This is a genomic window from Martinezella sp. CNPSo 3732 (assembly GCF_057784515.1).
On the sequence record NZ_JBXSOO010000013.1, the window covers coordinates 111,156 to 165,824 of the forward strand.

Genomic DNA, 54,669 nt, shown 5'->3' on the forward strand with positions numbered 1-54,669 from the left:
GAAGCTCTTCGACTGCGGCATCGCGAGGACGATCGGCGCGGCACGGGTGGCAAGGGCCGCCATACTCGCCAACATCAGTTTCAAGACCATGCAATCCCCCAAAATTCCATGTGCGTCTGCGATCTCATTCGCATGGAAGGGGTAACGGCAGGGTTCATGAAACCGCGCGCATTTTAACGATTGCAGCGATCAGGCGGAAAACCTTCGATTGTGCAGACGACCATATCGTGGTCGGAGAGCGGCTTGCCCTCACCATTGAGCGAAGACACGAGATGGCTTTCGCCGATCTTCAAGCCGCGGGTGATGAACCAGTCGAGCTTCATGGCGCGATCGGGAAAGCGGGTGATCAGGCTCGGACGTGTGCTGGTCTGATCGAGCGGGCCGCCATGGCATTCGAAACCACGGCCCTCGGCCATCGCGAAGAGCGTATCGGTCGAATAATCGCCGCCGGTGTGATTGCCGGTGTTGAGATCGCCGCCGATCAGGATCGGCAGGCCGGGCGCGAAGGCCTCGACCTCATCGATCAGCGCCGCCAACTGCCGCTCGCGATAGGCAGCGGTCGCGACGCTCTCGAGGTGAACGGAAACGGTGACCATGGGACCAGCCTCCGTCTCCACGATAGCGCCAACGGCGCAGCGATCGCCGACGCGCGGCTGCTCGTTGCTGTCGTTGAACCAGACGGCCTCACCGGGCAGGCGGATCATGAAAGCATCCTTCAAAGTGACGGAGGCCAACAGGGCATTGCCGTGAAAGCCCTTCTCATTGAAATCATCGCGGCAGTAGGAACGCTCGATTTCCGAACCAAGGCTGAGCTCCAGGAACTCGACGCCATAGGCATGGTTCATGCCGAGTTCGCCGGCGATTACAGCCGTGGGATCGCGCTGCTCGGTGCGGGCCATGCCCAAATCCATTTCCGACAGCAGGATCAGCGGCGCGCCGGTTTCCCGCAGCTTGGCCGCACTTTCCTCCGGAAACAGGCAGCGCTCGAGATTCCAGGCAGCGACGGTAAGGGGGAAGGACAGAGCCTCGACCTTGGCATCCGCCCCGCCGACGCGCACCGTATTCAGGCAGGCGAGCGATGAAAGCTTCTCGGCGTGAACGGCCGGGGTCTTTTCAAGCGAAAGGAAGCTCTTGCGCTCCTCCTGCGAGGGAACGGTGAATGCGGAAACGGTGTTGCGGATCATATTGAAGCCTGTCGAAATAGCATTGTGAGCGCGGCGGAAGTCGCGAACGCTTATCGGTCCGGCAATAGGCTGATTTTGTGACGGTCCTGTAACGACGTGCTCAAAACGCATCCGGAAAATGCTGCGGCCAGCGGCCGGGGAGCATGGCGACGATGTCATAGCGTTGCGACAGGCGGGCGAAATCCGGTTGCCGCGCGAGCCAGAGATCGCTCGCGGCACGGATGCGCTTTTGCGAGGAGAAGGAAACGGCGTCGATCGCCTCCTGCGCGCCGCGCCGCGACTTGACCTCGACGAAGATAGCGAGGTCGCCCTTGCGAGCGACGATATCGATTTCACCAAGCTTGGTGCGATGGCGGATCGCCAGGATGCGATAGCCCTTGAGCATCAGGAAGGCGGCGGCGAGATATTCGGCCACATGGCCGCGACGCCAAGCTTTTTGCCGCTTCAGCTTCTCGCCAGACCCGGACTTCGTATCAGCCATGGCGCTCCTTCATGTCGAGCAGGCGCTGGTAAAGCTCCTTGCGCGGCAAGCCGGTCAAGCGCGCAGCCTCCGTTGCCGCCTTGGCGGTCGGCATCGTCCCTGAGAGATCGGCGAGAATGGCATCGACATCGGCCTCCGCCGCAACGCTTTCAGTTGGCGGCCCGGCGAGCCAGACGATCTCGCCCTTCACGTTCTCAACGACATCATAGAATGCGGCGAGTTCGGAGAGCGTGCCGCGACGGAATTCCTCGAAGGTTTTCGTCAGCTCGCGGCAGACCGCGCCGGCACGCTCGCCCCCCAGCACATCGGCAGCGGCGGCAAGGGTCGCGGCGATGCGATGCGGCGATTCAAAGAAAATGAGGGTCGCGGGTATGCCGGCAAGCTCGGCCAGCCGATCGCGCCGGCCCTTGTCCTTGGCGGGCAGGAAACCGGCAAAGAAGAAGGCATCGTTCGGCAGGCCGGAACCGACAAGCGCCGCCAGCGGCGCGGAGGCGCCTGGAATGGGAACGACCTTATAGCCCGCTTCGATCGCCTGCACTGCAAGACGGTAACCAGGATCGGAGACGAGCGGCGTGCCGGCATCGGAGACCAGCGCCACCGATCGGCCAGCTTCCAGAGCTTGCAGCAGTCGCGGGCCTGCCTCATCCGCATTGTATTCATGATAGGCATAGGGCTTGTTCTGTACACCATAGCGGTCGAGCAGAACACGGGTGACACGCGTATCCTCGCAGGCCAGGACGTCGGCACCGGCCAGCGTCTCCAGCGCCCGCAAAGTGATATCGCCGAGATTGCCGATCGGCGTCGCGACGAGATAGAGAGCCGGTTCGAGAGGACGGGCCGGGATCTGATTGTTATGCAGGCGGAAACTGCGCGTCCCGCCGCCTGATTGCTCTTCGTTCATGCCGGCCCTGAATTCACCTGGGATAAGCAGCCTTTATGGGCGAGGCGCGCACGAACGGCAAGAGCGGTGCAATTCCTGTGGAGCATTGCCGACGAAATGTCGAATTGGCGCTTGGCAATTGATCCATGCCTCTTGCATTCGGATGGAGAAGTCTGCCAAGTTGCCTGTCCAATCTTTCGGGCCTTGTCCGAAAACCAGTCGCTCGGGCGCCTCGGGCCGCCCGGCTAGTCACGGTCGAAAGCGGTAGCATCCATGCGTATTACAATTGAGCGGTCGAACCTCCTGAAGTCGCTGAACCACGTGCATCGCGTGGTCGAGCGTCGCAACACGATCCCGATCCTGTCCAACGTGCTGCTCAAAGCCGACGGCACAAACCTCGACATGAAGGCGACCGATCTCGATCTCGAAATCACCGAGGCAACGCCCGCCAATGTCGAACAGGCCGGCGCCACCACAGTTCCCGCGCATCTGCTTTACGACATCGTGCGCAAGCTTCCCGACGGTTCGGAAGTGCTTCTTGCCACCAATACCGACGGCAGCTCCATGACAGTAGCCTCCGGCCGCTCGAAATTCTCGCTGCAGTGCCTGCCGGAATCCGATTTTCCGGATCTCACTGCCGGCAGCTTCAGCCACTCCTTCAAGCTGAAAGCTGCCGATCTGAAGATGCTGATCGACCGCACGCAGTTTGCGATCTCCACCGAGGAGACCCGTTATTACCTCAACGGCATCTTCTTCCACACGATCGAAAGCGGCGGCGACCTGAAGCTCAGGGCTGTCGCCACGGACGGCCATCGCCTGGCCCGCGCCGATGTCAGCGCGCCTTCCGGCTCCGAAGGCATGCCTGGGATCATCATCCCGCGCAAGACGGTGGGAGAACTGCAGAAGCTGGTGGATTCTCCGGATACAATCGTGACGGTCGAAGTCTCCGACGCCAAGATCCGCCTGACCATCGGCTCGATCGTCATGACCTCGAAGCTGATCGACGGCACTTTCCCGGACTATCAGCGCGTCATTCCGGCCAACAACGACAAGGAAATGCGGGTCGATTGCGAGACCTTCGCCCAGGCCGTCGACCGCGTGTCGACGATTTCTTCGGAGCGTGGCCGCGCCGTGAAGCTGGCACTGTCTGACGGCCAACTGCTGCTGACCGTCAACAACCCGGATTCGGGAAGTGCGACGGAAGAAGTCGCCGTCGGCTATGAGATGGACCCGATGGAAATCGGCTTCAACGCCAAGTACCTACTCGACATCACCGCACAGCTTTCCGGCGACGCGGCCATATTCCTGCTGGCCGATGCCGGCTCGCCGACGCTCATCCGCGACACGGCCGGCGACGACGCGCTTTATGTGCTGATGCCGATGCGCGTATAGAGCATGATGCCGAAAAGTGTGAGCGGTTTTCGGACGAGATCATGCTCCACTTTTTTTGCTTTAAGAGCCGGATGATTTCAGGTCGAACAGACCTGAAATCATCCGGCTCTGGGAAACTAAAGCGCCCTTTTGTGCGTTTAATCAGCACAAGGGCGCTTTTATTTGGTCCTTTGTCGATTGCGACATTTTCTCTTGTTATTGCGTCGTTCCGTTGCAAGATCCTAGAGAAGCGATATGTAAGTCGCGACGGTAACATCTGATGGGGGGAGAGCATGGCGCTGCGTCTCAAGGAACGGCTTGGCAAGAAGTTCGACGAGGAGATCCGTTTCTTCAAGGGCATGATGCAAGGGCCGAAGACCGTGGGGTCGATCGTTCCGACATCGTCGATCACGGCCCGCAAGATGGCTGGCGTCATCAATACGCAATCCGGCCTGCCGGTGCTGGAGCTTGGGCCGGGAACCGGCGCTATCACCAAGGCGATCCTGGCTCGCGGCGTCGAACCGCAAAATCTCATCGCCATCGAATATTCCACCGACTTCTACAATCATCTCGTCCGCCGCTACCCCGGCGTCAATTTCATCAATGGCGACGCCTTCGATCTCGATACGACGCTGGGCGTGCTGCGCGGACAGACCTTCGATTCCGTCGTCTCAGGCATTCCTCTCCTTAATTTTCCCATGAAGGCGCGAGTCGCCTTGCTGGAAAGCCTCTTGGACCGCATGCCGCCAGGCCGCCCGGTGGTGCAGATTTCCTACGGACCTGTCTCGCCGATCATCGCCAAACCGGATCGATATCATATCCGCCATTACGACTTCATCGTCCGTAACATTCCGCCGGCCCAGCTCTGGGTCTATAGCCGCGGCTGAGCCAATCGCTGAGAAATCCATGTACGCTCTTTATGTTACGCACCCACAGGTGCGGATCGACCCGAATGTGCCGGTGCCGGAGTGGGGCTTGTCCGACATTGGCGCCGAGCGGGCACGACTAGCGGCGAGCCGGCCCTGGGCCGGCAAGCTTGGCCTCATCGTTTCCAGCGGCGAGCGCAAGGCGATCGAAACGGCGGAGGCTTTGGCGGCGGCAAGCGGTGCGCCGATCGAGGTGATCGAAGCCATGCATGAAAACGACCGCAGCGCGACCGGCTTCCTGCCGCCGCCGGAGTTCGAGAAAGCGGCGGACTGGTTCTTTGCCAATCCGCACGAAAGCTTCAAGGGCTGGGAGCGCGCCATCGATGCGCAGGCGAGAATCGTCTCCAATGTCGAGGCCGTTCTTGCGCGCCACGATCCGAACGTGCCGATCGCCTTCGTCGGCCATGGCGGCGTCGGCACGCTGCTGAAATGCCATCTAGAGGGAAAGCCGATCGCACGGCAGGGCGATCAACCGCCGGGTGGCGGCAATCTTTTCTGTTTCGATCTTGCGAAGCGCGCCGTCTCGTGCGACTGGACACCCATGGAAGACTGGATGGGATGGGTTTGATATGACCGCACGCGACCGCTTGATCGTTGGACTGGATGTTCCAAACCTTCAGGAGGCCGAGAAAGTGGTCGGCGCCCTCGGCGACGATATCCTCTATTACAAGATCGGTTATCAGCTCGCCTTTGCTGGCGGCCTGGAATTCGCCCGCGACCTTGCCGCCAGCGGCAAGAAGATCTTCCTCGACATGAAACTGCTCGACATCGACAATACCGTGGCGTCCGGCGTGGAGAATATCGTCAAGATGGGCATGTCGATGCTGACGCTGCACGCCTATCCGAAAGCCATGAAGGCCGCTGTCGAGGCTGCCAAAGGCTCCGATCTCTGCCTGCTCGGCGTCACCGTGCTGACCTCGATGGATGAAGGCGATCTCATCGCCGCCGGTTATGAATATGATCCGCATACGCTGGTGCTGCGCCGGGCCGAACAGGCTCATATGGCCGGCATGGGCGGCATCGTCTGCTCGGCCGAAGAGTCCGCCGCGGTCCGCAAGATCATCGGGCCGGATATGGCGCTGGTGACCCCCGGCATCCGCCCAGCCGGCAGCGACAAGGGCGACCAGAAGCGTGTGATGACGCCTGCCGCTGCCATCAAGGCCGGCTCCAGCCATCTCGTCGTCGCAAGGCCGATCGTCAAAGCGGCCGATCCGAGGCGAGCCGCCCGCGCCATCCTCGATGAGATCGACGCAGCAATCTAACGACCAGGACAAGCAGGGAGGAAAACATGCCAAAGGGATATTGGATCGCGCGTGTGGATGTCCGCGACCCCGAACGCTACAAGGATTATGTCGCCGCCGCGAAGCCCGCCTTCGAGAAATACGGCGCGAGTTTCCTTGCCCGCGGCGGAGTGTTCACGCCGCTTGAGGGACAGGCGCGCGGCCGCAACGTCGTCATCGAATTCCCCTCGCTGCAGCATGCCGTCGATTGCTACAACTCGCCGGAATACCAGATCGCCGCCAAAATCCGGCAGCAGGTGGCAGACGCCGAAATGGTCGTCGTCGAAGGGGTTTAAACCCTTTGAAAAGCCGACGCTGCAATGCAGCGCGATAGCACTTCACCTCGGCGCGCGGATCGGCTAAGACGAAACCAGATAAGCCCAATCAAAGCCTTTCGAGGAGCCTGCCATGACCCTGTCCAACCTCCCGCCGCTCGTCACCGTGTTCGGAGGATCAGGTTTCATCGGGCGGCATGTCGTGCGTGCGCTTGCCAAGCGCGGCTATCGCATACGTGTCGCTGTTCGCCGTCCCGACCTTGCCGGCTTCCTGCAGCCGCTCGGCAATCTCGGCCAGATTTCGATCGTCCAGGCCAATGTGCGTTACCGCAATTCCATCGACCGAGCCGTCCAAGGCGCGCAGCATGTCGTCAACTGCGTCGGCATTCTCTCAGAAAACGGCCGCAACACCTTCGACGCCGTACAGGAATTCGGCGCCAAGGCTATCGCAGAAGCCGCCCGCGGCGCCGGCGCCTCACTGACGCATATTTCCGCGCTCAGTGCCGATGCCAACTCGCCTTCGGCCTATGCGCGCACAAAGGCGCGCGCCGAAACCGCCATCCTGTCGATCAAGCCGGATGCAATCATCTTGCGCCCCTCGATCGTGTTCGGACCGGAAGACGAATTCTTCAACAAGTTCGCCGACATGTCCCGCACCGCCCCCTTCCTGCCGCTGATCGGTGGCGGCAAGACGAAGTTCCAGCCGGTCTACGTTCAGGACATTGCAGAAACCGTCGCCCGCAGCGTCGACGGCAAGCTGAAGGCCGGCACGACCTATGAGCTCGGCGGTCCGGAAGTGCTGTCCTTCCGCGAATGTCTCGAGACCACGCTTGCCGTCATCAATCGCAAGAAGTCATTCGTCTCCATCCCCTTCGGCCTGGCTTCGCTGATCGGCTCCGTCGCCTCGCTGGTGCCGCTCATCAAGCCGCCGATCACGGCGGACCAGGTAACGCTACTGAAGAGCGACAACATCGTTTCCAAGCAGGCGGAAGCGGAAGGACGCACTTTGAAGGGCATCGGCCTGCTGCCGACACTGCTCGTCTCCGTGCTGCCTTCCTACCTGGTGCGCTACCGTCCGCAGGGCCAGTTCACGGGCTCGGGCAAAGCCGCCTGACGATTCGGCCATTCCACGAAATTCACACGCCGCCCGGCTTTACCGAGCGGCGTTTTTCATTGCCCCGCGAAGACAGAATTGTACCTTGGGACGCTGGAAGAGCAGTGTCATTCACAGCTTGGCGTTGCTCAAAAGACGCAGTGTGGAAATAGTAGCATTAACGTCAAATTTAATATGAACATTTATTGCTATTGCTCATCTCACTGACTAACACAGCCGCGCGTCCCAGGCTTGAACAACAAACCGGTCCGTGGCGCGCTTCACACTTCTGCGGAAAGGCATTCTTCGATGGGCAAGTCTATCGCGCTTCTGTTTGCGTGCGCGGCACTGGTGATTCTCGCAGGCTCCTTCGTGGCCCGCGGCAGCATCGCCTCGATCAAGGGCGAATGTGCGCCGACCTACGGCGTCGACCCCTGCACGACGGGTTCCATCGATGCGTCTTCCCCGAACTGATCGGGTATGAAAAAGGCCGGTTTTCACCGGCCTTCACTTTTCAGGATATCAGCACCGACGATCGGTCTCAGCCGAAATAGAGACCGATGAGACCGATTGCGCCGACGGTAATGCGCCACCATGCGAAGGGGGCGTAACCACGGCGGGATACGAAGTCGAGCAGCGCGCGCACGACGAGCAGCGCCGAGATGAAAGCCATGACGAAGCCGATGACGATCAGCTGACCATCGGCGAAGCTGAGATCATGGCGACTTTTCCACAAATCCAGCGTGAAGGCGCCGACCATCGTCGGCATGGCGAGGAAGAAGGAAAATTCAGCGGCCGAACGCTTGTCGGCACCCAGCAGCAGGGCACCGACGATGGTGGAACCGGAACGCGACGTTCCCGGGATCATGGCGAGGCACTGGAAGAAGCCGATCTTGATCGCCATCGGCCAGGAAAATTCATAGGCGCTGGTATATTTCGGCTTGAACTCGATCTTGTCGATGACGAGCAGGACGATGCCGCCGAGGATCAGCGAGATACAGATGACCTTCGGCGAATCGAACAGCACGGTCTTGATGAAATCATGCGCCAGCGCGCCAATGACGGCAGCGGGCAGAAAACCGAAGAGGACGGCGAGCACGAAGTGACGAGCCTTGGTGCTGACGGGGAGTGCCTTGGCGATCTGGACGAGGCGATTGAAATAGACAAGCAGAATGGCGAGAATCGCGCCGAGCTGGATCAAAACTTCAAAAGTACCGGCCGATTTGAAGCCGAGAAAATGTCCAAGCAGTATGAGATGGCCTGTCGAGGAGACCGGAATGAACTCCGTAAGCCCCTCTACAAGGCCTAAAACCAACGCGATAATAATTTGTTCAGCCATATCGTGTCCTTTGTCTAACGGCAGGGCGGCCCGATTCGCTTGTGCAAACTAGGCCAAGATCCTATAGCTTCAACCGATGACAAATGACTAGGGCCGCAGGATCGCGACCCAAAAGACTTCCGTAGCATCAATCAGAAACACCCGAGTACCAATGCCGACGCTGTATCATCACCCAATGTCATCTTCCTCCCGGTTCGTTCGCCTGATCCTGACGGAATATGGCTATCAGACGGAGCTGATCGAGGAACAGACCTGGGAAAAGCGACGCGATTTCCTGGCGCTGAACCCCGCCGGCACCCTGCCTGTCTATGTCGATGACAGCATGCGGGCGCTCTGTGGCGCCTCGGTCATTTCCGAATATCTCGACGAGACGCATGGCGTTCTGAAGCGCGACCGTCGGCTGCTTGCCGAAGATCCGTTCCAGCGCGCTGAAATCCGCCGGCTGACGGAGTGGTTCATGCAGAAGATGGAGCAGGATGTGACGCGGCCACTGACGCGCGAGCGCGTCTTCAAGCTGCAGATGACCGCCGAACAGGGTGGCGGCGCGCCCGATTCCAAGGTCATGCGCATGGCGCGCGGCAATATCCGCCAGCATATGAAGTATCTCTCCTGGCTTGCAGGTTCGCGGCAGTGGCTCGCGGGCGAACGGCTGAGCTACGCCGATCTCGCCGCCGCAGCCTCGGTTTCCGTGCTAGACTATCTGGGTGAGATCGACTGGACGGAATCGCCCGTCGCCAAGGAATGGTATCAGCGGCTGAAGTCGCGCCCATCCTTCCGGCCGATCCTGGCGGAGCGCGTGCGCGGTGTCACTCCGGTTTCGCACTACGCCGATCTGGATTTCTGACGAGGGCTCGATATGCCCGGTGATCGCGAAGCGGAAAAAGCTGACAAGCGCAGAAACACACTGACCGCTTTTTTGCGAGAGGAAGCGCGTGCCCAGGGTTTCGATCTCTGTCGCATCACCAGGCCGGATGCCATTCCCGAGGCGGCCGTGCGCCTTGGCCAGTTTCTCGACAAGAGCTATCACGGCACGATGGGCTGGATGGAAGAGACCCGCGACCGCCGGGGCGATCCGCGCGTGCTCTGGAGCGAGACCCGCTCCATCGCGGTCTTCGGCCTGAATTACGGCCCGGAGGAAGATCCGCGCGGCATTCTGGAAAAGCAGGACAAGGCGGCGATCTCCGTCTATGCCCGAAACCGCGACTATCACGACATCATCAAGGGTAGGCTGAAGGAAATCGCCACTCGCTTCGCGGCGCGCTCGAAGGAGGATGTCAAGGTCTTCGTCGATACGGCGCCTGTCATGGAGAAGCCACTCGCAGAGGCTGCCGGTCTCGGCTGGCAGGGCAAGCACACCAATCTCGTCAGCCGCAGCTTCGGCTCCTGGCTCTTTCTCGGCTCGATGTTCACCACGGCCGATCTCGAACCGGATGAGCCGGAGATCGACCATTGCGGCTCCTGCCGGGCCTGTCTCGACGCCTGCCCGACCGCTGCCTTCCCAGCCCCCTATCAGCTCGATGCACGGCGCTGCATTTCCTATCTGACCATCGAGCATAAGGGGCCGATCGATCCTGAGCTGCGACCGTTGATCGGCAACCGCATCTACGGCTGCGACGACTGTCTTGCCGCCTGCCCCTGGAACAAGTTCGCGAGCACCGCCTCAGAAATGAAGCTGGTAGCGCGCGAGGATCTCAAGGAACCATCGATCGCCTTTCTGCTTGGTCTGGACGATGCAGCCTTCCGCACATTCTTCAGTGGCTCGCCGGTCAAGCGCATCGGTCGGGACCGCTTCATCCGCAATGTGCTTATCGCGGCCGGCAATTCGGGCGAGCGTTCCTTTATCGAGAAATGTTGCGAACTGGCGAGGGATCCCTCGCCCACCGTGCGCGGCATGGCGGTCTGGGCTCTATCGCGGCTGATGACGGCTGGCGAATTCCACGCGTTTGCGGCAGAAAGAGATGAAGAAGCGGACGAAGAAGTCCGCGCCGAATGGAAACTGGCAGGGGTATTGTGATGCATGTGATGATTTTCGGCTGCGGCTATTCCGGAACCGCCATCGCCAAGGCCTTCGCCGGCTCCGGCATTCGCATCACCGGCACCACCCGCTCCGCCGACAAGGCCGAACAGCTGACGAAGGAAGGCATCGAAGCCTTCGTCTTCGACGGCGAGACGCTCGATCCGGCTCTGGCCGAGGCGATGCAAACGGCAACGCATCTGGTGCAATCGATCGCGCCTGGCAAATCGGGCGATCCGCTGCTGCGGCTGGCGCAGCTCAATCTCAAGGCCTTAATGCCGAAGCTGGAATGGATCTGCTATCTCTCGACCGTCGGGGTCTATGGCGACCATAAGGGCGCCTGGGTCAGCGAACAGACATCGCTGCATCCGGTTGCGGATCGCTCCGTCGAACGGGTCGAGGCGGAAGACGGCTGGCTGCGTGCCGGCATCCGGCTCGGCCTCCCCGTTGCCGTGCTGCGGCTTTCCGGCATTTACGGCCCGGGCCGCAATGCCTTCTGCAATCTGGAAAAGGGAACCGCCCGGCGGCTCATCAAGGCGAACCAGGTGTTCAATCGCATCCGCGTCGAGGATATCGGCGCCTGCGCCCGCTTCCTGTCCGATCGCAAGCTCGGCGGTATATATAATGTCACCGACGACGAGCCTGCGCCGCCGCAGGATGTCATTGCCGAGGCCGCGCGCCTGATGGGTGTCGAACCGCCACCGGAACAGCCTTTCGAAACAGCTGAGCTGACGCCGATGGCACGCTCCTTCTATGGCGAGAACAAGCGCGTTTCGAACGCGAAACTGCGCACGCTCGGCTTCCAATTCCGCTACCCAGAGTATCGTATGTCGCTGGCCGAACTCTGGTCCTCTGAAGCGTGGCGCGGCTGAGAAATCGCCCCTAGAGCATTTCATGTTTTGTTTGAAGCGTATCCGGCATTGAGGAGGTAATTGGCGCATTCGTCTGGTCCGATTGTCTGGACGAGTGAGCCGAGATATCGCCAGGTGTCTTCGATCGTGCGCATTTGCGCTTTTCTCATCCAATGTTTGATCTTGGCGAAAGCCTGCTCGATTGGATTGAGGTCTGGTGAATAGGGTGGCAAAAACCAGAGCCTTGCGCCGGCGGCCTTGATCAACTGGCGTATCTGCGCGGATTTGTGGCTACCCAGATTGTCCATGATGACGATGTCGCCTGGCCGCAGCGTCGGGACAAGTTGTTGTTCGACATAGGCCTTGAAGCATTGGCCGTTGATCGGGCCATCGAAGACGCAGGGTGCGGTGAGACAATCGGCCCGCAGCGCGCCGACGAAGGTCAATGTGCGCCAATGACCATGCGGGGCAAAGCCACGCAGGCGCTTGCCCTTAACACCCCAGCCGTACAACGGGGCCATATTGGTCTTGATCCAGGTTTCGTCGATGAACACAAGCCTTCGAGGATCAAGTCGCGTCTGCCATGACTGCCAGCGCTTGCGCCGACGGACAATGTCAGCCCGTGCCTGCTCCAGGGCAAACATCGTTTTTTTTGAAACGCAGGCCTTCGCGGCGCAGGAAACGCCAAACGGCGTCATGCGAGACGGTCACGCCTCTGACCGCCAGTTCATCCTTGAGACCATGCAGGCTGATCTGCGGGGTTTGCGCAATCCGCTCGGCAATAAAGGCACGATGTGGCTCCAAAAGACGTTTGCGGTGCCCTCCCATCTGGCCGGGCGCGACGGAGCCACTGCGGCGATACCGCTGCGACCACTTCACGACAGAGGAGACTGAGACACCAAACCGCGCCGCCACCGAGCGGCAGCTCTCCCCCGCCGCAACAGCACCAACGACTCGTTCACGCAGGTCATTCGAAAGAGGTGCGACCATCGATGCTGACCTCCTCTCAGCCAACATCTTGAATCACATCTAATCCCAAAAGGGAATCCTTGATTCAAACAAAATCAGAAACGATCTAATATACCCACCGGATCGCATGAAAATTCCTACTTAGCCGGCTGGCCTAGTTCAATTTGCTCCGCATTTATGGTTAACGACCTCTAAAATTGCACAAATGCGGCAGCAATTATGGCAGCGGCGGAAAATTATTTTTCCGATTTTTGTGATGCCCGGCATCGGCGGATGCTTACGAGAAAATTCATTCCAGTTTTAACTGATTTTATTAGGTTTTTTCCACGATCAAGCAAATCTGCTGAATAGCCCTAGTATTCTCTTAACATCACAAATGTTACAGTATGTAACATTCCGTGATCATTGGTGGCACTTTTTCGCCATTTTTGGCCTGATTTAAGCCCGCCGCCTACCCAGGGCGCAAGTTCAATAGCTTGAGGGAAAAATCGGTTTGAAGAAAATCGCACGTTCTTTGGCAATCGCCGCAACTATATCCGCCTTCTTTGCTGTCGTTTCGACTCCGGCATTTGCATCCGTTGGCTGCGGAGGCGCATCATGGTACGGAGGAAGCTCCAAGACTGCTTCCGGGGAACGCATGAGTTCCAGAAATCTTACTGCAGCCCACCGCTCGCTCGCCTTCGGCACGCGTCTGCGGGTCACCAACAAGCACAATGGCCGCAGCGTCGTCGTTCGCATCAATGACCGTGGGCCCTTCATTCGCGGACGTGTTCTCGATCTCTCCCGCGCTGCCGCACAGAACATCGGCATGGTCGCTTCGGGTACCGCCAAGGTCTGTTACGAGGTCGTCGCCTCGAAGTAATCGCCGAAAGCCGGAACTACCGGCAAATCGGCATGACGCTTGCTCTCTCGGCCAATCGCGGCTACCACGCGGTTGAGGCGTCTCAAAATCCGCCGCCATGGGCATTGTTTGCGCGGATCGGCGAGGCGTCAGCAGTTTTGGTAGGCGCAGAGTCCCAAGATGAGCTCGAACGGGTTCCGGGTCATGCGCGAGCAGGAGAGTGTGAATGCGTCTGGGCGGCCGATTGCAGGGGGCCATCGAAGTTCTTGCCGATATCGAAGCGCGCAAGCGACCGGTGGCCGATGCCCTGAAGGATTGGGGCCTTGCCCATCGCTTCGCCGGGTCCGGGGACAGGGCCGCGATCGGCAACATCGTCTATGACGCCTTGCGCATGCGGCTTTCGCATGCCTGGCTGATGGGAGACGACAGTGCGTCCGCGCTTGCTCATGCAGTCCTCTTCCGCCAATGGGGCCTGACGCCGGAGGCGCTGGCAGCGGAGCTGGACGGCGATAAATTTGCGCCCGAGGCGCCGAGCGCCGAAACATTGGCCGCGTTTGCGGCCCGCAAGCTCGAAGATGCGCCTCGTCATGTCCAGGGCGATATTCCCGAATGGGTCGAGCCCTCCTTCAGCCAAGCCTTTGGCGATGGCTGGCTTGCCGAAGCCAAGGCTCTCTCCGAGCGTCCGACGCTCGATCTTCGCGCCAATGCCCTGAAGGCTGACCGCGCCAAGGTCGTAAAGGCGCTGGAGCGCGCCGGTGGCCAGTCATCGAAGATTGCCCGTTTCGGCATCCGCATTCCCGCCGGAGAAGGCGCATCCCGCCTGCCGAACGTCACGGCCGAACTTTCGTTCCAGAAGGGCTGGTTCGAGGTGCAGGATGAAGGCTCGCAGATCGTCGCTGATCTAGTCCTGCCTGATGAAGGCGACCAGGTGCTCGATTATTGCGCCGGCGGTGGCGGCAAGACGCTCGCCATGTCGGCCGCGATGCACAATAAGGGCCAGGTCCATGCCTACGACAGCGACCGGCGGCGGCTGGCGCCGATCATTGAGCGCCTGAAGCGGGCGGGCACCCGTAACGTTCAGGTCCATGATGACCGCAACGGCTTGCTCCAACTGCGCGGCAAGTTCGACAAGGTTCTGGTCGATGCTCCCTGCACGGGCACCGGCACATGGCGGCGGCGTCCCGATACCAAATGGCGACTGACACAGAAGAACCTCGATGAACGCACCAGCCAGCAACAGGAAGCCCTGGCGCAGGCCGGCGAATTCGTCCGCCCCGGCGGCGCTCTGCTCTATGTCACCTGCTCGGTGCTGCCGGAGGAGAATGAGGCACAGGTGAACCGTTTCGCCGCCCAGAATCCAGACTTCGAAGTCGTGGAAACCCTGAGCTCCTGGGAGAAACTGTTCGGCAAGGATGCCGCAAAGCCGCGCTCCTCCGACGGCAAGACCATTACCCTGACACCGGCCTCCACAGATACCGACGGCTTCTTCTTCAGCCGCCTTCAACGGAAAATGTGAGTTGGCGGCGAACGCGCCTGCTTCCACTGCCCCGCCGACACAATATCAAACGCCCCATATCCGCGCATTCGCAAGCGAATCCATTTCGCTTGCGACGTTAAATCCTTGGTCTCTCGCCTTAAAATCGTTCTAAACTAGAGCGTTTGACACAAGTTTGTTTTTCATACATGACACAAATTGCCAAGTTTTGACGGTGCCCCCGCTGTCACAGGAGAGGAACATGAAACTGAAAAACAGAATTGGCGCCGCGCTCGCGGTGGCCGTGATCACGACCGCCGCATTCAGCCTGCCGGCTCTCGCAGCCGCTCCCGAGCCAGCTGCCGTTCTCAAGCATTATGCGGAACTGGCACATGCCAAATATCAGGACTCGCTGACGACGGCGAAAGCACTCGACAAGGCGATCGACGCTCTGCTCGCCAACCCCAGCGACAAGACGCTGAAGGCGGCACGTGCGGCCTGGATCAAGGCCCGTGTTCCCTATGCGCAGACGGAAGTCTATCGCTTCGGCAACCCGATCGTCGACGATTGGGAAGGCAAGGTCAATTCCTGGCCGTTGGACGAAGGCCTGATCGACTATGTCGACGCCTCTTACGGCACTGAAAGCGACGAGAATGCGCTCTATGTCGCCAACGTCATCGCCAACAAGACGATCAAGATCAACGGCAAGGATGTCGACGCTTCGCATCTGACGCCGGAATTCCTCTCGAGCACGCTGCATCAGGCCGGCGGCGTCGAAGCCAACGTTGCGACCGGCTACCACGCCATCGAGTTCCTGTTGTGGGGCCAGGATCTGCACGGTACCAAGGCTGGTGCTGGCGAACGCCCCGCCACCGATTACGATCTGAAGAATTGCAGCCACGGCAATTGCGACCGTCGCGCCGAATATCTGAAATCCGCCTCGACGCTGCTAGTATCCGATCTGCAGGAGATGACGGAGAAGTGGGCGCCGGACGGCGAAGCCACCAAGCATGTCGAAGCCGATCCGAAGGCCGGCCTCACCACCATCCTGACCGGCATGGGTTCGCTCTCCTACGGCGAACTTGCCGGTGAGCGCATGAAGCTCGGCCTGCTGCTGCATGATCCGGAAGAAGAGCAGGATTGCTTCTCCGACAATACCTATAACGAGCACAATGGCGACGCCATCGGCATCGCTGCGGCCTATACAGGCAACTATACCCGCGTCGATGGCACCAAGCTGAAGGGCCCGTCGCTGCACGATCTGGTCAAGGCCAAGGATCCGGCGCTCGACAAGGAGATGGAAGGCAAGCTCGACACGACGCTTGCAGCCATGAAGGCGCTGGTGCATCGCGGCGAGACGGTCGAGAAATACGACCAGATGATCGGCGAGGGCAACAAGGAAGGCAACGCCACCGTACAGAAGGCCATCGACGGCCTGCTCGACCAGACGAAGAGCATCCAGCGCGTCATCGCCGCTCTCGATCTCGGCACGATCAAGCTCGAAGGTTCGGACAGCCTGGACAACCCGAACGCCGTCTTCACCAAGAAGTAATAAGGGATGGCGGCAGCGCGACAAGGCGTTGCCGCCTCAATACCCCATGACAGGTTTACCGGCCAATCGCGCCCTTTTGCCCGCCATCGCCGCGGGTATTTTGGTTTTTTCCATCACGCTGGCAGCCGCCGATATTCTCGATTTTCCGACCACGCGCAGCGATCTCTCTGCCGAAGAGCTGAAGCGCGTGCGCGACGTGACCCGCGCAACCAGCAACTTCCTCAAGGCCGAACCCTATGAAACGATGCAGGGCGGCGGTCTGACCTCGATCGACAAGGTCACGCGCGATATTTTCTCCCAGCCTTCGGCCAAGCTAGACCAGGAACAGGGCCAGGACTTTCATCTCGGCAACTCGCTCTTTCGCAAGCTTTGGGTCTCCGCCCCCTCCTCCACCCAGGCTTCCGATGGACTGGGGCCGCTGTTCAACGCCCGCTCCTGCCAGAGCTGCCATATCCGCGATGGACGGGGTCATCCGCCTGAAGAAGCGGGAGCTGCCGCGACCTCAATGGTCTTGCGCCTTGCACGGCCCGCCGTAACCCCGGAAGAGGAGCAGGTCGTCAAGGACTTTCACGCGCTGAATTTTCCGGATTCGACCTATGGAGCACAGCTGCAGGATCTTGCCGTTCCGGGCCTCGCCGCCGAAGGCAAGGTAACCCTCAGCTATACCGACGAGACGGTGACGCTTACCGGCGGCGAGACCGTGACCTTGCGCAAGCCGACATACGAGGTGAGCGATCTCACCTATGGGCCGATGGATACAAGCACCACGCTTTCAGCGCGCATCGCGCCGCCGATGATCGGCCTCGGCCTGATCGAGGCCATTCCGGATGCCGATATTCTCGCCAATGCCGATCCGGACGACAAGAAGGGCACCGGCATTCGCGGCCGCCCTGCCATCGTCCGCGATCATCGCACCGGTCAGCTCGCGCTCGGGCGCTTCGGCTGGAAGGCCCAGAATGCGACCGTGCGCGACCAGGTGGCGGACGCCTTCTCCGCCGATATCGGCATTTCGACGCCGGACCGGCCCAATCCCTATGGCGACTGCACTGCCAAGGAACCGCAATGTCTGGCCATGCCGAACGGCGTGCAGACGCGCCTCGGCGACACCGAAGCGCCGGATCCAGTGCTTCCGCTTGTCACCTTCTACTCCGAAAATCTTGCCGTGCCCGCCCGACGCGCGACGAGCCAGTCCGCCGTATTGCACGGCAAGGAGATGTTTTACCGCTCCGGCTGTGCGGCCTGCCACACACCGAAATTCGTGACGCTGGACGGCCTGAAAAGCAGCGACGGCAAGGATTCGCCGCAGGCTTTCCAGCTAATCTGGCCCTATTCCGATTTCCTGCTGCACGACATGGGCGAAGGCCTTTCGGACGGGCAGCAGGTAGGCGTGGCATCCGGTCGCGATTGGCGCACGCCGCCGCTCTGGGGTATAGGCCTGACACAGACTGTCAGCGGTCTGCAGGCCTATCTGCATGACGGCCGCGCCCGCACCCTCACCGAAGCCATCCTCTGGCATGGAGGAGAGGCGGAAAAAGCCCGCAATGCATTCGCTGGTTTTCCGAAAGACGACCGGCAAGCCCTCATCAACTTTCTGGAGTCCCTTTGATGCGCCACTGGAAACGCCTTGCAGCCGGCCTTCTCTTAACCGTTGCGGCCCTGCCTGCCCGCGCCGAAGACGCGACGACCAATGGCGCCGGCCTGAACGAGGCGGCGGTGCCGGCCGTGCTGCAGAAGGCCGTCGATGACGTGATCCGCCCCGGCTACCGCGCCATGCACGATTCCACCTCGAAACTAACCGCGGCCATGAAGGCTCTTTGCGCCGATCCCACAGACGCCACCCTTTCCGGTGCCAAGTCGGCTTTCGGTGATACGGTGAAGAGCTGGTCGCGTATCGAGATCGTCGACACAGGCCCCATTATCGAAAAGAACCGCTTCGAACACATCCTCTTCTATCCCGACCGCAAGGGCGTCGGCCTCAAGCAGGTGCAGGCGCTGATCGCCAAGGCGGACGAGAACGACACGACCGTCGAGGCCGTCGCCGGCAAGAGCGTCGCGCTCATGAGCATGACGGCGCTGGAATATGTGCTCTTCGGCAACGGCTCCGATGTCCTCGGGAAGGATAAGCAGAGCTTCCGTTGCCGCTATGGCGCGGCTGTTGCCCGCAATATCGAAAACACCGCCAAGGAAATCGTCGACGAATGGGATGCGCCAGATGGCGTGCAGAAATCCTGGAAATTCCCGGGCAAGACCAGCGACGATTTCATGGACAACAAGGAGGCGGTAACGGCGCTGCTCGGAATTCTCGTGCATGGCGCGGCCAATGTCCGCGACCAGCGGCTGGAAACCTTCTACAAGGGCGATCCGGCAACGGCCCGGCCGAAGATGGCGATCTACTGGCGTTCGGCCAATACGTGGGCCTCGTTCACGGGCAATATCGAGGGCCTGAAGACGCTCTGGGAAAAAGCCGACATGGCAAGCCTGCTGCCGGCGGACAGACGTGCCGTCGCCACCAAGATCGACGGCCTGCTGAATGAGCTTGCGACGACGGCGACGACGATCAATCCGGATATCGAGGCGGCCATCGGCAACGATGCGGAACGCGCCAAGATCGACAAGCTGCTCTCCGTCAGCCGCGACCTCGCCACCAGCTTCAGCGAGGAGTACGGCGGCGCCATCGGGCTTTCGGCCGGATTCTCCTTCGCGGATGGAGACTGAGTGTGATACGCAGCGGCCTCATCGATCGGAGAGCCTTCGTCAAAGCTGCGGGGCTGACCTTCCTCGCGGCGCTGAAGCCCGGCGCCTTGATGGCATTGGAGCGGGCGGATGCGGTCTACGCCTCCGGCATACGCGCTGCCGACGGCTCCTTTGCGGTTGCGACGGTGACGGAACAGGGGCGGATCGTCGATCAGGTCGCGTTGCCTGCCCGCGCGCATGGCATGGCTTTTTCCAAGGTAACCGGCAAGACCGTCGCCTTCGCGCGCCGGCCCGGCACCTACGCGATGATCTTCGATCCCTGGAACAAGGCCGAGCCGATCGTCATTTCCGCTAGAGAAGGCAGGCATTTCTACGGCCACGGCACGTTTTCGCCCGATGGCAGGCTGCTCTATGCCAGCGAGAACGATTTCGACAACAATCGCGGCATCATCGGGCTCTATGATGCCGGCAACCGCTTTGCGCGCATCGGCGAATACGAGACCTACGGCGTCGGCCCACACGACATGACGGTTTCAGACGACGGCAGATTCCTGATCGTCGCCAATGGCGGCATCGAGACGCATCCGGATTTCGGCCGCACCAAGCTCAATCTCGACCGCATGGAACCGTCGCTGACGCTGATCGACGCAGCGAGCGGCCGGCTGCTCGAAAAGCACACGCTGCCGGCGCAATATGCCCAGGTGTCGACGCGGCATGTCGATATCGACGCCAGCGGCCGCGTCTGGTTTGCCTGCCAGTATGAGGGCCACCGCAACGACCTGCCGCCGCTTGTCGGCCACTTCGTCAAGGGCGAGGACCTGACCTTCGTTACCCTGCCTGACGACACGACGCGGGCGCTCGGCAATTACGTCGGCGCCATCGCCGTCAATCGCGCTGAAAATCTCGTCGGCGTGACATCACCGATCGAAGGAACTTCGGTGACGCTCGATGCGAAGACGGGCAAGGTGCTGAAGGTGGAGAGCATCGCCGATGCGGCGGGTATCGCGCCGGCTCAACATGGCTTTGCCGTTTCCTCCTATGGTGGCGACTTTCTGGGCGAGCACAGCGACGTCGCCTGGGATCAACACATCGTGCGGATCGCCCGCGGCTGAGCCAGACTTTGGCTGCAATGCCCAGGTAAGCTTGCTGCCTCGATAAAGCGCCGCAATGCCGTCGCGGCATTCAGCATATGTCTCCGCATGAGCCACGACGCCATTTCCCCATCCCCTTCCGCCATAGCCTGCAGGAGGCTTCGCGCTGCGAATACGCCCGGACAGCAACTCGCGCGCTTCAAACGCGCCGTCCACCACCACTCCCAATCGGCAAGGTCAACAAGGCTGTATGCAAAAGAATTCCATCTCACTGCATTCGCATACATATAACCCATCACGTAACCGTTACGCATCCAATTATTGACCAAATCCGCCACTTCGAATACATAAACAATCAACAGCCTCTGCTTTGCATACACAAAGCAAGCTCGACGCCGAACAGGAATACAGGATCGGTCATATTTGATCCGCGCGTTCGATCATATGCCGCTCCGAGACATACAGAATTTCAGAAGCTTTGCTGCTCCGACATTCGGCGCGGAGGGCTTTCTGGCGCCTATTAATCCTCTAACCATAAGGATCACGATCATGATGATGACCAGAAGGAGTTTCTCGACCGCCGTTATCGCCGGCGCCGCTGCCTCCCTCATTTCCGCGCGCGGCGTGGCCGCCAGCACTCCGACACCCGCATCCGGAGCTGTTAAGTCTGCGCCATTGAAGGCACGCAATGTCGTCCTGGCCCATGGACTTTTTGCAGACGGCTCCTGCTGGACCGAGGTTATCGCCCGGCTGCAGGCCAAGGGGCTGAACTGCACGGCGGTACAAAATCCGTTGACGACACTTCCGGAAGCGGTGGAGGCCGCACAGCGGGTTCTCGATCGTCAGGACGGCCCGACTGTCCTCGTCGGCCATTCCTTTTCCGGCATGATCGTCACCGAAGCCGGCGTGCATCCGAAGGTTTCCGCGCTCGTCTATGTCGCCGCCCGCGCACCGGATGCCGGCGAAGACTATACGGCGCTCGCCAAGACATATCCGACACCGCCGGCATCAGCGGGCATCGTCTTTGATGGCGACGAAGGACGGCTGACCGAGGAAGCGTTCCTGCGTGATTTCGCCGGCGACTTGCCCAAAGCGAAGGCCGAGGTGCTCTATGCCGTGCAGCAGCCCTTCCAGAAGGCGCTTCTATCCGGCAAGACCACGCAGGCCGCCTGGCGCAGCAAGCCCAGCTGGTATGCGGTCTCCACCGAAGACAGGACGATCAATCCGGATCTGGAGCGCTTCATGGCCAAGCGCATGGGTGCCAAGACCATCGAAGTGAAGGCCAGCCATCTCTCGCTGATCTCGCATCCCGATACGATCGCTCATCTGATCCTGGAAGCTGCAGGGCATTGACCGGTTCGCTGGGCCTTAGCCCCTTCCCGCAAATTCCGCCTGCTCCGCCGTGACCGCTGCGGCCGCCGCCTTGGCGGCCACACGCAGCCAATCGGGCCCTCGAGCATCGAGATCGGCCAGAATACCGGGAACGAGCGATGCATCGTTGGCGTGGCAATTGGCGATTTCAAAACCCATCAGATCCAGCATGTCGGGCGACAGCAGCACCTCGGCATCGCCGCCGACCTCGATCTTGCGGCTGTTGGGCGACAGTCGGCGCACCAGCAAGCCTCGGCTAACCTGATAGCGCGGATCGGGTGAACGCGCTCGTCCGGCAGCGATGATGCCAGTGCGGATCGTCTCGTCCGACGGATCGTGCTTCAGCGACCAGCCGGATTGCAGGAGCGCCTTGACCTCGCGCACAACCGGGCCGCCGCGCCAATCGACATAGGCGATGAAGCGCGGGCGGCCGAGGCTGCCCGTGCCGGCCAGGCGTGGCTTCGGCTCGAAAGCTGCTGCCGAATCCGGTAGGGCCTCGTGCAAGGCCTTGAGATAACGATCGGGTGCGGTTGCCGGCGGCAGGTTGCGGTATTTCTCCCAAAAGGCCTTGCGCTCGGCATTCGGCAGCAAGACGGCATTGCGCAGCCATTTGTAATCGCGTTCGAGAACGACGGGAGACGGCTCGCGCAGCCCACGGCGATAGCCGGCGAGGATGCTGTCAGCAACAACACGCGGCGTCGGGCCATCCTCGCCGCGCGCCAGGATAGCACTCGTGGCAAGGCGCACAAGATCGAGTACATAGGGCATGACGGCCGCCTCGTCGAAATCATTGGCGCCCCAGACGAGGCGGCCTTCCTCATCGCGCCAGGTGCCGAAATTTTCCAGATGCGTATCGCCGATCGCCAGCAATTGCAGTGCGCTCTTTAGCTCAGGGCAGATGTCGAGGATGGTTTCCGCCCAGCGCCAATAGGTGCCGCGCAGGAAGGAGAAGCTGTCGGCCTTCATCAGCTTGTGTTTCTTTGCCAGACCCGCCTCCACCAGATCGGCGCCGAGCTGCGCCCGCATCCAGGTCTCATAGGCAGCCACCGATTGCCGGATCGTCGTCATCTGCGCCCTCGCCACAAGCATCATCGCTTCGGATAGCATGACGATCCGATCGTGGAAATTCGATGTCGGGAGTGCAGGCCGGGACGCCTCCGCTTTTCCACCGGATGACCCTTGTCCAAACCGCCTCTCCGTGCCAATTTCGCACCCGCGAAAGGGGACGGCATGACAGGGGCAGACGAGACGGGGACCAGCGGCGATTTTCGGACCCGCATCAGGACCAGCTTCGAACGGCAAGCCGCCATGGCGACGATCGGCGCAGAGCTGACGCGCGTCGAACACGGCACGGTCGAGATCGAGCTGCCCTTCGATATCAAGCTGACGCAGCAACATGGCATATTGCATGCCGGCATCATTGCCGCCGCGCTGGATTCGGCCTGCGGCTTTGCCGCCTACAGTGTCATCGATCCTTCCGCATCGATCCTCACGATCGAATTCAAGGTCAATCTGATGTCGCCGGGGCGCGGCGAGCGCTTCCTGTTTCGTGGCGACGTCACCAAGCCTGGCACGACGATCATCGTCGCCGACGGCCGCGGCTATGCCATCGGCGACGGACCGGCCAAGCTGATTGCCTCGATGACCGGAACGATGATGGTCATCCGGGGCAGAGAGGGAATTAGCGGATGAAATTCGAACTGAAGCGGGTATCGGGCAAATCGATCCTGTTCGTCATGGCCGCCGAGGCCGAATATGGACCCTTCCTGCGCTCGCGCATCGATCCGCTGATGACGGGCGTAGGCCCCGTGGAGGCGGCCATCGCGCTCACCCGCGCCTTCGCGCAGCTCGAAGCTCAGGGCGATCTTCCTGATCTCGTGGTGTCGCTCGGCTCGGCCGGCTCCGCCAAGCTGGAACAGACGGAGGTCTACCAGGTCACCTCCGTTTCCTACCGCGACATGGATGCTTCGCCCCTTGGCTTCGAAAAGGGCCGCACGCCTTTCCTCGATCTGCCGGCGACGATCGAGCTGCCGCTGCGCATCCCGACCATTGCCGAGGGCAGCCTTTCGACCGGCGCCAATATCGTCTCGGGCTCGGAAGCCTATGAGCGCATCGGCACTGATATGGTCGACATGGAAACCTTCGCGGTGCTGCGCGCCTGCCAGACCTATGGTCTGCCGCTGATCGGCCTGCGGGGCATTTCCGACGGAAAGGTCGATCTGCAGCACATTTCCGACTGGACGGAGTATCTGCATGTGATCGACCGCAAACTCTCCTATGCCGTCGATGGGCTGTTTACGGCGTTGGAAGACGGCGTATTCTGGTTCTGAGGAACCGGAAACTAAGCAAAGTAAGGACAATCGAGACAATAAAATCGGCGCTTGCGTGATTTGCCCGATTGCCAGGGAAAGCGCTTTTCATTAAAGGCTCGCCATGACCCAGACAGCACATCCAGATACCGTTCTCATCGTCGATTTTGGCAGCCAGGTGACGCAGCTCATCGCACGGCGTGTGCGCGAAGCGGGCGTCTATTGCGAAATCGTTCCCTTCCAATCCGCCGAAGCCGGCTTCAAGCGGTTACAGCCGAAAGCCGTGATCCTGTCAGGCAGTCCGGCCTCGACCGTGGACGAAGGTTCGCCGCGGGCGCCGCAGATCATCTTCGACAGCGGCATCCCGGTCTTCGGCATCTGCTACGGTCAGCAGACCATGTGCATGCAGCTCGGCGGCAAGGTCGAGAGCGGTCACCATCGCGAATTCGGCCGCGCCTTCCTCGAAGTCGACAAGGACTGCGCCCTCTTCGAAGGGCTGTGGTCGAACGGTTCGCGCCATCAGGTATGGATGAGCCACGGCGACCGCGTCACCGCGCTGCCGGAAGGTTTCGAAGTGGTCGCGACGTCCTCGAACGCACCTTACGCCTTTATCGCCGACGAGAAGCGCAAATATTACGGCGTGCAGTTCCATCCGGAAGTCGTGCATACGCCCGATGGCGCCAAGCTGATCGGCAACTTCATCCATAACATCGCCGGCATCAAGGGCGACTGGTCGATGTCGGCCTATCGCGCCAAGGCGGTGCAGGCGATCCGCGATCAGGTCGGCGACAAGCGCGTCATCTGTGCGCTCTCCGGCGGCGTCGATTCCTCCGTCGCCGCGCTTTTGATCCACGAAGCGGTCGGCGACCAGCTGACCTGCATTCTCGTCGACCACGGCCTGATGCGCAAGGACGAGGCGGCGGGTGTCGTCGCCATGTTCCGCGAGCACTACAATCTGCATCTGATCCATGTCGATGCTTCCGACCGCTTCATTGGCGAGCTTGAGGGTGTTTCCGACCCAGAAACTAAGCGCAAGATCATCGGCCGGCTCTTCATCGAAACCTTCGAGGAGGAAGCCAAGAAGCTCGGCGGTGCCGATTTCCTCGGCCAAGGCACGCTTTATCCTGATGTCATTGAGAGCGTTTCCTTCACCGGCGGTCCCTCAGTCACCATCAAGTCGCACCACAATGTCGGCGGCCTGCCGGAGCGCATGAAGATGCAGCTCGTCGAGCCGCTACGCGAACTCTTCAAGGACGAAGTGCGCGCACTCGGCAAGGAGCTCGGCCTGCCCGACAGCTTCATCGGCCGCCATCCCTTCCCGGGCCCCGGCCTCGCCATCCGCTGCCCCGGCGGCATTACCCGCGAGAAGCTGGAAATCCTGCGCGAAGCCGATGCCATCTATCTCGATGAAATCCGCAAGGCCGGTCTCTACGACGCGATCTGGCAGGCCTTCGCCGTGCTGCTGCCAGTCCAGACCGTCGGCGTCATGGGCGACGGCCGCACCTACGAATTCGTCTGTGCGCTGCGCGCCGTCACCTCCGTCGACGGCATGACGGCGGATTTCTATCACTACGACATGGAATTCCTCGGCCGCGCCGCGACCCGCATCATCAATGAAGTCCGCGGTATCAACCGCGTTGTCTACGACGTCACCTCGAAGCCGCCCGGCACGATCGAGTGGGAGTGACGGGGGTAACGGTGGTGATCGCGCAGTCTAAGCGCCAATTTTCGCTGCCGTGCCTGTTTCATCCATTTGGGCTGTGCTTGAATGGCGTTGCCCAAAAAAGCGGATGTTCTTGATTGCTTGCCGTCCTGCTTCGCGGCTTCGTCTAGACTATCCGCCCGCATGGTCGCTGCCACCGTGGGCGGCGATGAACATGGCGACGGCCGATCGGCAATAGGATTCGATTTCGTCATCGTTCTCTGCTCCCGCCTCATCGAAGCGTGCAATAATCAGAAGATCGGAGCCTTTGAAAAGTGCGGCAAACAAGCGGGCGGACCGGAGAGGATCTGGCACGTTCAGGACCGCCCTCGCGTGCAACTGACGTAACAGGGTCTCGATTTGGGTGACGATATGGGCGGGGCCGGCTTCGTAATGGACCTTGCTCAACGACTTTTGGTTCGGCGTATCGGCCATGACCATGGCTTCGACGTTGCGGACGTCTGGGCGCAGCAGCGTGCGAAGCAGCGATGATCCCACCGCCATAAGCTGATCCTCGGCCGAGCCATCGACGCCTTCAAAAAGCGCCTGTGGGATTAACTGCTGGCAGCGGGCCGCGAAGGCCGCGCCAAACAGCGCCTCCTTGTTCTCGAAGTGCCTGTAAATGCTGAGCTTGGATATCTTCGCTCGCTGGGCGACCTTGTCCAAGGTCGTCGCTTGAAAACCCAATTCTGCAAAGAGTTCGCCTGCGGTGTCGACAATGGTTTGGCCAAGCGCCTCATTGGCGGGCCGGCCACGCCGGCCTCGACTATTTTCGGTCATCTCAATTACAGTCCTTGACGGTATCGTTATTCATGAATTACGATACTACGCAGTTTCATAAATTCCAAGAGTGGATTTCATCGTGTCCTCCAAATCAGGATTGCCTTGGCCGCCCACCGATATCGAATGCGTGTCGCTGGACGATATTGCGCGGCAGACTCAGCACCCCCCTCCATCCGCAACACGGAGCCATCACCATGGATGACGTCATCATTATCGGCGGCAGCTTTGCTGGCCTTGCCGCCGCCCTGCAACTCGGTCGTGCCCGCCGCAAGGTCACCGTTCTCGACACCGGCCTGCCGCGCAACCGCTTCGCCGGCCACTCGCATGGTATGCTTGGTCACGATCACAAGCCGCCACTGGACATTCTGGCCGAAGCGCGCCGGCAGTTGGCGCGTTATCCTGCGATCAGTCTGGTCAACGCTCGGGCCGACAGCGTCTCCGGCACGATCGACAATTTCTCGGTGCTAACTGGCGATGGCGAAAGCCTTGGGGCGCGCCGCGTGATCCTGAGCTATGGCATTACGGACCAAATGCCTGATGTGCCGGGCTTTGCCGAAGGCTGGGGCACGTCCATCGTGCCCTGTCCCTATTGCGACGGCTTTGAAGTCGCCGGCCAGCATTGGGGCCTCGTCTGGTCCGGCCCGCAGTCGCACAATCAGGTCAGGCTGTTCCACGATTGGACCGACCGGTTGACGGTCTTCGCCGATGGTCACGACATCCCGACCGATATCCGGGCCGATCTGGAGCGTCGCAACACACCTATCGTCGATGGCCGGATCACTGAAATCATCCGTCATGGCGGCAGTAATCCCACCCTCAAGCTCGATTCCGGCCGTGATGTCGCTGTCGACATTCTGTTCGCGCATCCGCGCAACAAGCCGTCCGCCGGCCTGCATGAATCACTGGACCTCGCCACGACCGCTACGCCCCTTGGCATCGTCCTCAAGGTTGATGAGCGCCGCGAAACCAGCATGCCCGGCATCTACGCCGCGGGCGACCTCACCAACCCCATGATCCCCTCAGTGACCACGGCATCATGGCAAGGCACGATGGCGGGCATCTTCGCCCAGCAGTCGATGCTGACTTGAGAGCACAGATTGGAGATGAACATGGCCGTAGAATCGGACAGCGCGGGTGTGCGCTTCCCTCCACCCTTCATCTATCTGGGAGCGCTGCTGTTGGGGCTGGCGGCGGAGCGGTTCGTCACCCTGCGCTCCGTCGGCATCGACTGGCGGTTGCTGATCGCGGCAGGCGCGCCGCTGTTCGTTGCCGGCGCGGCGGTGATGCTTGCGGCGGCGGGGCTGTTCCAGCGGCTGGGCACCAACGTTCGGCCGTCGCAGCCGACGACCCTCATCGCAACGAAAGGTCCTTATCGGTGGACCCGCAATCCCATGTATCTCGGCATGGCGCTCATCTATGCAGGCCTCGCGATCGGCTTCGACGCGCCGATCGCCTTGGCGTTGCTCCCGTTGGTGCTGATCGCAATCCAGACGCAGGTGATCGCCCGTGAGGAGCGCTATCTCGAGGCGAAGTTCGGCGATGACTACCGGCGCTACAAGGCCGAGGTTCGCCGCTGGCTCTGACTATTCCGCCGCTGCCGCTAAGGGGTCTCCGCTTCCTGAGGGGCGTCTTTGGTCGATCAGTGGGTCCGGAAAGGCGATCGGCTTCGATAGATGCTGAAACCGCACAGAAAATGTTCGTGCTATTTTTCCCTTTGAAATCAAAACTGCAGCGGTTTGACAGCCCGTGGGTCGGCTTTTTGCACGGCAAACGAATGAAAAACCTAGTTATATCAACCGCTAACTAGATTCAAACAATTGAGTGGGAGTAAGGGATTCATAGTGAGTTGTATCAAGCGCGCGCGGACGAAGGTCAGGCTCACCCGGATGGGCGGACCGCCGGCGCGGTCGATCCATCGCGACTGCGCACTCGTTGAACCGTCCGATAGCGGCGGCATCGCCGCGACTTAACCGATGCGGGTCTTTTCTTCGCGCCCTACTCAGTCGTCGTCCTGCCACCTGCGCAGGTTCGTCTGGTCATGGTAGGCCATGCGATCCGGCGTGGTGATAAACTCAATCGTCGTGCCCCATGGCATGCGGCAATAGCAGACCTTGTTTCCAGGACCTTTTTCGGTTGCGTAGGGAATAGCGCGCGGCGCGGTAAGAGACGTGCCTCCAGCCTTTTCGAAGCGCTCTACTGATGCGTCGATATCGTCGGTGTAGACACCGAAGTGGGTAATGCCGAAGTCGCTCGCTCGAACCGGCTGGGCTTGTTCGGAGCCGTGCATTTCAAAGAGCTCGATGTCAGGTCCGGTTCCGATTTTGACCATCGCCTGCGCGTGCACGACCGTTCCGGGGAAAGCACCCGTGGCCCGCTCGAATTCGGGTCCCTGCCGCGGTGGATCCTGCGGTCCGAAGGACTGGTAGATCACCTGGCCGCCGAAAGCTTCCACCAGGAACGATTTTGCTGCTTCGATGTCGGGTACCGTGATGCCGATATGATTGACGCCGCGAATGACGGGTGCGGTCATGACAGTTTTCCTTTCTTATTTAATCGATCGAACGCGATAGGTGCCGGCGCAACTCGCCTGCGATGTCGTAATTCGACCGGGACGGGGCGGTTCAGAATTTTAATTGGCCTTTAGGAAATCGATCAGAGCTGCCGCTACCTCATCCGGCCGCTCGTCAGCGACATAGTGGCTGCACCGCGCAATCGAGCCGCCCGTCACATTGCTGGCGAACTCCTTGAGCATCGGGACCATATGCGCACCGAAGCGCTGATCCCCGCCGAGACCTAACACCGGTATATCGAGCGGTTGCTTCTTGTACTCGAGCGCGGCCGCATGGTCGGCAGCGAGGGTACGATACCATTCCATGCCGCCGCGCGTGCGGCCAGGAAGAGCCATTGCTTTCGCGTAGATCTCGATGTCCGCCGGATTGAAGGTGCTGTGATCGTAGAACCGCTCAGCCATGAAGGCCGAAACATAATCATATTCACGGCCATGGATCAGGCGCTCCGGTAGATCCCGGTTCATATGGAAGCTGAAGTGCCAGATCTTCGCAGTCGTCGCCTCCCATAGCGTCCAGCCGGGAAGCGGAACATCGAGGACGGCCAGGTGGGTAACAGCCTCTCGATAGATAGCGGCCTGCGGCAACGCTACCATTCCACCTATGTCATGGCCGCACACGGCGTAGCGTTCATGCCCCAGGGCAACCATGACCTCGTGCGCGTCATGCGCCATCGTGGCCTTGTCATAGCCGTCAAGCGGGCAGTCGGAAAAACCCGCACCGCGCAGATCCATGGCCACAACACTGAAATGCTCGGCGAGCAGCGGGATCACATGGTGCCATTCCCACCACGTTTCCGGCCAGCCGTGAAGCAGAAGGATCGGTGGACCGGAGCCTCCCGTGACGGCGTTGATCTTGATGCCATTCACCGGCACCAGCTGCTGGGTAAACCCCTTCAAAGTTGCGATCATGATCACTTTCCAGTCAGATGTTGGCGTTCAAACGGAGTTCGCGGCCAGCGCTCAGGGCTGGTTGAAATCGGTGGCGATGGTGATGTCGCGCCAGGCATCGATATCGCTGCGGAAGGCAGCCAGCTTTCGCTCGGCGATCGCGTGCGCGATCGGGCCGAGCGGCAGATGAAGCGGGGCGTCATCGGCATCGACTGCTTGCAGGATCACCGCGATCGCCTTGTCGGGATCACCCGCCTGACTGCCGTTGTTGGTTTCGCGATAGCGCTTGCGCGAGCTCGCGGCGTATTCCGGTATCTCGTTGGCCGCCATCGTAATCGAACGACCAAGAAAATCGGTGCGAAACGGACCAGGCTCGACGATCAGCACGCGGATGCCGAACGGCTCCAGCTCGCCGGCCAGCGCTTCGGAAATCCCTTCCACGGCGAATTTGGCGGCGTTGTAATAACCTCCGCCGCCGCCGCCCGCGATGCCCGCGCCGGACGACATATTTACGATCGTGCCGCCCGAACGTCGCAGGACAGGCAGAGCGGCTCTGGTGGTTTCGACCAGACCGAAGACGTTCACCTCGAACATCGGCCGATATTCCTCGGGCGTGCCTTCCTCGATCGCGCCGAACAGTCCGTAGCCGGCATTGTTCACGAGTACGTCAAACCCGCCAAAGGTCTCGACCGCCTTTGCGACCGCTGCCTGAGCTGCCCCCGTATCGGTCACGTCGAGTGGCAAAGTGATCATGCGGCCGCCGAAAGGCTCAGCCATTTCCTCAATCGCGTTGACATTGCGGGCCGTTGCGATGACCCGATCGCCGCGCTGCGCCGCAGCGAGCGCGAGCCGCCGGCCGAAGCCGCTCGAGCAGCCTGTGATGAGCCAAGTTTTCATTACTTTTTCTCCGAGTTGTTTTCAGACGACGCCAAGCTGTTGCGGCCACGAACCGTCATGTCGGCCATGATCGACCAGTCTTTCTCGCCGTGGCCCGCCGAGACGGCTTTGCCGAGCCCCTCGCGGACAGCTTCGAGCATCGGGAGCATGCGTCCGATATCGTTGCTGGCCTCGGTCGCCAGGCGCATGTCCTTGAGGGCGAGCTTGGCCTTGAAACCGGGCTCGAATGATCGTTCCGTGATCTGCGCGCTGTAGCTCTCATAGGCGCGGCCCGAGAACAGGGTGCCCAGGATGAGTTCAAAGAAATCCGCACGGTCGAGGCCGACGCTCTCGGTCAGCACGACACCCTCAGCCATCGCCTCGATGGCCATGGCGATCATCATGTTGCAGGCAAGCTTCGCCGCATTCGCCCGAGCAGGGTTCTCCCCCAACTTCCAGACCTTTTTGCCGAGGGGAGCGAGCAGCGGCTCGATGGCGGCAATTGCATCGGCCTTCCCGGCCGCCAGGATGTTAAGCTGGCCGCTCGCCGCTACGTTGGGTCGGCCGAGAACCGGTGCGGACACATAGCCAAGGCCAGCCTCGTCGTGCAGCAGCTCCAGTTCTCGTACGAAGGCGACCGAAATCGTCGATGTGACAACATGGGTCAGCCCTGGTTGCGCGCTTTCGAGCAGGCCGGCATCGAGGATCACCTCGCGAATGGCAGCGTCGTCGGACAGCATCGTAAAGACTGCGTCGGCCTGGAATGCATCCGCCGCGAATTCGACAAGCGTCACCCCGGGGACACTATCCTGGGCGACCTTGCTACGGTTCCAGGCCCGAACATCATGGCCTGCATTCACTAGGTTTAAGGCCATCGCCGAGCCCATACTGCCGAGACCGATAAATCCGATCTGCATGTTCTATCTCCTGTTGTTCGGATGAGAGCTGGGCGCAGGGTCGGACCCGGCCGCCGGGCGATCGTCAGACCGAGACCCGCGCCGATGAGTTGGCCGGCCGCGATGCCGCCACAGGGGGTGGCTTCGGCGCATGTCACGAAACATCCGCAGCCCTGAGCCTGACCATCAGAGCATCGGCTTCATTTGCTCGCTGCTTCGGCGATGACGTCGGCGACTTCGCGCGGATGCGAGATATAAACCGCATGGCTGGCACCGGGCACCTCGGTGACCTTCGCACTTGCCCGCTTGTACATAGACCGCTCTGCCTCGGCGCTGACAGCCATGTCCAGCCCGGCCACGATGCCGTAGCTCGGCTTGGTCTTCCAGGCTGCGTGCTGCGTCTTGGTTCCGAGGATCTTTGCCGAAACCGGCACCTGCGAGTCAGTCATGAAATCCGTCTCGGCCTTGGACAGGTCAGCGGCGAATCCTGCCCGGAACTTTGCGGGATCGAACAGCAGGAAGCCGTCAGAAGTCGGCTTGAACGCGTCCGCGGTCGGACTCGGCCACGTCTCAAACAGATCGCCTACGCCCTCGCCAACATCCGGGACGATGGCCGCGACATAGACAAGTGCCGAAACCTTCGGGTCGACGCCAGCTTCGGTGATGATCTGACCACCATAGCTGTGGCCAACGAGGACGACCGGCCCACTTTGCTGCTCGATAGCGCGGTGAACCGCCTGAACGTCATCCGCCAGCGAAGTGTTCGGTTCCTGAACGACCGTGACTTTCAAGCCCTTGGCGACCAGACGCTCATAAACGCCCCTCCAGCCGCTGCCGTCGACCAACGCCCCATGGACCAAAATCACATTTTGAGCCGGCTGCGCGAAAGCGGAGGGCGCGCCGAACACCACTGCAAGAGCCGCAGCACCGAGATAGAGAGACTTAAGAGACATTTGCCGATCCTTCCGAATGACATGAGGTGATACACGAGCGATGGTCCAATGGACCGATAGTGGAAATCTAGGTGCTTAGATTTGTTCTTTAAGTGACAAAAATGTATTCTCAGCGTTCAGTTTTGTGGGGGGCTAAGATGGAATGGAGTGACGTCAGAATCTTTCTTGCTGTTGCGCGATCCGGCACGCTCGGCGGCGCCGCGCGTTCCCTTCAGACAAGCCATCCGACCGTCGGCAGGCGACTGCGCGCACTTGAGCAGGCGATCGGTCACACGCTCTTCCAACGGACCGCCGACGGTCTTGTCCTGACCGAAGAGGGCCACGGGATCATCGCGCTGGCGGAGCAGATGGAAGAGGGCGCGCTGGCCATGGAGCGCCGGCTTGCGGGCCAGGAGCAAAATCTCAAAGGCAGTCTGCGCGTTTCATCAGCGGACTGGTTCGGGGCCTATGTACTGCCTCCGATCCTGGCGGATTTCTCCAACGCCTATCCCAATGTCGACGTGGAGATCCTGACCGGCACGCGCCTGTTCAACCTTGCCCAGCGGGAGGCCGACGTCGCTTTTCGTATCGTTCCGTTCAACACCGCCGATGTCGTTCAGCGGCGGCTCTTCAGGCTCGAATACGGCGTTTACGTTGCAGAGGAGTCGCCCGATCCCAAATATGGCGACGGAACCGGTTTCCGGCTGATCACCCACGATACGTCGACCGGGCAGTTCCCCGATATCGCTTGGCTCATCGAGAGCTTCCCCAACGCGAGACCTGTTCTGCGATCGAACAACCGCAACGTCCAGGGGCGCATGTGTCGGCAAGGCGTCGGGATCGCCGTCCTGCCCCGCGTGGTCGGCGATCAGATCGCGGGTATCCGCAGACTGGAACTGCCGATGCCGCCGCCGGCGCGAGACATCTGGATGGGATATCACCGGGACCTACGACGTCTTCAGCGTCTTCGTGCGTTCATCTCAACCGTATCGGACCACCTCGTGAACGCGAGTGCATGATGAGCGGTCCGGGGATGATTCAAGGTCCCCGGAGAAACACCAAGATCGCCGTAGTCGTCTCGGTCGGTCGCTCCTGGGCAATCTAGTGTCCCGTTGCCTTGGAATTCGATCGCTGGCAAAGCAGCCGGCCACAGCTTCATGGCGCTGCGTGACTAAGCATGATATGGCTCGAGTGACGGTACTTTTTGAGGTGCCACGAGCGGTGCTGTGGAACGCCAGATCGGTGCTCAGCGGGCGATTGACGTCGACAGATGGCAAAATCGCAGAAATTTTTCGCCGACGATTTTCTCTTTAAAATCAACATCGTAAGGTTTTGACTGCCGAGGGTCGGCTTCCGGCGTCATAGGCAGAAAAACCAATATAGATCAATGACCTAGCTAGGTTTGGAACAATCGAGTGGGAATAAGGATAGCGGCGCTTCCTTCGCGGCTTTCACGAAAAAGGGCCTGATCACTTCGTTTGGCAATCAGGCCCGCCGGGAAAATCATCGATCAAGCGGCAGCTTTTACTTCACCGTGATGCTCAGGCCGCTGATATCGGCGTTGACCTGCAAGCCAACTTGCCGGCCCGTGAGCTCGAGTTTCGCGCCCTTATCATTGGTCATGACGATCACCTGCGCGCCTTTGCCTACCGCGCCGCCACCGCCGGCAGCGCCGTAGACGCCGCCTACATCCCGGGCGCGGCGAATGTTGCGCACTGTGCCCTGGAAATAGGTCTTGGAGGCGCCAAAGGCGAGGCCGCCCGAGATGCCGCCGATCGAGATGGGATATTTGCGACCATGGAAGGTGAGCGTGCCCTCGCCTCCGGAGCCGCCGACGAAGAAAGCCGCCTTGTAGACGGAAAAGCGGATCGTGCCGCTATCGGCATGAGCGGCGCCGGCGAAGCCAATTCCCGCAGCAGCAATAGCGGCAACCGCGACCGAACGAAATCCAGATGAAATCCTCATATTAAGACACTCCTCAAAAGCGCCGCTTACCCAGCCGGCCGGGCACGACGTCAGCGTCGTGTCAAAGTCAGAGATAAACGGTCTTGCACGACCTTTAGTTCCAAAACACATTAAAACAAAGCGTTAGGACCCATCCCGATCGCGGTGAATGGCAGGGTCTATTTCCAACGCAATTGCTTGCTTATAAGGCTTCATGGGCTACTTCATCAACGAAGTCCGCGACAAGCCGCACGATCTATCGGTCAAGGATGACGGACGCGGCTTTCCGCAAAGCCTTCGCCTCCTCTCGCGCACGGACGTTTAATGTGCAAGACGATGCTCCGGCCGAAGGGCTGAGTAATGGGATAGAGAACACGGCACCGGCGGCTGAGCTCGCCGAAATCCTGGCACCGCACCTTTCCGTGATCTTCTGCGGATTGAATCCTGCGCTTACCGCACATCGCGACGGGCATAATTTTTCCAACCGCAGCAACCGCTTCTGGCGAGTCTTGCACCTTGCCGGCTTTACTCCCCGCCTGCTGCGAGCGGAGGAAGAGCGCGAGATGCTGCAATATGGCCTCGGCCTGACATCGGCAGTCTCCCGCCCGACGAAAAGCGCCAGCGAGCTGAAGAAGAGCGATTACATTGCCGCCGCTCCCGTGCTCGAAGAGAAAATCAGGCGGCTTGCGCCGGCAAATCTGGCATTTCTCGGCAAGGCAGCCTATGCGGCCATCAGTCTGCGGGCCGATATCGGATGGGGCAGGCAACCGGAGGCATTTGCCGGCGCCTCGATCTGGGTCCTACCCAATCCGAGCGGCCTCAACCGGGCTTTCGATCTGGCGAAACTGACGGAACATTATCGCGAGGTAAAGCTGGCGGTCGAACGCGAACGGGATCTCCTCCAATAGCCGACGCTTGCCGGTCGGCGATCACTCACGCCGGACTGTCATCGCGATCAGTCATGCTTTTGCGGATCGAGCACGCCGATCGTGTGCAACCACCGTTCCGCCAGCGCCGGCCAATGACTGATGGGAAACTTTTTGGGACGAAGACCGAAGGCGTGGCTGCCTTGCGCATATAGATGCATTTCCGTGGGGACGCCGGCTTTCTGCAATGCGATATAATAGGCGAGCGGCTCCAATCCGTCATGCTCCATCGATCGATCGGGACAATCGACGCCGCAGGGATCGCGCGCTCAGACGCGGCCCAACTCGCCAAAAGCCTGTTCAAGCATGGGTCGCCCCTCGGCAAATTCCGTCGCCGGGTCCACCTCGCCGGCATTCGCTTCGATGCGGCTGTGCGACAGGGTAAAGCCGGGCATGGTTTCGGTGGGCTTCATCTTCAATCCGGTCAGTACCTCATGAAGCTGGGCTGCGCATTTGGCGCCGCCATGGCCGCCATAGGTGACGATCATCGCCGGCTTGCCTGCCCATTCCCGATAGAGATGATCGAGCGCGTTCTTCAATACGGCCGGATAGCCCCAATTATATTGCGGGCTGACGAAGACGAAGGCATCGCCGCTTGTGATCTTTTCGCTCCAGGCCTTGGTGAGATCGGTGCGATAATCACCCGTGGCCGGTATGCCGGGCTCGGCGTCCATCGGCAGAGGCCAATCACGCAAATCGACGATCTCGAATTCGGCCGACAGGAGTTCACGCCCGACCGAGGTCACCCATTCGGCGACCGCGGGGCATATGCGGTTCGGCCTGACACTGCCGATGATGACGAGGACTCTGGATGGCATGGCGTTCGCTCCATATATGTGCATAATACACTTAATTGAAGCAGGCCCGGCTTGTAAAGGTGCAAAATACACATTTTCCGGTGAAAGGCCGAAGGCGGCGTCCCGGTCGTCGCGGTGCTACGCCTTTCCGGCAACTGGCTTCCAACCTCGGCGGAGCGCAGGGATTGCATCTTGTTGGTCTGGGAACGGCATGCGCTACATGATAGCTGTCCTCACCATTCATGCGGAATGGCGAAAATTCCTATTTCAATAGCGGGCAAGTCGAACCAGCATGTACACAGTCAAAGAATTCTCCGGCCAAAAAATCGTCATCGGCGATGACAACGGCCCGCTCCTCGCCAGCGAGAGGGACGTGAATGACTGGATCAGCGCTGCATGGGACGCTGAAGCCCAGCTGGTGGTCGTTCCGACATCACGGCTGAGCGAGGAGTTTTTCCGGCTCTCGACCCGCATCGCCGGCGCGATCATCCAGAAATTCGTCAACTATCGCTCGCAGCTCGTCATCGTCGGCGACATCTCCGGATGGATCGCGGCCAGTAACGCCCTGCGCGATTTCGTGTATGAATCCAATAGAGGCCGTGAAGTCTGGTTCCTGCCCGATCTGGATGCGCTTGCGGAACGCCTGCAGCAGAGTGCCCGAAGCTAAATCAAAGGTCTGCCTTTATGGAAGTAACGCTTTCCCCGCCGCGACTGGAAACCGAACGGCTTATACTGACGGGACATACGCTCGATGACTTCGAGCCGCTTGCGGGCATGTGGAGCGATCCTCTGGTCGTGAGGCATATTTTCGGCAATGTGGTCTCCACGTCCAGGGAGTCATGGATGCGAATGCTGTCCTATCATGGTCTCTGGCCGCTGCTCGGGCATGGTTATTGGGCAATCCGCGAGAAATCCTCCGGCCGCTATGTCGGCGATCTCGGCTTTGCCGACTTTCACAGGGTGATGGAACCGCCGATCAGGGGTATTCCGGAGGCCGGCTGGGCACTGGCCGCGTGGGCGCATGGCAAGGGCTTTGCCACGGAGGCCCTTGCGGCGGCCGTCGGCTGGCTCGACCAGCAGCCGCGATTTGACCGCAGCGTCTGCCTGATCTCGCCCGACAATGCGGCCTCGATTCGTGTTGCCGAAAAAGCCGGCTATGGCGATCCGAAGCCGATGCGCCTCAATGACAAGCAGACGCTGCTGTTTTCCCGCGCCCGTCAGGCGCCAAAGGAATAGGACGGCCAGCTTTAGCCGCACACCCGATCGTCTGGCTCAAAACGCCAGCGATTGCTGCACCGGCTTCGGCGGCGCCAGTTGGACACCTTCCAGCTCCAGCATGCGAGCCTTGGAGTTGGAGCCGCCCGGCGCGGAAAAGCCGCCGATCTTTCCGCCCGCGGCCAGGACGCGGTGGCAGGGGATGATCAGCGCCACCGGGTTCTTCGCCATGGCCTGCCCGACATCGCGCGCGGCTTCCGGCCCTGCGCCAAGCTGCTTGGCCAAGGTTCCATAGGTTGTCGTGTGACCCCAGCCGACCTGCCGGGCGGCATCGTAGATCTGCTTGAAAAAAGCATCCTGCTCGCCGAGGTCGAGCGTAACGTCGGAAAAGTCGATCTCCTCACCGGCAAAATAGCGCTTCACCTTGGCGACCACTCCCGCAATCTCCGTGCTCGGCGTGCCGGGCTGCGCGTTTGGCAAACGCCGCAGAAGCAGGCGTTCTGTCGCGCCAGCATCCTTGGTCGGCAATTGAAAGCGCAGCACGCCGACATCATTCCAGGCGATGCCGCAGAAGCCGCCGGCGGTTTCGAAGATCAGGTAATTCTGCCTTGTCTCGTTCATGACGAAAGCTCCCGTGTTCCACTTGTCATGAAAATCGTCCTCGGAAGCCTCGAATTCAACCCGATTCTTGCAAAGATCGACAAGTGCCACCGTTTTGACGGCGGCCGAATGGCTTCAGGGCGATTGACAGAACAGGATCAATATCCGCCGCCAGTCGGAGGCGCGTTCAGCGTCATGCCGCCGCCGGAATTGTGATCTCCCGACGTGGAGCAGGAAGCAATACCAAGGCCGATGAGAGCGAAAATAACGGCCGCAAAGACTGATCTGGTGAACATGATCGTGGTTCCTTTAGGTGAGATTGGGCACGCAGGCCCGAACCTGGAATGAACAGATCAGGCTGTCCTTTTATTCGATCGCTTTTTGAAACGAGGGATGTCGCCGCCCTCAATGTTCTTGTTTTGTTCTTGAAATCATGGCCGTTGAGGCATATGCTTTGGAGATCGGAAAACAAAAGGAGGCAGAGCCACACCGGCTTTGAATGAAGCCATGCAGCACGCCGATCAGTTGTCATTCAATCTCGGCAAACCGCCCATTAATCGCGCGGGCAAAAGCCCGCCAAAGCGCCGGCAAGCACTCTACTTTGCCGCTTTACCGGACCCGGAAACCGCTAAATTGGCTGCTGAAATGACCGTAGGCCAAAGTCGGCGAAACGGGTTGATACGCACAGCGAGAAAGCATGATCTTTATCATGCCACCGTCTATCCCATCGACATCGTCGCTCGCTCACAGGAGGAAGCCACCTTCGCTGCGTTGGAGGCCGGCTCAACCATCTGCTTAAAATCGTTTCCCTTGATATTCGATCGGGCAGGCACATTCGGCAACGGCAACAACCGTCAATATGTGCTCTGGTGCAGGGATGGAAACGAAGGGCTAACGACACTTCGTCGGGAACTGGATGCTGCAATGCAAAGCATGGGCTTTGAAAGCAACATATCTGGGTCGTTCCAACCCCACATGACGCTATTTTATTGCAACCACATTCTTCCCGAAGTGATTTTGGAAGCGCCGATCGCTTGGACGGTCAAAACGTTCACGCTGGTCAACAGCTTTCAAGGTGACGGCGAACATGGCCATGTCTGGCATTGGCCATTGTTCTAAATCCGGGTTCTAAGTCTGGCGCTTACGGTTTCGGAACAGCTTCAACTGTCGCTATCACAGCCACCACGGCATCATCGACGCTGAAGCTGCAGCGTTTGTCGACGTCGGCAATGCCGGCGACCGTCATGAGATCGCGAACTCGGTCATGCACCCGGGCAAACTGCAGGCGGAGCCCGGCTCGCTGCATTGCGCTGTCGAACTCCATCAAGGCGTCCATCGCCGTGCTGTCGATATCGGAGCTTTCTTCCAGGCTGAGAATAGCTGCCCGCAACCGGCCTTCCTTGCGGCTGCCGGACAATATCTCGCCGAAGATCGTATCGGCGTTGCCGAAAAACAGGGTTTCGCCGGGACGCCAGATGGCAATGCCCGGTATCTCGGCGGCATCGTCATGCCTGCTGACATCGACGAAGTCATGGCTGTTGTTGAGCCGTCCCAAACGGGCAATATACGGGGATGCCAAGCGATGCATCATGGCGGCAAGCGAGAGGGCGATTGCCAGCAGCATGCCATTGAGGACGCCGAAAGCAAGCACGCCGACCGCAGCGCCCAGTGCCACGTAGAAATCGCGATGCAGGCGGCGCAGCCGCAGGATTGGGCTGGGGTCGAGCGCATGAGTCAGAGCCGCGATCACGACGGCGGCCAGCACCGGTTCCGGCAGAAGCGCCACCAGCGGTCCGGCACAGGCAATCAGGATCGCCAGGCCGATTGCAGCGAAAACGGTCGTCGCCCGCGTCTTAGCTCCCGCCGCCTCGCTGGCGAAGCCGGCCGAAAAACCTGCGCCAACCGGCATGCCCTGAACGACGGCGCTGGCGAGATTGGCAGCGCCCAGCGCACCAAGCTCGCGATTGACCTCCAGCGTCTCGCCATACCGAAGTGCCAAGGCTCGCATCGTTCCCCAGGACTCGGCAAAGAGGATAAGGACGAGCGGCACGGTGAACTGCACCAGCCGCGAATAGGCGGCCCAACCGGCATCCGGCAGCGACGGCCATTGCGGCAGGATCTCAATGGGGCCGACCAGCTTGACGCCATGGCCTTCCAGGCCGAACAGATAGGAGGCGAAGATGCCTGCGGCGAGCACGAGGAAAGCGCCGGGAATGCCCGGCAATCGCTTCAAGAGCAGCAATGCCGCCAGCGCGACGATGCCGACGGCGACGCTGATCGGATTCCACTGGAGGATAGCGCCGAAGAGTGCAGCGGCGTAGGTCAGGATATTCGAGCCCTGCACGGGCACGCCGACGAGGATCGGCAGCTGATGCAGGATGATGGTGATCGCCAGCCCGAGCGCGAAGCCGCGCAGGACCGGCCGCGAGATGAAACCGGTGATGCCGCCAAGGCGCAAGGTACCGGCGATGACGAAGAGAATGCCGGCGAGCGCCACGGCAACCGTCGCAAGAGCCGCCTTGACCGTGGCATCACCCGGCATCACCGCCAAGGTGGCGGCCAAAATGGCAGCAGATGAGGATGTGGGGGAGACGACGGCAAAGCGGCTGCGGCCGAATATGGCATAGACGAGACATCCGGCGATGCCGGCGAGGATCGCACGATGCGGCGGCAGGCCGGCGATGCCGGCGTAAGCGACCGCTTCCGGTAGCATCAGTCCGGCAACCGAGATGCCGGCGACCAGATCCGCCCTATCTACCACGAACCAACTGCCCAGCTTCGTCATCGATCACCGACCGTAAGTGTGGCCCATCCATGTATGGATAGAGATTCGCCCTAGGGCCGCAACAGAAAAATGCGAGTTGGAATTTGGGCTTATGCGGCGCTATCCACGGCGCCCCGTAACGGGCAGCTTTGACCGACGACATCCGCAACGAAGTCCATAACCGCCCGGATGGCGGGCGAGCGGCGGAGATCGGGATAGGTGACGAGCCAGAGGTCGCGCGTCGGTGACGGGATCTCCGCCGGCAGGCGCACCAATCCTGCCTCGCGATCGCCCAGAAATCTCGGAAGCGCCACGACTCCCAGTCCGGCACGAGCAGCCTCGAGCTGGCCGAAAACATCGGAGGCGCGGAAGACGATCGGACGACCGTTCAGCAGACTGCGAAGCCAGGTCTGCTGGGTCAGATGCTCCATCGCCGCATCATAGCCGATGAACGCCCAGTCCTCCTCCGGCGTTTGCGCCACGGGCGGGATCGCATAGAGACCGAAGCGCATGGCGCCGATACGCCGTACCAAGAGATCGCTTTCCTCCGGCCTGGTCATGCGCAGGGCGATGTCGGCCTCGCCGTAATTGAGCGCGACGCTGCGTGCAATGCCGGCAATGGTCAGCGTGATATTCGGATGATGGGAATGAAACAGCGCGGCTTTCGGCGCCAGGAGATGGGCGGCGATCGATGGCGGTGCGCTGACCTTGACTGCAGCGGAAAGCCCGGACACCGCACTTTTCGAATAGCGTCTGATCGCCTCGACATTTTCCTCCATACTTGCCACCAGTTCGGCGATGGCGCGGCCATCAGCCGTCAAGGGCGAGGTGCGTGGCCGCCGGTCGATGAGGCGCAGGTCGAGCGCCCGCTCCAACGCCGCAATGCGCCTGCCGACCGTTGCGTGGTCGACACCCAACTCGCGCGCCGCCGCAGAGAGGGAGCCGGTTCGAGCGAGAGCGGCGAAATGGTGAAGGTCCTGCCAGTCGATCATCGGTGCATTATTGCACAGATATGGTGAGTTCATACCGAATTTATTCCCATGACGATTTGTGATCAAAAATCGCCCGAAAGGAGATTTTCCATGCCCCTAGCAATCGCCATTACCAGCCCCGGCGGCCCCGAAGCCCTGAAAGCCGTCGATCTGCCCGCTATCGAACCCGGCCCCGGCCAGGCACGAATCCGCCAAAGCGTCTCCGGCGTCAACTTCGTCGACATCTATGTCCGTTCCGGGCTTTACCCGCTGCAACCCGGTCACAATGTGCTCGGTTTCGAGGGCGCAGGCATTATCGAAGCGCTTGGCGCCGATGTCGGCGAGTTGAAGGTGGGCGACCGCGTTGCCTATATCGGCCATCCAATCGGCAGCTATGCCGAGGTGCGCACGTTGCCTGCCAGCCGCCTGGTGAAATTACCCGATGGTGTTAGCGAGCGGGTTGCCGGCAGCACGATGCTGCGCGGACTGACGGCGCAGATGGTGCTGCAAAAGACCTATCCCGTGAAGGCGGACGAGTGGGTGCTGGTGCATGCGGGCGCCGGCGGGCTCGGCCAGCTCGTCACACGCCTTGCTAAGACGATCGGCGCGAACGTCATAGCTACCGTGGGATCCGAAGCCAAGGTCGACATCGCCCATGAAGCGGGTGCGGACGCAGTTCTCCTGCATACATCCGCGAATTGGGTCGAGGAAACGCGCCGCATTGCCGATGGCTATGGCGTGCATCTCGCCGTCGACGGGATCGGCGGGACCATGTTGTCGCAGACGCTTGCTGCGGTGCGCCCCTTCGGCATGGTCGCCAGCCTCGGACAGGTCGCCGGACCCATTCCGCCGATCAAGATAGAAGAGCTGACCGCGCCCCGTGTGATCGGCTTGTCGCGCCCGAGCGTATTGGCTTACGCCAACGATCCCGAACTCTACCACCAAGGCGCCATGGCGCTGATGGCGGCGCTCCAGGCCGGGCTCGTCAACTCGATCGGCGCGGAATACGAGTTGAAGGATGCCGCCAGAGCCCATGCAGACCTCGAAGCGGGACGAACGACGGCCAGCGTCATACTGACGATGTGATGCCTTTTGCCCATTCTCCCTTCGGGGAGAATGGGGTGCGGCAAAGGCACACCCCACGGACGATCCCCACGCACAATCAATTCATCCCGTCAATGGCTTTTGCTGCAAGGCAGCAATTCGTTGACCTTGCCTGCTTTCCCCGATAGCCATACCCTATGGCGACGCACGGCTGTCAGGCCTTCGCCGTCACTGCTATCCGATACGAATCCCGCTCCTTCGTGGCAAACAGCATGGACACCGCTGCCGGTGCCCGCAGGCGATATCCCGTGAACACTGCTTCCCAGACCATCCGGTCCGCTTCGACCCTGTCTCTCATCTCGATCGTCGCGCTGACATTCTTCGGCTACCTTGCCATCGGATTGCCGCTTGCGGTTCTGCCGACCTATGTCGACAGCAGCCTCGGCTTCGGCGTCGTATGGGCCGGCATCGCCGTCAGCGCGCAATATGTGGCGACCATCGTCAGCCGCGCCCATGTCGGCCGGCTCTGCGATCAATACGGGCCACGCCGTTCGGTCTTCCTGGGCTTCCTGGCCTATGGTCTGTCGGGCGCACTCACCATCGCTTCCACTTTTGCGATCCAAGTCCCGGCAGCGAGCCTTGCTCTTCTGCTTGCGGGCCGACTGGCGCTCGGCATCGGCGAGAGCTGGGTGAGTACGGCGGCGATCACCTGGGCGATCGGCCTGATGGGGTCACGTGAAACCGTCCGCATCATCTCCTGGAACGGCATCGCCACCTACGGCGGCATTGCCCTCGCCGCCCCCTTCGGCGCATGGCTGCAGGGGCAATATGGCTTCTTCGCCATCGGCGTCGTCACCATCATCCTTGCGGTTGCCGGCTTCATGCTAGCGCAAACGCGGCCGCCGGTTCCGGGCGTCAAGGAAAAGGGCATCGGCACGGGCCAGGTGCTGAGCCGCGTTGCACCATACGGCATCGCGCTCGCGCTTGCCTCCAGCGGCTTCGGCGTTGTCATGGCCTTCGTCGCGCTATTCTTCCATAGCCGCGGCTGGGAAGGCGCATCCTTTGCGCTCAGCGCTTTCGGCCTTGCTTTCATGGGTGTGCGACTGGGTCTTGCGCAGGCAGTCGCACGCTTCGGCGGCCTGCCGCTGGTGCGCATTTCGCTCGTTATCGAGATCATCGGCCTGGCGGCGCTTGCCTTTGCGCCATCTCCCACCGTTGCCATCATCGGCGCGGCGCTGGCCGGCGCCGGTTTCGCGCCGGTTTTCCCGGCGCTTGGCAACGAAGCCATGGAGCGCATCCCGCCGCAGAACCGCGGTGTCGCGCTCGGGCTCTATTCGATCTTTCTCGACGTGTCGCTTGGGAGCACCGGCCCGATCGCCGGCCTCTTTGCCGATCATTTCGGCTATGCCGCCCCCTTCTCCTTCGGCGTCGGTGCGGTGCTGCTCAGCTTGATCCTGAGCTTCTGCCTGCGCAGGAATAGCGGCCGCTGAAAGCTGTTTTGGCGCCGTTTGTCCCCGGTTCTGATTTTCGCATGTGGCGACAAACGGTTGCAGGCTGCCGTTAAGGCTTGATATGGGTCTCTGATTATCATCAGCAGGAGGCCCGCCCATGAACATCACCGAAATCGTCATCGAAGGCGACACTCCGGGGATCGCCTGGCGGCTGCCCGTCCTGCATTTTTCCGGCAACGGTGCCGACGCGCCGAAGATCTACATCCAGGCTGCATTGCATGCGGGCGAACTGCCGGGCACGGCGCTCGTGCATTTCCTTTGCGAGCGGCTTCGGAAAGCGGAAACCGATGGGTCCATTCTGAGCGATATCATCGTCGTGCCGCATGCCAATCCGATCGGCGCGGCGCAATCGCATTTCGGTGAGATGCAGGGCCGTTTCGACCTGGGCTCGCGCACCAATTTCAACCGCGACTTTCCACTGATCTCGCTGCGCGACCGCGATCTCCTGATCGAAAATCTGGAACGCTATTCCGCGGTCGACCGGCTGAAGCGCCAGCTGATCCATATGGCGCTCGGTGCCGATCTGGTGATCGACCTCCATTGCGATGACGAATCCCTGCAATATGCCTATATCGACGAGGCATTCTGGCCCGAAGCCGCCGATCTTGCCGCGGCACTCAAGATGGACGCCGTGCTGCTGTCGGATGGCGAAAGCTCGGCCTTCGAGGAGGCCGTCAGCTTCGCCTGGAAATACGAAGTGCCGGGGGAAAAGAAGGCAAGGCTGCCGGGCAAGCTTTCAGTCACGGTGGAATTGCGCGGCACCCGCGATGTCTATCCCGAGATGGCAAAGAACGATGCCGAAGGGCTCTGGCGCTTCCTGGCCGCACGCGGCGCGGTACAGGACGACAGCGTCGCGCCCGGCACCTTTAGCGGACCGGCCGTGCCGCTCGACAATGTCGAGATGATCCGTGCGCCGCAGGCGGGCACAGTGCTCTTCCATCGCAATATCGGCGAACGGGTGGAGGAAGGCGATCTGCTGGCGACCATCATCACCGCCCCGGGCATGCCGGACGGCGCCATCGATATCCGCGCGCCGCAGGCAGGTCTGATCGTCACCCGCGTATCGGACCGGCTGGTGCGCCGGCGCGGCGATCTGATGAAGATCGGTTCGGACAGAGCAAGCTCCGTTGCCCGCAAGCCGGGAACACTTGAGGATTGATTTCCTCTAGCGGCGATCGATCACCTTGCAGCGCATGGTGAAGGCGATCGCTGCTGATTCCCTGAGAAGAATGCCGAAACGGCCAATGCGATATGGCGCGCTTGCAAGAGCAGCACGACAGATACCCATTAGCCGGGCAAGAATTGAACGATTTTCCATCACGATCATGCCTCCGATCGAATTGATGCAGGCAATGTTCAGATCATCGAAGGCAGCAACTATCGTCCTTCGAAATATATGTATGCAGTGTGCATATATATGATGAAGATGTCAAGACCTCTATCCCGGGCCTATGTCATGAAGGCAATCGGGCAGCGATCCTGGTCGCAGGCGCCCTGATCGCAAACGCGGCAGACCACGTCTTGGTCATCGCCGAGATCGACCAAGGCCGGTAGCAGCTTTTCGACCAAGTGGCCAAACTGTCCCCTCTCCTCTGGGCCTAACACGTCAAAAGCCCGATGGATGACGGCCCGGCGGGCGGAGAGGCTTCTGTCAAAGAGGAGGCGGCCGTTCTCCGTCAATTGCAGTGCGCGGGCACGCTTGTCACCCTCGACGCCGCCGGCACGCAGCACGAGACCGGACGCCACCAGCTGATCGACCAGGCGCACCGTGGCGGAATGGGAAAGCGCGATCATTCGGCGTAGGGTCTCGATCGTCAGCCCCGGTTCGGTCCCGATTTGAACGATTGCGGCCGTCGCGCTTGGACCAAGGCCGGTTTCATCGACAAAGGCCTTTTCCATCTTGTCCACCAGAGCAAGACTCATGGCGCCAAAGAGGTTTTCCAGCCGCAATATTTCCTTGTCCGTCGCCATGCTCCAACCCGCGTCATAAATATGCATGCTGCATATTTATGCGATTATTGCTGGCAACTGCAACGGGCGAGAGAACCGCTTCCCCATTCGAGCGGCTTTCATCCGCCTTTATTCGCATGCTATGCGCTATCCGACAGCAAAAGACGGATTCGCCATGACGATTACGATTTACGGCATCAAGAACTGCGACACGATGAAGAAGGCCCGCACCTGGCTCGAAAGCCATGGCATTGCCTATGATTTCCACGACTACAAGGCCGTCGGCATCGATCGGGATCATCTGGAGCGCTGGACGACGGAAGCCGGCTGGGAAGTCGTCCTCAACCGCGCCGGCACCACCTTCAAGGCGCTGCCGGAAGCGGATCGCACCGATCTTTCGAAGGACAAGGCCATTCAGCTGATGATGGCGCAGCCCTCGATGATCAAGCGCCCGATGCTGGAGGCTGACGGCAAATTGCTGATCGGCTTCAAGCCGGATATTTATGCGGCTGCATTCGGCAAAGCATAATCGCCCCTCGTTTCCGCAGCTGGAAATTCATACAGCAGGTGAGTTCCTTATTCGGAGGAAGCTTTGACATGAGCACGCTGACAATTCGCCTTCCAAACGATCAGCACGAACGGCTAAAGGCCCTTGCCGCCTCTCGCGGGACAAGTCTCAATAAGCATTTCGAAGAACTGACTACAAAGGCGCTCACGGAATTCGATGCCGAGACGCGGTTTCGGCTCAGGGCAGCCAAGGGCGACAGAACGCGCGGTTTGGACATTCTCGAAAAGCTCGATCGCGCTCATTCCCGACGCACTTAAAGCCGCACGACCGGAAATATTATCCTCATGTCGAAAACCACCCGCGCCACGCAAGTGCTGACCCAGGCGAAGGTCGCCTTCACCGTGCATGCCTATGATTACGATCCGAATGCGGAGCGTGTCGGCCTGCAGGCCGCAGAGGCCTTGGGCGAAGAGCCCCATCGCGTGCTGAAGACGCTGATGGCGGAGGTGGATGGCAAGCCGGTCTGTGCCGTCGTGCCCTCTGATCACGAAGTCAGCATGAAGAAGCTCGCCGCGGCTTTCGGCGGCAAATCTGCTGCCATGATGAAGCCTGCCGATGCCGAGCGCCTGACGGGCTATCATGTCGGCGGCATCAGCCCCTTCGGCCAGAAAAAGATCGTTCCGACGGCGATCGAGGCGCAGGCGATGACCGAGGCTTATGTCTATATCAATGGCGGCCAGCGTGGGCTGCAAGTGCGCCTTAGCCCTCAGGATGCCTTGGCTGCTCTCAAAGCCAAAGCTGCGCCGCTGATTGCCTGACGATCTGCAAGATCGGACAAAGCGCCTTCAATTTCGCCGCAAACCGGTCTAAGTCTTCAGACCATCTTCGATATCAGCCAAGCAGGTTTTGTCATGACGTCAGCCATCCCCAACCATCATCCCGTCGATCACGCCAAGCTGGAGAAGCTCGCGGAAGTAGCCGTAAGGGTCGGGTTGCAGCTGCAGGCAGGCCAGGATCTGCTGATGACAGCGCCGGTCGCAGCGATGCCCCTGGTTCGGCTGATCACGCGCGAAGCCTACAAGGCCGGCGCCGGCCTCGTCTCGACCTTCTATTCCGACGAAGAGACGACGCTCGCCCGCTACGAATACGGCCAGGATGCGAGCTTCGACCGAGCCGCGACATGGCTCTACGAAGGCATGGCCAAGGCCTTCTCGAACAACACGGCGCGCCTCGCCATTGCCGGCGACAATCCGATGCTGCTGTCCAACCAAGACCCCAACAAGGTCGCGCGCGCCAACCGCGCCAATTCTGCCGCCTACAAGCCGGCGCTCGAAAAGATCTCTAATTTCGACACCAACTGGAACATCGTCTCCTACCCGAACCCCTCCTGGGCAAAACTCGTCTTCCCGAACGACCCGGAGGCAATCGCGGTTGCCAAGCTCGCCAAGGCGATCTTCTCGGCTTCGCGCGTCGATGTCGAAGATCCGATCGCGGCCTGGGCCGAGCACAATGCCAATCTGCATAAGCGCTCGGCCTGGATGCACGGCCAGCGTTTTTCCGCCCTGCATTTCCAGGGGCCGGGCACGGACCTAACCGTGGGCTTGGCAGACGGCCACGAATGGCATGGCGGCGCTTCCACCGCCAAGAACGGCATCACCTGCAACCCGAACATTCCGACGGAAGAGGTCTTCACCACGCCGCATGCGCTGCGCGTCGAAGGCCATGTTTCCTCCACCAAGCCGCTGTCGCATCAGGGCACCCTCATCGACAATATCCAGGTACGCTTCGAAGGCGGCCGGATCATCGAGGCCAAGGCAACGCGCGGCGAGGAAGTGCTGAACAAGGTGCTCGACACCGACGAAGGCGCCCGCCGGCTCGGCGAAGTGGCGCTGGTGCCGCATTCCTCGCCGATATCGGCAAGCGGTATCCTGTTCTACAACACGCTCTTCGACGAAAATGCCTCCTGCCACATCGCGCTCGGCCAGTGCTATTCCAAGTGCTTCATCGATGGCGCCACGCTCAGCCAGGAACAGATCAAGGCGCAGGGCGGCAATTCCAGCCTGATCCATATCGACTGGATGATCGGCTCCGACAAGGTCGATATCGACGGTATCAATGCCGATGGCTCGCGCGTGCCGGTTATGCGCAAGGGCGAGTGGGCATAACCAAGTTCAGATATTCGAATGCGATCATGCCGCGGTATCTCTGCCGCGGCATATTTTTTCGGAAATCGTGAGATCAAATCGTCGACAGCGCTCGCCTGACGCGTTCGAGATGCGCCTTGCGTCCGGCTTCGGTCACACGGTCCATGTCGTGGAGCGCCAGCATGCGAAAATTCAGCCGCTTGGCGCAGAAGGCGGCGATGCCGCGCTTCAATAGGCGCCGCACCGGATTGCCCATGTAGAGATGCACGATCCACCAAGGCGAGCCGGTCGTCGTCAGCGCCCAGAACAGGCGGATATTGGTGAGCTTCGGCACGATACGCCCGCCGGCGGCATCGTGGGTGAAGGCGACACCAGGCGCAAAGGCGCGATCGAAGAAGCCCTTGAGGATCGCCGGAAAATTGAACCACCATTGCGGAAAGACGAGGATCAGTCCCTCTGCCTGACGCAGCCGTGCGACGATGACGTCGACGCCGGAGGTATCGTAGGGCTGGTCGAAATAGCCGCGCCGCTCGGCTTCGGACAGACGCGGATCGAAGCCCTCGCGATAGAGGTCAAGCAGATCGACCTCATGGCCACCGGCGACGAGCGTCTCGTGAGCGAGCGTGGCCACCGCGGCGGCAAAACTGTCGGCCAGCGGATGGGCCAGCACCAGCAGGATGCGCATCAGAAGAGGCTTCCCTGCTTCGGTGGAGCGGCAGGCTCTGCCGGTTTGGTGACACGCTTCTTGGAAAGGGCAGTGCCTGACGGCGGAGGGGATGAAGACGGTGGGGAGGCATCATCGCCGGTCATGGCCCCGATGCGGCCGTCCGCAAACTCGATCGAGATCGCGGCACCCGTCGAAAGGGCTGCCGCCAGCGAAACCGGGCGGTCATCCTCGTCGCGCACAACGGCATAGCCGCGTTTCAGAACATTCTTGTAGGAGAGCGACTGCAGAATGCGCTCCTGCGCCGTAAGCTCGCTGCGGGCGCGGGTCAGCTGATGGCGGATGGCGGTATCGGCGTGGCGGACGAGATTGCCGAGGCGGTCGCGCGCCCTCCCTGTCTGCGCCTCCAGGCGCGATGGCAGCGTTGCGAAGACGGCATCAGCCCGTTCGATGCGGGCGCGGGACCGGTCGAGCATGCGCTCGATGGTCCGCTCGGCGCGGGTCATCCGTTCGCCCAATTGCTGGCGGCGCTCGGCGATCCGGTTCGACAGGATATCCGGCCGCAGCTGCGACGCCGTGCGCTCGAAGGAGCGTCGCTTGTTCAGCGTGTTCAGCTCCAATCCACGGCCAAGGCCGGCGGCGGCTTCATCGAAGCGGCGACGCGGCAGAGCCAGGATCTGGTCGAGCGAAGGCAGCGCGCGCAGCAGCGCCCGAACAGCTTGTCGGCGTTGATCCATCTGCCTGCTTACCCCGCCCTGCAGCCGGGCAGCGAGGCTTGCAAGCTGCGCTTCCAGCTCAGCCTTCACCGGCACGGCCATTTCCGCCGCACCCGTTGGCGTCGGAGCGCGCACGTCGGCGGCGTAGTCGATCAAGGTCCAATCGGTCTCGTGGCCGACGGCCGAGATCAGAGGGATATCGCTGGCGGCAGCGGCGCGGACGACAGCCTCATCGTTGAAACTCCAGAGATCCTCGAGACTGCCGCCGCCGCGCGCGACAATCAGGACGTCCGGGCGCGGGATCGGGCCGCCAGGCGCAAATTCGTTGAAGCCGCGTATGGCGTTCGCCACCTCGTCGCCGGAGCCCTCCCCCTGCACCTTCACCGGCCAGACGAGGACGTGCACGGGGAAACGATCGGAGATGCGATGCAGGATATCTCGTATGACGGCGCCGGTCGGTGAAGTGACCACGCCGATCACCTTGGGCATGAAGGGCAGCCTGCGCTTGCGCTCGGGATCGAAAAGTCCTTCGGCGCCGAGTTTGCGCTTGCGCTCTTCCAGCAATGCCATCAAGGCGCCCGCCCCGGCAGGCTCCAGTGTCTCGATGACGATCTGGTATTTCGACGAGCCCGGGAAGGTCGTCACCTTGCCTGTTGCAATGACTTCCATTCCCTCTTCAGGGCGAAATTTCAGCTTGGAAAATGTGCCTTTCCAGATCACCGCGTCGATGCGCGCGCGATCATCCTTCAGCGAGAAATAGGCATGACCCGAGGAATGCGGTCCGCGATAGCCGGAGATTTCCCCGCGCACGCGCACCTGGTCGAATGCATTCTCGACCGTGCGCTTGATCGATCCGGACAGTTCCGAGACGGAGTATTCCGTCAGGTTCGAAGGCGAATCATTCTCAAAAAAGCTGCTCATGTCCTCCTTCTACCCGATGTCGCGGCAAATGCGGAGCCTGCTGCATACCGCTTAAGTCTGAATCGATCGAAAGACAGGATTGTGTGCATAGTTGAGGTGCTTCCGCCTCCTTGCATGTCTCACAAAGGTCGCGGAGCCTATTGCTTCATCAAGCGTTAACCCTGCTGACAAAGGCTTTCTTAGCCATCCGTGCGTAAACCTGTGCAAACTGATTCTTGGTAAAGAGGACATGGAGCGATGATATTCGCGACCGCCACGATCATCGGAATAGCCGCCGGCCTGCAGCGCTCGACGATCGGCGCGCTGCTCGGCGTGGCACTCGTGAGCATCGCTTTCATGGCCGCCGTCGCCACATCGATCGTTCCGCCGCCGCTGACGACGCTGTTCATCGCGCTTGGCGGCTATAATCTCGGTTTCATTGGCTATCTCGTCACCATCGACATGGTGGAACATCGCCGCGCCTAAAAGCAACGTCAGGAGCGGCTCAAAGAATCCAGGAGGAGCTGAAGCGCTCCAACTCAATTCTGTGGCTTGAACCGAAAGAACTGCACATCCGATGTCGTCGACGCTGCAATGGGCTCCAGATAAACGGGTACACGCCCGGCGCTGAGCTGCGCATAAAATCCTTTGGGCGCCCGCTCACTCATGATTTCCACCTGCGGATCATCCTTGCAGAAGGCGACAATCGTCACCTTTGCCTCCCGCAGAAGCGCCTCTGCCCGTTGCGGGTCCGCAAGGCCGATATGCAGCTCGGCCAGCATCCCCTCGGGATCGCGATGATAGGGACCGGAAAGGGTGCGGTGCGGCGTGAAGCGCAAAATCGGCGCGCCCATGTTTGAGGTGGCCGCGACGACCGCAGGCTCAAGCGTCGCAATCGGCGCCAAGGCCTCCCTGGAGGCGCAATTGGCAGTCTCCTCCGCTTTGGCCGGGGTCGCGACGGTAAATCCGTTGACGATCCCCTTGCTTGCAAGCGCACCGCCCACAGCCCAAACAGGCGGAACGGAAGCCAATATTGTCACTGCATAAAGCAGAACGGAACGAAGGTTTCTGGTATCGGCCATATAGTCCTTGCGCAGCTCGGCGATCGCCAATGCCAATGGCGGTATGGCCAAAAGGTTGGCAAATTCTGCGCCGCGCACCTGCACCAGCGTAATCATCCAATTGATCGCAATCAGAACCATCAGCATCGCATGGAGGCTGGCGCGATTGCCCCGCAGGATACGAACCGCGCAGATGAGCATCGCCAGGAGGCCTGTCGCATAGAAGGCGCCAAGCGTATCGGGCTGCCTGTGAGCGACGGAAAAGATCGATTGTGCCTCGGTCACTCTGCTGAGCCACAGATCAACCAGCAAGGGGTCCAAATCGGCAAGCGGATTGCGCAGGCATTGCGGCGCAAGTGCTGCAGTCGTCGCAAACACGAATGCACCGTTGACCGCGAGAATTGCAATGCGCCAGGGCCGGGAGAGACGGCTGGCAAAGACAGACGACAGGAGAAGCCCGACGCAGCCGGCGCTGGTGATGCCATAAAAGCCCAGCGAAAGATTGTCGCACGTGACCATGGAATAGAAGCGCGGCGGCACCAGCGAAAAGAAGGCAGCGCTGACGGCAACCGTCAGCGTCAGGGCAAAGACTTTCGCGGCAGGTGCGAAGACTTCGCCTTTCCAGGCCCACAAACAGGCAACCGACATGCAGGCGACGGCAACAAAGGGCGTCGTCTCCGCCCCGATACCGAGCTGGATGGCAAGCGCAACGGCGGCGATCGCAAAGCTGCGAGGCCTGTAGGTTTCGTCGACCAACATGGCGACGGCAAGGGCGACGAGGCCAAGCTGAACATTGTCGTGATCAATGGATCCCGGCACGAAACGCGGCGAAAGCAGCACGAAGAACGCTGTCAGGATCAATGAAAAATGCATGCCTTGCGGACCGGCAATGCGGCGGCCTGCAAGGCCCATGAAGACCATCAGCGGCAGGATAAGCATCAGCGGCCAGACGGTCAGTGCCGCCGCCTCGGCGCCTTCGGGTGAAAAGAACATCCGGAAGAAGAGGATGAGGCTTGCGATGGGCAGATCGATGAAGCGCGACCAATGCATGAGTGTGCCGCCTTCGAGGCCGAGACGATACTGCATCATGTCGAACCAGCCCTGGCCGGCGAGAAAATCGCGCACTTCGACGAGACGCATGGCGTCGTCGTTGTCCGGCCCGACATAGTCTGCGAGGTTGCGATGAATGATGAGCTGCGCGACGATGACGACGACGGCATAGACGAACGCAACGAGGGCAGGATGAGACCAGCGTAGCGGCGCTTTCTTCTCTGCCATTCCGGCTGCCTCGGTCGGCAATGCCAGCGTCTGCGCCATCTCGATAGACCTCATGTTGGAAGGATAGTCGGTGATACGCTAACGGCTGCCGATCAAAAAAAAGTAAAGCCGATGCCTTCAGTCGCTTTCATCACGAGAATGTTTTTCGCAACGCCGGCATCCCGCCTTTTTTATTAGGCAGCCATAGGGTCTTATTAACAGCCAACGGGATAAGCTCTCGTCCGGATCGTCAATCGGGCCTCAACTTGACTTCACGCGCAGCAACCGGCCAAGACCATGTGGAATGAGAAGCTGAACATCGCCGTCCTCCTGCCCTGCTACAATGAAGCCGCAACGATCGGCGAGGTCGTGCGAGGTTTCCGCAAGGCGCTGCCGCAGGCCGCGATCTATGTCTACGACAATAATTCGACCGACGGCACCGCGCTGCATGCCATGCTTGCCGGCGCGACCGTCGTGCGCGAGCGTCGGCAAGGCAAGGGACATGTGGTGCGCCGCATGTTCGCCGATATCGAAGCCGACATCTACCTGATGGCCGATGGCGACGGCACCTACGCTTCCGAAGACGGAGAAGAGCTAATCCGCACGTTGCTGACGGAAGGATCCGACATGGTGGTCGGCACCCGCCGCAACGTTCGCAACGATGCAGGCCGGCAAGGCCATGCCTTCGGCAATCGCATCTTCAATTGGCTCTATCGCACCATCTTCGGCGCCGATTTCACCGATATATTTTCCGGCTATCGTTGCTTCTCGCGCCGCTTCGTCAAGAGCTTCCCTGCCGTGTCGGGCGGTTTCGAGATCGAGACGGAAATGTCGGTGCATGCCTCCAGGCTGAAGCTGCCCGTCAGCGAGCTGGAACTTGATTACGGACGGCGGCCGGAAGGCTCGCATTCGAAGCTTTCCACCTTCCGCGACGGTGGCAAGATCCTCTGGATGTTCGCCATGCTGATGAAGGAAACCCGGCCTTTCGCCTTCTTCGGCATCCTGAGCGCCGTTGCCATGGAGCTCAGCATTGGTTTCTCCATTCCGGTCTTCATC

General features: G+C 60.7%; 62 protein-coding genes (2 of these 62 running past the window's edge). 36 read left to right on the top strand and 26 right to left on the bottom strand.

Features of this window, described 5'->3' with window-relative positions:
• From AC13RM_RS20615 to rsmI, 4 genes are all read right to left on the bottom strand, one after another.
• Positions 1–90, bottom strand: the beginning of a protein-coding gene (locus tag AC13RM_RS20615; protein ID WP_488555471.1) for a cupin domain-containing protein. Its footprint begins 414 nt before the window's first position; the window shows 90 of its 504 coding nt (coding positions 1–90); it begins with the start codon at positions 88–90; its stop codon lies off the left edge, out of view.
• Positions 91–173: 83 nt separating this feature from the next.
• A complete protein-coding gene (locus tag AC13RM_RS20620) occupies positions 174–1,184 on the bottom strand; it encodes an endonuclease/exonuclease/phosphatase family protein (RefSeq protein ID WP_488555472.1) in 1,011 nt (336 codons plus the stop codon).
• A gap of 100 nt (positions 1,185–1,284) precedes the next feature.
• Entirely contained in the window at positions 1,285–1,665 is a 381-nt protein-coding gene (locus AC13RM_RS20625) for a YraN family protein (RefSeq protein ID WP_488555473.1), read from the bottom strand.
• Positions 1,658–2,566: a 16S rRNA (cytidine(1402)-2'-O)-methyltransferase gene (gene rsmI, locus AC13RM_RS20630; RefSeq protein WP_488555474.1), complete on the bottom strand. Its 909-nt coding sequence runs from the start codon at positions 2,564–2,566 to the stop codon at positions 1,658–1,660. The genes AC13RM_RS20625 and rsmI overlap by 8 nt, the downstream gene beginning before the upstream one ends.
• A 252-nt stretch (positions 2,567–2,818) precedes the next feature.
• On the opposite strand from rsmI, the gene dnaN reads away from it, so the two are divergent.
• From dnaN to AC13RM_RS20665, 7 genes are all read left to right on the top strand, one after another.
• Positions 2,819–3,937, top strand: a complete 1,119-nt coding sequence (gene dnaN / locus AC13RM_RS20635; RefSeq protein WP_113231792.1) for a DNA polymerase III subunit beta — start codon at positions 2,819–2,821, stop codon at positions 3,935–3,937.
• Between the two features lie 272 nt (positions 3,938–4,209).
• Positions 4,210–4,803 (top strand): phospholipid N-methyltransferase PmtA, encoded by a 594-nt coding sequence (gene pmtA / locus AC13RM_RS20640; RefSeq protein WP_113231791.1) that lies wholly within the window; start codon positions 4,210–4,212, stop codon positions 4,801–4,803.
• Positions 4,804–4,822: 19 nt separating this feature from the next.
• Positions 4,823–5,410 (top strand): histidine phosphatase family protein, encoded by a 588-nt coding sequence (locus tag AC13RM_RS20645; protein WP_113231790.1) that lies wholly within the window; start codon positions 4,823–4,825, stop codon positions 5,408–5,410.
• A gap of 1 nt (position 5,411) precedes the next feature.
• Positions 5,412–6,104 (top strand): orotidine-5'-phosphate decarboxylase, encoded by a 693-nt coding sequence (gene pyrF, locus AC13RM_RS20650; protein WP_113231789.1) that lies wholly within the window; start codon positions 5,412–5,414, stop codon positions 6,102–6,104.
• Between the two features lie 26 nt (positions 6,105–6,130).
• On the top strand, positions 6,131–6,418 hold the full coding sequence (locus AC13RM_RS20655; protein ID WP_113231788.1) for a DUF1330 domain-containing protein: 288 nt from the start codon (positions 6,131–6,133) through the stop codon (positions 6,416–6,418).
• 112 nt (positions 6,419–6,530) lie between these two features.
• Positions 6,531–7,511, top strand: a complete 981-nt coding sequence (locus AC13RM_RS20660) for a complex I NDUFA9 subunit family protein (protein ID WP_113231787.1) — start codon at positions 6,531–6,533, stop codon at positions 7,509–7,511.
• A gap of 288 nt (positions 7,512–7,799) precedes the next feature.
• A complete protein-coding gene (locus AC13RM_RS20665; protein WP_047628464.1) occupies positions 7,800–7,964 on the top strand; it encodes a hypothetical protein in 165 nt (54 codons plus the stop codon).
• Between the two features lie 67 nt (positions 7,965–8,031).
• Here the strand turns inward: AC13RM_RS20665 and AC13RM_RS20670 are convergent, their stop codons facing one another.
• Positions 8,032–8,829 carry an undecaprenyl-diphosphate phosphatase gene (locus tag AC13RM_RS20670; RefSeq protein ID WP_113231786.1) on the bottom strand — a complete coding sequence of 266 codons (798 nt, stop codon included), beginning with the start codon at positions 8,827–8,829 and terminating at the stop codon, positions 8,032–8,034.
• A 151-nt stretch (positions 8,830–8,980) separates the two neighbouring features.
• Between AC13RM_RS20670 and AC13RM_RS20675 the strand changes: the two genes are divergently transcribed.
• The 3 genes from AC13RM_RS20675 to AC13RM_RS20685 are packed head-to-tail and all read left to right on the top strand — an operon-like array spanning position 8,981 to position 11,715.
• Positions 8,981–9,673, top strand: coding sequence for a glutathione S-transferase family protein (locus AC13RM_RS20675; RefSeq protein ID WP_015338534.1), 693 nt, complete (start codon positions 8,981–8,983; stop codon positions 9,671–9,673).
• Between the two features lie 12 nt (positions 9,674–9,685).
• Positions 9,686–10,843, top strand: a complete 1,158-nt coding sequence (queG, locus tag AC13RM_RS20680) for a tRNA epoxyqueuosine(34) reductase QueG (protein ID WP_113231785.1) — start codon at positions 9,686–9,688, stop codon at positions 10,841–10,843.
• Positions 10,843–11,715: an SDR family oxidoreductase gene (locus AC13RM_RS20685; protein WP_440478865.1), complete on the top strand. Its 873-nt coding sequence runs from the start codon at positions 10,843–10,845 to the stop codon at positions 11,713–11,715. Before queG ends, AC13RM_RS20685 begins: the two co-directional genes overlap by 1 nt.
• Positions 11,716–11,735: 20 nt before the next feature.
• Here AC13RM_RS20685 and AC13RM_RS20690 read toward each other — a convergent pair.
• Positions 11,736–12,684 (bottom strand): IS630 family transposase gene (locus AC13RM_RS20690; protein WP_374825021.1). Its coding sequence is split into 2 segments (ribosomal slippage): positions 11,736–12,347 and positions 12,349–12,684, totalling 948 coding nucleotides; the frame shifts between segments, so codons are not numbered across the junction.
• 472 nt (positions 12,685–13,156) lie between these two features.
• Here AC13RM_RS20690 and AC13RM_RS20695 point away from each other — a divergent pair.
• The 6 genes from AC13RM_RS20695 to AC13RM_RS20720 all read left to right on the top strand — a co-directional run bounded on the left by AC13RM_RS20695 (position 13,157) and on the right by AC13RM_RS20720 (position 20,336).
• A complete protein-coding gene (locus tag AC13RM_RS20695) occupies positions 13,157–13,525 on the top strand; it encodes a septal ring lytic transglycosylase RlpA family protein (protein WP_440480041.1) in 369 nt (122 codons plus the stop codon).
• Between the two features lie 205 nt (positions 13,526–13,730).
• Positions 13,731–15,020, top strand: coding sequence for an RsmB/NOP family class I SAM-dependent RNA methyltransferase (locus AC13RM_RS20700; RefSeq protein WP_374820801.1), 1,290 nt, complete (start codon positions 13,731–13,733; stop codon positions 15,018–15,020).
• A gap of 220 nt (positions 15,021–15,240) precedes the next feature.
• Positions 15,241–16,530, top strand: coding sequence for an imelysin family protein (locus AC13RM_RS20705; protein WP_374820804.1), 1,290 nt, complete (start codon positions 15,241–15,243; stop codon positions 16,528–16,530).
• 46 nt (positions 16,531–16,576) lie between these two features.
• Positions 16,577–18,136, top strand: coding sequence for a di-heme oxidoreductase family protein (locus AC13RM_RS20710; protein ID WP_488555475.1), 1,560 nt, complete (start codon positions 16,577–16,579; stop codon positions 18,134–18,136).
• Entirely contained in the window at positions 18,136–19,245 is a 1,110-nt protein-coding gene (locus AC13RM_RS20715) for an imelysin family protein (protein ID WP_374820810.1), read from the top strand. Before AC13RM_RS20710 ends, AC13RM_RS20715 begins: the two co-directional genes overlap by 1 nt.
• Before the next feature lie 2 nt (positions 19,246–19,247).
• Positions 19,248–20,336: a DUF1513 domain-containing protein gene (locus AC13RM_RS20720; protein WP_374820813.1), complete on the top strand. Its 1,089-nt coding sequence runs from the start codon at positions 19,248–19,250 to the stop codon at positions 20,334–20,336.
• Here the strand turns inward: AC13RM_RS20720 and AC13RM_RS20725 are convergent.
• Positions 20,306–20,674, bottom strand: a complete 369-nt coding sequence (locus AC13RM_RS20725) for a hypothetical protein (protein WP_374820905.1) — start codon at positions 20,672–20,674, stop codon at positions 20,306–20,308. The genes AC13RM_RS20720 and AC13RM_RS20725 overlap by 31 nt on opposite strands.
• A gap of 190 nt (positions 20,675–20,864) precedes the next feature.
• Between AC13RM_RS20725 and AC13RM_RS20730 the strand changes: the two genes are divergently transcribed.
• Positions 20,865–21,668 carry an alpha/beta fold hydrolase gene (locus AC13RM_RS20730; protein WP_440480043.1) on the top strand — a complete coding sequence of 268 codons (804 nt, stop codon included), beginning with the start codon at positions 20,865–20,867 and terminating at the stop codon, positions 21,666–21,668.
• 15 nt (positions 21,669–21,683) lie between these two features.
• Here AC13RM_RS20730 and AC13RM_RS20735 read toward each other — a convergent pair whose 3' ends face one another.
• Positions 21,684–22,754, bottom strand: a complete 1,071-nt coding sequence (locus AC13RM_RS20735) for a DUF2252 family protein (protein ID WP_440480048.1) — start codon at positions 22,752–22,754, stop codon at positions 21,684–21,686.
• Positions 22,755–22,916: 162 nt separating this feature from the next.
• Between AC13RM_RS20735 and AC13RM_RS20740 the strand changes: the two genes are divergently transcribed.
• The 3 genes from AC13RM_RS20740 (at position 22,917) to guaA (ending at position 25,682) form a co-directional block, all read left to right on the top strand.
• Entirely contained in the window at positions 22,917–23,378 is a 462-nt protein-coding gene (locus AC13RM_RS20740) for a PaaI family thioesterase (protein ID WP_113233747.1), read from the top strand.
• Positions 23,375–24,016: a 5'-methylthioadenosine/S-adenosylhomocysteine nucleosidase gene (locus AC13RM_RS20745; RefSeq protein ID WP_440480044.1), complete on the top strand. Its 642-nt coding sequence runs from the start codon at positions 23,375–23,377 to the stop codon at positions 24,014–24,016. Before AC13RM_RS20740 ends, AC13RM_RS20745 begins: the two co-directional genes overlap by 4 nt.
• A gap of 103 nt (positions 24,017–24,119) precedes the next feature.
• Positions 24,120–25,682, top strand: coding sequence for a glutamine-hydrolyzing GMP synthase (gene guaA / locus AC13RM_RS20750; RefSeq protein WP_440480045.1), 1,563 nt, complete (start codon positions 24,120–24,122; stop codon positions 25,680–25,682).
• 147 nt (positions 25,683–25,829) lie between these two features.
• Here guaA and AC13RM_RS20755 read toward each other — a convergent pair whose 3' ends face one another.
• The gene (locus AC13RM_RS20755; RefSeq protein ID WP_440480046.1) at positions 25,830–26,477 is read right to left on the bottom strand and encodes a TetR/AcrR family transcriptional regulator; all 648 of its coding nucleotides are present in this window, start codon (positions 26,475–26,477) and stop codon (positions 25,830–25,832) included.
• A 197-nt stretch (positions 26,478–26,674) separates the two neighbouring features.
• Here AC13RM_RS20755 and AC13RM_RS20760 point away from each other — a divergent pair, with 197 nt between their 5' ends.
• Together AC13RM_RS20760 and AC13RM_RS20765 are read left to right on the top strand one after the other, a co-directional pair.
• The gene (locus tag AC13RM_RS20760) at positions 26,675–27,568 is read left to right on the top strand and encodes an NAD(P)/FAD-dependent oxidoreductase (protein ID WP_374820824.1); all 894 of its coding nucleotides are present in this window, start codon (positions 26,675–26,677) and stop codon (positions 27,566–27,568) included.
• A gap of 21 nt (positions 27,569–27,589) precedes the next feature.
• The gene (locus AC13RM_RS20765) at positions 27,590–28,063 is read left to right on the top strand and encodes a methyltransferase family protein (RefSeq protein ID WP_374820827.1); all 474 of its coding nucleotides are present in this window, start codon (positions 27,590–27,592) and stop codon (positions 28,061–28,063) included.
• Between the two features lie 416 nt (positions 28,064–28,479).
• On the opposite strand, the gene AC13RM_RS20770 is transcribed toward AC13RM_RS20765, so the two are convergent.
• The 5 genes from AC13RM_RS20770 to AC13RM_RS20790 form a co-directional block, all read right to left on the bottom strand.
• Positions 28,480–29,010, bottom strand: coding sequence for a VOC family protein (locus AC13RM_RS20770; protein ID WP_285175466.1), 531 nt, complete (start codon positions 29,008–29,010; stop codon positions 28,480–28,482).
• 99 nt (positions 29,011–29,109) lie between these two features.
• Positions 29,110–29,958 carry an alpha/beta fold hydrolase gene (locus AC13RM_RS20775; protein WP_374820830.1) on the bottom strand — a complete coding sequence of 283 codons (849 nt, stop codon included), beginning with the start codon at positions 29,956–29,958 and terminating at the stop codon, positions 29,110–29,112.
• Positions 29,959–30,009: 51 nt separating this feature from the next.
• On the bottom strand, positions 30,010–30,834 hold the full coding sequence (locus AC13RM_RS20780; protein ID WP_285175464.1) for an oxidoreductase: 825 nt from the start codon (positions 30,832–30,834) through the stop codon (positions 30,010–30,012).
• Entirely contained in the window at positions 30,834–31,730 is an 897-nt protein-coding gene (locus tag AC13RM_RS20785) for an NAD(P)-dependent oxidoreductase (protein ID WP_440477677.1), read from the bottom strand. Before AC13RM_RS20785 ends, AC13RM_RS20780 begins: the two co-directional genes overlap by 1 nt.
• Positions 31,731–31,909: 179 nt before the next feature.
• Positions 31,910–32,662 carry an alpha/beta fold hydrolase gene (locus AC13RM_RS20790; RefSeq protein ID WP_440477678.1) on the bottom strand — a complete coding sequence of 251 codons (753 nt, stop codon included), beginning with the start codon at positions 32,660–32,662 and terminating at the stop codon, positions 31,910–31,912.
• Between the two features lie 137 nt (positions 32,663–32,799).
• On the opposite strand from AC13RM_RS20790, the gene AC13RM_RS20795 reads away from it, so the two are divergent.
• Positions 32,800–33,660 carry a LysR family transcriptional regulator gene (locus AC13RM_RS20795; protein ID WP_440477679.1) on the top strand — a complete coding sequence of 287 codons (861 nt, stop codon included), beginning with the start codon at positions 32,800–32,802 and terminating at the stop codon, positions 33,658–33,660.
• A gap of 505 nt (positions 33,661–34,165) precedes the next feature.
• On the opposite strand, the gene AC13RM_RS20800 is transcribed toward AC13RM_RS20795, so the two are convergent.
• Positions 34,166–34,606: a lipid-binding SYLF domain-containing protein gene (locus AC13RM_RS20800; RefSeq protein ID WP_095433713.1), complete on the bottom strand. Its 441-nt coding sequence runs from the start codon at positions 34,604–34,606 to the stop codon at positions 34,166–34,168.
• Between the two features lie 305 nt (positions 34,607–34,911).
• On the opposite strand from AC13RM_RS20800, the gene mug reads away from it, so the two are divergent.
• On the top strand, positions 34,912–35,493 hold the full coding sequence (mug, locus tag AC13RM_RS20805; protein ID WP_440477681.1) for a G/U mismatch-specific DNA glycosylase: 582 nt from the start codon (positions 34,912–34,914) through the stop codon (positions 35,491–35,493).
• Positions 35,494–35,540: 47 nt separating this feature from the next.
• Here mug and AC13RM_RS20810 read toward each other — a convergent pair whose 3' ends face one another.
• Together AC13RM_RS20810 and AC13RM_RS20815 are read right to left on the bottom strand one after the other, a co-directional pair.
• Complete coding sequence (locus AC13RM_RS20810; protein ID WP_440477682.1) at positions 35,541–35,726, bottom strand: alpha/beta hydrolase family protein; 186 nt, start codon at positions 35,724–35,726, stop codon at positions 35,541–35,543.
• Positions 35,727–35,780: 54 nt separating this feature from the next.
• Entirely contained in the window at positions 35,781–36,329 is a 549-nt protein-coding gene (locus tag AC13RM_RS20815; RefSeq protein WP_440477683.1) for an NADPH-dependent FMN reductase, read from the bottom strand.
• A gap of 271 nt (positions 36,330–36,600) precedes the next feature.
• Here AC13RM_RS20815 and AC13RM_RS20820 point away from each other — a divergent pair, with 271 nt between their 5' ends.
• Together AC13RM_RS20820 and AC13RM_RS20825 are read left to right on the top strand one after the other, a co-directional pair.
• Positions 36,601–36,975 (top strand): DUF4180 domain-containing protein, encoded by a 375-nt coding sequence (locus tag AC13RM_RS20820; RefSeq protein WP_440477684.1) that lies wholly within the window; start codon positions 36,601–36,603, stop codon positions 36,973–36,975.
• Positions 36,976–36,992: 17 nt separating this feature from the next.
• Positions 36,993–37,544: a GNAT family N-acetyltransferase gene (locus tag AC13RM_RS20825; protein ID WP_440477685.1), complete on the top strand. Its 552-nt coding sequence runs from the start codon at positions 36,993–36,995 to the stop codon at positions 37,542–37,544.
• A gap of 36 nt (positions 37,545–37,580) precedes the next feature.
• Here AC13RM_RS20825 and AC13RM_RS20830 read toward each other — a convergent pair whose 3' ends face one another.
• Positions 37,581–38,144, bottom strand: coding sequence for a methylated-DNA--[protein]-cysteine S-methyltransferase (locus tag AC13RM_RS20830; RefSeq protein ID WP_440477686.1), 564 nt, complete (start codon positions 38,142–38,144; stop codon positions 37,581–37,583).
• Between the two features lie 137 nt (positions 38,145–38,281).
• Positions 38,282–38,419: a hypothetical protein gene (locus AC13RM_RS20835; RefSeq protein ID WP_440477687.1), complete on the bottom strand. Its 138-nt coding sequence runs from the start codon at positions 38,417–38,419 to the stop codon at positions 38,282–38,284.
• A 211-nt stretch (positions 38,420–38,630) separates the two neighbouring features.
• Between AC13RM_RS20835 and AC13RM_RS20840 the strand changes: the two genes are divergently transcribed.
• A complete protein-coding gene (locus AC13RM_RS20840; RefSeq protein WP_162738228.1) occupies positions 38,631–39,242 on the top strand; it encodes a 2'-5' RNA ligase family protein in 612 nt (203 codons plus the stop codon).
• A gap of 22 nt (positions 39,243–39,264) precedes the next feature.
• Here AC13RM_RS20840 and AC13RM_RS20845 read toward each other — a convergent pair whose 3' ends face one another.
• On the bottom strand, positions 39,265–40,908 hold the full coding sequence (locus tag AC13RM_RS20845; protein WP_488555476.1) for a SulP family inorganic anion transporter: 1,644 nt from the start codon (positions 40,906–40,908) through the stop codon (positions 39,265–39,267).
• 89 nt (positions 40,909–40,997) lie between these two features.
• The gene (locus AC13RM_RS20850; protein WP_488555488.1) at positions 40,998–41,879 is read right to left on the bottom strand and encodes a LysR family transcriptional regulator; all 882 of its coding nucleotides are present in this window, start codon (positions 41,877–41,879) and stop codon (positions 40,998–41,000) included.
• 90 nt (positions 41,880–41,969) lie between these two features.
• On the opposite strand from AC13RM_RS20850, the gene AC13RM_RS20855 reads away from it, so the two are divergent.
• The 3 genes from AC13RM_RS20855 (at position 41,970) to AC13RM_RS20865 (ending at position 45,572) form a co-directional block, all read left to right on the top strand.
• On the top strand, positions 41,970–42,944 hold the full coding sequence (locus tag AC13RM_RS20855; RefSeq protein WP_488555477.1) for a quinone oxidoreductase family protein: 975 nt from the start codon (positions 41,970–41,972) through the stop codon (positions 42,942–42,944).
• Positions 42,945–43,210: 266 nt separating this feature from the next.
• On the top strand, positions 43,211–44,392 hold the full coding sequence (locus tag AC13RM_RS20860) for an MFS transporter (protein WP_488555478.1): 1,182 nt from the start codon (positions 43,211–43,213) through the stop codon (positions 44,390–44,392).
• Positions 44,393–44,510: 118 nt separating this feature from the next.
• A complete protein-coding gene (locus AC13RM_RS20865) occupies positions 44,511–45,572 on the top strand; it encodes a M14 family zinc carboxypeptidase (protein WP_488555479.1) in 1,062 nt (353 codons plus the stop codon).
• A gap of 6 nt (positions 45,573–45,578) precedes the next feature.
• Here AC13RM_RS20865 and AC13RM_RS20870 read toward each other — a convergent pair whose 3' ends face one another.
• Together AC13RM_RS20870 and AC13RM_RS20875 are read right to left on the bottom strand one after the other, a co-directional pair.
• Positions 45,579–45,731, bottom strand: a complete 153-nt coding sequence (locus tag AC13RM_RS20870) for a hypothetical protein (RefSeq protein WP_488555480.1) — start codon at positions 45,729–45,731, stop codon at positions 45,579–45,581.
• 131 nt (positions 45,732–45,862) lie between these two features.
• On the bottom strand, positions 45,863–46,384 hold the full coding sequence (locus AC13RM_RS20875; protein WP_149632782.1) for a MarR family winged helix-turn-helix transcriptional regulator: 522 nt from the start codon (positions 46,382–46,384) through the stop codon (positions 45,863–45,865).
• A gap of 154 nt (positions 46,385–46,538) precedes the next feature.
• On the opposite strand from AC13RM_RS20875, the gene AC13RM_RS20880 reads away from it, so the two are divergent.
• The 4 genes from AC13RM_RS20880 to AC13RM_RS20895 all read left to right on the top strand — a co-directional run bounded on the left by AC13RM_RS20880 (position 46,539) and on the right by AC13RM_RS20895 (position 49,036).
• Positions 46,539–46,892 carry an ArsC family reductase gene (locus AC13RM_RS20880; protein ID WP_374820866.1) on the top strand — a complete coding sequence of 118 codons (354 nt, stop codon included), beginning with the start codon at positions 46,539–46,541 and terminating at the stop codon, positions 46,890–46,892.
• Between the two features lie 68 nt (positions 46,893–46,960).
• Complete coding sequence (locus tag AC13RM_RS20885; RefSeq protein ID WP_488555481.1) at positions 46,961–47,188, top strand: toxin-antitoxin system HicB family antitoxin; 228 nt, start codon at positions 46,961–46,963, stop codon at positions 47,186–47,188.
• 27 nt (positions 47,189–47,215) lie between these two features.
• Positions 47,216–47,689, top strand: a complete 474-nt coding sequence (ybaK, locus tag AC13RM_RS20890) for a Cys-tRNA(Pro) deacylase (protein WP_285177061.1) — start codon at positions 47,216–47,218, stop codon at positions 47,687–47,689.
• Between the two features lie 93 nt (positions 47,690–47,782).
• The gene (locus AC13RM_RS20895) at positions 47,783–49,036 is read left to right on the top strand and encodes an aminopeptidase (RefSeq protein WP_488555482.1); all 1,254 of its coding nucleotides are present in this window, start codon (positions 47,783–47,785) and stop codon (positions 49,034–49,036) included.
• A gap of 73 nt (positions 49,037–49,109) precedes the next feature.
• Here AC13RM_RS20895 and AC13RM_RS20900 read toward each other — a convergent pair whose 3' ends face one another.
• The gene (locus tag AC13RM_RS20900; RefSeq protein WP_488555483.1) at positions 49,110–49,700 is read right to left on the bottom strand and encodes an NAD(P)H-dependent oxidoreductase; all 591 of its coding nucleotides are present in this window, start codon (positions 49,698–49,700) and stop codon (positions 49,110–49,112) included.
• Positions 49,700–51,316, bottom strand: a complete 1,617-nt coding sequence (gene xseA / locus AC13RM_RS20905; RefSeq protein WP_488555484.1) for an exodeoxyribonuclease VII large subunit — start codon at positions 51,314–51,316, stop codon at positions 49,700–49,702. Before xseA ends, AC13RM_RS20900 begins: the two co-directional genes overlap by 1 nt.
• A 237-nt stretch (positions 51,317–51,553) precedes the next feature.
• On the opposite strand from xseA, the gene AC13RM_RS20910 reads away from it, so the two are divergent.
• On the top strand, positions 51,554–51,781 hold the full coding sequence (locus AC13RM_RS20910) for a homogentisate export protein (RefSeq protein ID WP_069611044.1): 228 nt from the start codon (positions 51,554–51,556) through the stop codon (positions 51,779–51,781).
• Positions 51,782–51,834: 53 nt separating this feature from the next.
• On the opposite strand, the gene AC13RM_RS20915 is transcribed toward AC13RM_RS20910, so the two are convergent.
• Positions 51,835–53,673, bottom strand: coding sequence for a hypothetical protein (locus AC13RM_RS20915; RefSeq protein ID WP_488555485.1), 1,839 nt, complete (start codon positions 53,671–53,673; stop codon positions 51,835–51,837).
• 237 nt (positions 53,674–53,910) lie between these two features.
• Between AC13RM_RS20915 and AC13RM_RS20920 the strand changes: the two genes are divergently transcribed.
• Positions 53,911–54,669 carry the 5' portion of a glycosyltransferase gene (locus tag AC13RM_RS20920; RefSeq protein ID WP_374820888.1) on the top strand. The gene runs 255 nt beyond the window's last position, so only the first 759 of its 1,014 coding nucleotides appear in the window; the start codon lies at positions 53,911–53,913; the stop codon falls past the right edge of the window.

Coding starts and splice junctions, on each gene's coding strand:
- AC13RM_RS20620 (WP_488555472.1), bottom strand. CDS start 1,184: ATGATCCGCAACACCGTTTCCGCATTCACCGTTCCCTCGCAGGAGGAG.
- AC13RM_RS20625 (WP_488555473.1), bottom strand. CDS start 1,665: ATGGCTGATACGAAGTCCGGGTCTGGCGAGAAGCTGAAGCGGCAAAAA.
- rsmI (WP_488555474.1), bottom strand. CDS start 2,566: ATGAACGAAGAGCAATCAGGCGGCGGGACGCGCAGTTTCCGCCTGCAT.
- dnaN (WP_113231792.1), top strand. CDS start 2,819: ATGCGTATTACAATTGAGCGGTCGAACCTCCTGAAGTCGCTGAACCAC.
- pmtA (WP_113231791.1), top strand. CDS start 4,210: ATGGCGCTGCGTCTCAAGGAACGGCTTGGCAAGAAGTTCGACGAGGAG.
- AC13RM_RS20645 (WP_113231790.1), top strand. CDS start 4,823: ATGTACGCTCTTTATGTTACGCACCCACAGGTGCGGATCGACCCGAAT.
- pyrF (WP_113231789.1), top strand. CDS start 5,412: ATGACCGCACGCGACCGCTTGATCGTTGGACTGGATGTTCCAAACCTT.
- AC13RM_RS20655 (WP_113231788.1), top strand. CDS start 6,131: ATGCCAAAGGGATATTGGATCGCGCGTGTGGATGTCCGCGACCCCGAA.
- AC13RM_RS20660 (WP_113231787.1), top strand. CDS start 6,531: ATGACCCTGTCCAACCTCCCGCCGCTCGTCACCGTGTTCGGAGGATCA.
- AC13RM_RS20665 (WP_047628464.1), top strand. CDS start 7,800: ATGGGCAAGTCTATCGCGCTTCTGTTTGCGTGCGCGGCACTGGTGATT.
- AC13RM_RS20670 (WP_113231786.1), bottom strand. CDS start 8,829: ATGGCTGAACAAATTATTATCGCGTTGGTTTTAGGCCTTGTAGAGGGG.
- AC13RM_RS20675 (WP_015338534.1), top strand. CDS start 8,981: ATGCCGACGCTGTATCATCACCCAATGTCATCTTCCTCCCGGTTCGTT.
- queG (WP_113231785.1), top strand. CDS start 9,686: ATGCCCGGTGATCGCGAAGCGGAAAAAGCTGACAAGCGCAGAAACACA.
- AC13RM_RS20685 (WP_440478865.1), top strand. CDS start 10,843: ATGCATGTGATGATTTTCGGCTGCGGCTATTCCGGAACCGCCATCGCC.
- AC13RM_RS20700 (WP_374820801.1), top strand. CDS start 13,731: ATGCGTCTGGGCGGCCGATTGCAGGGGGCCATCGAAGTTCTTGCCGAT.
- AC13RM_RS20705 (WP_374820804.1), top strand. CDS start 15,241: ATGAAACTGAAAAACAGAATTGGCGCCGCGCTCGCGGTGGCCGTGATC.
- AC13RM_RS20710 (WP_488555475.1), top strand. CDS start 16,577: ATGACAGGTTTACCGGCCAATCGCGCCCTTTTGCCCGCCATCGCCGCG.
- AC13RM_RS20715 (WP_374820810.1), top strand. CDS start 18,136: ATGCGCCACTGGAAACGCCTTGCAGCCGGCCTTCTCTTAACCGTTGCG.
- AC13RM_RS20730 (WP_440480043.1), top strand. CDS start 20,865: ATGATGATGACCAGAAGGAGTTTCTCGACCGCCGTTATCGCCGGCGCC.
- AC13RM_RS20735 (WP_440480048.1), bottom strand. CDS start 22,754: ATGACGACGATCCGGCAATCGGTGGCTGCCTATGAGACCTGGATGCGG.
- AC13RM_RS20740 (WP_113233747.1), top strand. CDS start 22,917: ATGACAGGGGCAGACGAGACGGGGACCAGCGGCGATTTTCGGACCCGC.
- AC13RM_RS20745 (WP_440480044.1), top strand. CDS start 23,375: ATGAAATTCGAACTGAAGCGGGTATCGGGCAAATCGATCCTGTTCGTC.
- guaA (WP_440480045.1), top strand. CDS start 24,120: ATGACCCAGACAGCACATCCAGATACCGTTCTCATCGTCGATTTTGGC.
- AC13RM_RS20755 (WP_440480046.1), bottom strand. CDS start 26,477: ATGACCGAAAATAGTCGAGGCCGGCGTGGCCGGCCCGCCAATGAGGCG.
- AC13RM_RS20760 (WP_374820824.1), top strand. CDS start 26,675: ATGGATGACGTCATCATTATCGGCGGCAGCTTTGCTGGCCTTGCCGCC.
- AC13RM_RS20765 (WP_374820827.1), top strand. CDS start 27,590: ATGGCCGTAGAATCGGACAGCGCGGGTGTGCGCTTCCCTCCACCCTTC.
- AC13RM_RS20770 (WP_285175466.1), bottom strand. CDS start 29,010: ATGACCGCACCCGTCATTCGCGGCGTCAATCATATCGGCATCACGGTA.
- AC13RM_RS20775 (WP_374820830.1), bottom strand. CDS start 29,958: ATGATCGCAACTTTGAAGGGGTTTACCCAGCAGCTGGTGCCGGTGAAT.
- AC13RM_RS20780 (WP_285175464.1), bottom strand. CDS start 30,834: ATGAAAACTTGGCTCATCACAGGCTGCTCGAGCGGCTTCGGCCGGCGG.
- AC13RM_RS20785 (WP_440477677.1), bottom strand. CDS start 31,730: ATGCAGATCGGATTTATCGGTCTCGGCAGTATGGGCTCGGCGATGGCC.
- AC13RM_RS20790 (WP_440477678.1), bottom strand. CDS start 32,662: ATGTCTCTTAAGTCTCTCTATCTCGGTGCTGCGGCTCTTGCAGTGGTG.
- AC13RM_RS20795 (WP_440477679.1), top strand. CDS start 32,800: ATGGAATGGAGTGACGTCAGAATCTTTCTTGCTGTTGCGCGATCCGGC.
- AC13RM_RS20800 (WP_095433713.1), bottom strand. CDS start 34,606: ATGAGGATTTCATCTGGATTTCGTTCGGTCGCGGTTGCCGCTATTGCT.
- AC13RM_RS20815 (WP_440477683.1), bottom strand. CDS start 36,329: ATGCCATCCAGAGTCCTCGTCATCATCGGCAGTGTCAGGCCGAACCGC.
- AC13RM_RS20820 (WP_440477684.1), top strand. CDS start 36,601: ATGTACACAGTCAAAGAATTCTCCGGCCAAAAAATCGTCATCGGCGAT.
- AC13RM_RS20825 (WP_440477685.1), top strand. CDS start 36,993: ATGGAAGTAACGCTTTCCCCGCCGCGACTGGAAACCGAACGGCTTATA.
- AC13RM_RS20830 (WP_440477686.1), bottom strand. CDS start 38,144: ATGAACGAGACAAGGCAGAATTACCTGATCTTCGAAACCGCCGGCGGC.
- AC13RM_RS20835 (WP_440477687.1), bottom strand. CDS start 38,419: ATGTTCACCAGATCAGTCTTTGCGGCCGTTATTTTCGCTCTCATCGGC.
- AC13RM_RS20840 (WP_162738228.1), top strand. CDS start 38,631: ATGCAGCACGCCGATCAGTTGTCATTCAATCTCGGCAAACCGCCCATT.
- AC13RM_RS20845 (WP_488555476.1), bottom strand. CDS start 40,908: ATGACGAAGCTGGGCAGTTGGTTCGTGGTAGATAGGGCGGATCTGGTC.
- AC13RM_RS20850 (WP_488555488.1), bottom strand. CDS start 41,879: ATGATCGACTGGCAGGACCTTCACCATTTCGCCGCTCTCGCTCGAACC.
- AC13RM_RS20855 (WP_488555477.1), top strand. CDS start 41,970: ATGCCCCTAGCAATCGCCATTACCAGCCCCGGCGGCCCCGAAGCCCTG.
- AC13RM_RS20865 (WP_488555479.1), top strand. CDS start 44,511: ATGAACATCACCGAAATCGTCATCGAAGGCGACACTCCGGGGATCGCC.
- AC13RM_RS20870 (WP_488555480.1), bottom strand. CDS start 45,731: ATGGAAAATCGTTCAATTCTTGCCCGGCTAATGGGTATCTGTCGTGCT.
- AC13RM_RS20875 (WP_149632782.1), bottom strand. CDS start 46,384: ATGGCGACGGACAAGGAAATATTGCGGCTGGAAAACCTCTTTGGCGCC.
- AC13RM_RS20880 (WP_374820866.1), top strand. CDS start 46,539: ATGACGATTACGATTTACGGCATCAAGAACTGCGACACGATGAAGAAG.
- AC13RM_RS20885 (WP_488555481.1), top strand. CDS start 46,961: ATGAGCACGCTGACAATTCGCCTTCCAAACGATCAGCACGAACGGCTA.
- ybaK (WP_285177061.1), top strand. CDS start 47,216: ATGTCGAAAACCACCCGCGCCACGCAAGTGCTGACCCAGGCGAAGGTC.
- AC13RM_RS20895 (WP_488555482.1), top strand. CDS start 47,783: ATGACGTCAGCCATCCCCAACCATCATCCCGTCGATCACGCCAAGCTG.
- AC13RM_RS20900 (WP_488555483.1), bottom strand. CDS start 49,700: ATGCGCATCCTGCTGGTGCTGGCCCATCCGCTGGCCGACAGTTTTGCC.
- xseA (WP_488555484.1), bottom strand. CDS start 51,316: ATGAGCAGCTTTTTTGAGAATGATTCGCCTTCGAACCTGACGGAATAC.
- AC13RM_RS20910 (WP_069611044.1), top strand. CDS start 51,554: ATGATATTCGCGACCGCCACGATCATCGGAATAGCCGCCGGCCTGCAG.
- AC13RM_RS20915 (WP_488555485.1), bottom strand. CDS start 53,673: ATGGCGCAGACGCTGGCATTGCCGACCGAGGCAGCCGGAATGGCAGAG.